Genomic DNA, 57,671 nt, shown 5'->3' with positions numbered 1-57,671 from the left:
TACCACCTTTCTATATCTATCTGAAGAAAGACCTCGACTTGGTACGTCACTCAGTGGAGAATGGCTGTGGCAAGGATGCTCCGGGCAACCTTGCACATTATATGGTAGAGCATACCACTATGCATGCATGGCCTATGAGTGCCGGACGATTTGATATCGGTAGCCTCGATACGTATTACGAGGCCGTCGAGAAATACGGTAAGTAACGAAAACGATTTCATGAAGACAATATTAGTTACGGGAAGTGCCGGATTTATTGGTTCGAACTTGGTGCTACGCTTGTTCAAGGAGCTGAGCGAAGGTACCATTGTGGGCTTGGATAATCTGAATGATTATTATGATCCTACACTGAAAGATTATCGTCTCAGTGTGATTGAAAAAGCTAAACCTACGGGTATTGAATATGAATTTGTCAAGGGTGATTTGGCTGACAAAGCACTGATTGATGGACTGTTCGAGAAGTACCACTTTGATGTGGTGGTGAATCTGGCTGCACAGGCTGGTGTGCGCTATAGTATCACCAATCCTGATGCCTATATTCAGAGCAACATGATTGGGTTCTATAACATCCTTGAAGCCTGTCGTCACAACCCTGTGGAGCATTTGGTATATGCTTCTTCAAGTTCCGTATATGGTGGCAATAAGAAGGTGCCATTCAGCACCGATGACCGTGTGGATAATCCTGTTTCGCTGTATGCAGCTACCAAGAAGAGCAATGAATTGTTTGCCCACTGCTATTCAAAGTTGTATGACATTCCAACCACGGGTTTGCGCTTCTTCACTGTTTATGGCCCTGCTGGTCGTCCTGATATGGCGTACTTCGGCTTCACAAACAAACTGCTGAAGGGTGAGACCATCCAGATATTCAACTACGGCAACTGCCGTCGTGACTTTACGTATGTCGATGACATTGTCGAAGGCGTGTATCGTGTGATGCAAGGTGCTCCAGAGCGCAAGAAGGGTGAAGATGGCCTTCCTATCCCTCCATATGCAGTATATAATATCGGTGGTGGCCAGCCAGAGAACTTGCTCGACTTCGTTAATATCCTGCAAGAAGAACTGGTTCGTGCCGGTGTCCTTCCTGCAGACTTTGACTTCGAGGCCCACAAGAAGCTTGTACCCATGCAGCCGGGAGACGTACCCACCACCTATGCTGATGCCACAGCCCTTGAACGTGATTTTGGATTTACACCCAAGATAACGTTGAGAGAAGGGCTAAGGAAGTTTGCGGAGTGGTATAAGGAGTTCTATGGCCATAAATGATGGTAATCGAACGAATTTAGCAAGTAGCAAGATACAGACAAGTCGGTCATTGAGCTATTGGTTTGAGAGCAACTTCCAATAGTGATATGGCCGCTTGTCGGTTTTTAGAAATGGCATAAGGATGCAAGAGGCGAATATCAACCTGGAAGTGTTCAACCTCGAAACCAATTTTTTCGGTGACCTGCACTGCAGCTCCCGCTTCACAGACATGCTCTGTGATGCCCAAGCCCAATACGGAGACTATTCTGAGTTGGATGAGTGCCCCATGTGGGGGATGTGGGAGAAGGAAGGGGGAGAATGAGATGTTGGACGATATGGACTTAGACCGTTATGACAAGGTTAAGTGTTCGAAGATAAAAGGGGTGTTGCCGAAGCTGTTGAAGATGGTGGAGGGGGAGATGGAAGGGATGTTTGGAAATAAGTAACCACAATGGCAGTTAAACGTGCTAAGAGTTGCAGGCATTAAGGACAAACTGTTGAAAATGAAAATTGGCATCAATAAGATGTGAGAAAGGTCCGTTTAATTAAGTGTTTTGGAATTGAATGATGGAAAACTATAGTGACGTTTTTCTTGGAGGAATTGAAATAAAAGAGGCTTACGAACATAAGTCTCTTGAGGTTGCATATGGTTTTTATAAGTCAGCATATAATAATTTGGCGGAACACCTGACTATTGCAATAAATGTTGAAAGGAAGGGCGAACAGAATGTTGAAAGAATATTGAATTCTGTATTCCAATCAAATTTGTCGCCAAAAGGTGATGATTTGACGTTACTGATATATAGGTACAGGGATTTCTTGAGACAATTTAACAACTTCCTTGATAAAAACGACGATATATATAGGCAGTTAAGCATACGAGGGTTAGATAAAAATGAGATTGAATATTGGCGTGTTGGCATGGGACAAAGCTTACTCCTGAACTTACCTCGCCAAACAGGAGTGGAATGCCTTCAGTTTATGGTATGCTCAAAGTATGTAGTTGAAAATCTGACGAGTCTCTACAAGCACTTTTGTAAAACAGGTGTAGTAAGCGAGTTCGCATACGAAGGTTGTAAATTGTTGGGCGTGACATGGGCGGACTTTATGTTCTCAATCAGACAGGCCTCATACGGATTAATGGTTAAACCAGTTTATGGTGCGCTTCAAAATATAATTAATGGGGGTCACGTACAACAACGGATATTAGACACTGTTTTTTCAACGTTGGAAAAAACTGGAGCTGCATTTGCGGAATATCCATATAGTTTTAAGTTGAATGGAAGTGTCTTGATCAGTCCAATGGTGAATAGATTAGTGCCAGATATTCAGGGACTGTATAATAAAGCGAGAAAGATGGAACTGGACTTTCATGATGCATGTGGGATGGCTGTGGCCTTGTTTGATTATCAGGATAAAGGAGGGATTAAACATTGTGTGTCATTTGCGGGGACACGTATGGGGTTTACTACGCCACGCAAGATTGTAGTGACTACTGAGAATGTGATAACTGACGTTTTCCAATATATATCACTCCCTTCGATTGTTTATTTTGCAGCTGTGGGCATTTTGAAGGGTGTGATGATGTCGTATTCACAAGAAGATGTGTATGTATTTGGCCACTCATTGGGCGGTGGACTGGCGCAATTCTCTTGTGCAGCTGTCAATAGTTGCAATGCAAAAGCATATTGCTATAATAGTGCAGGCTTGGGCGATTTCAGTTTGAACGCCATTAATAAGAAATATGGGACGTCTCCAATAGTTAGCCAGATACAGCATATATGTTCCCAGCATGATTACGTATCATGCTTTGGTACACTATTGCAGAACATAAAATACATTAGGTCGGAGTCTGGACTCAGTGCTCATGGCCTAAAGCAGTTAAACCTCGAACTGAATGGAAGCGAGATTAGGGTGAGGGTGTGAAAGATGATTATACCTGAAGGTGGGGTGGAAGCATTCCATAATAAATATATAGAGAATCAAGGTGTCTTGAGTGATTATCCCTGAACTATGGAACAAAAGGTTTTAGATCAAATTCATCTTTGCATGAATGAACTACAGATGGTAAAACAGCTTATAGATATAAAGGCTGCGGATGACTTCTGTAGCAGGATGCTCGGCATTTATGCAATGATGCGTGTGGATGACATTACGAAGATATGGGGTCACTCCATACCGAAATCTGATGCCAACTATGCTTTGGCAGATAATGTAAAGAACCTGTATAATCAGGGCTTGCGAACTGTAAGGGATAAGCTTGGTGCTCATTATCAAACACCAGCGGGTACAGTTGATTTGTTTGCAAGTGTGGAAATCTTTAAATCTATTGATTATGCCAATACCGTTTGCCTGATAGATGAGATTTCACGGGTGCAATTGTTGATAGAAGGGTGTGGTGTCGTTGCAAACGGCATGTGTGAGACTGACCTTGGGATTGCCAAAGGAATATTGGAGGAGTTATATTCAGATGACCAAGCCTATCTTACCTGTGGGGCTCTTGACACGTTTGGCATAAATAAAGGCGGTGTGATGACTATGAGTGAACCACAGGTGAAAGGTCAGTACCTGAGGAGTATTGAGGTGATGGTGGATGTGGCCAAGAATTTGCTTGATGGCGGTTATAGTGAAATAGAGACCAAACGAATGTTTAAGCGGCTGTACGTTTGTACAGTGTTTAACTATCATGATAATCTTATTACCAGAAAGGATATAAATGACAAGGCAGTCCAATACGAGGAAGGATTAGATAGATTATTTCCGAAGTTGATTTCCATAAATGATAATAAGGCAGTATTGGAGAAAGCATTTGATCAATTTGAAAATATTTATCAGATAGAGCCGTTTATAAAGAAATATAGGAAGGTACGAGACCACGCCTGTGCTCATTTTGATGAAAACAGCACGGTTATGGATATCAATAAAGAGTTGGATTTGCTAAATACAGATAAATTGTCAGAAGTTTACGGCTATATGCTGAATATGTTTAATTACATCGCTAATAACGTATTCTTGCTGAAAGCAGTTACCCTCCCTGCTCGTGTACCTATCTATGGGGTACAGATGGAAACTGCAGGGGATATAGAAAGTTTTTATGGAGAAAAACCTGCAGGGGATATTCCTCCAACAATGGGATGTGTGGAAATTATGCGTGCCATCAGGAAAAACACTGAAGATTATGGAGCCGCTTGCGATGCTCTGCAAAAAAAACTGATGTCGCACGATGAGGAGGAATATCAGGAGATGGTCGGCTTTATTGCACAGCGGTTAAGGGAACCTTCTGTTTCAAATGAAGAACAAACGGTAATCATTCTTGCTTTGAAGAATGCTAAGAGATGTTTCCCGGAAAGACTTCAGCGGACGTTGGTGAGTATGATTAATGACAAAGTGATATTTAAACTCCACGATGCTCATTTACTCTGGTTATTGTCATCAAATTGCAGAGAAGATAAGAATATAGATATGATGAAACTGCTAGATTCTATCATAATTCAGCAGAAGATTATTCCGACATCATTGTCTTTGCTGGCATTGTTGCATATGATGGTAGAAAAGAGACATTCTTACATTGTAGGCACTAATAAAGCTCATGAGGTAGCGGAAGAAATTAAGAACTATTGCGAATCCGTGAAGAATCCAACGGAGAAATGTTTGCTGATGATGGTTCTAAGCCAACATTGGTTTTGGGATAGGGAACTTGAATACTATAGGAGTTACGAAACAAAATATACAGAGTATTTCCAGAAGGAAACCGAAAAGGCCTTGGATGCTTATTTCACCTATATAAAATTGCAGGACCAACAGGAGATTGAACTTTGCAAAGGGTATCTGAAGAAAAATCTTTTGCTTTTGGTGCTATATAGGTTGGCTTATTATGAGCAGGAGAGAAATCAGACTCCCAATCTTTATATGGAAGCCTGGCGTTTTAACTGCTTTGTAAGGACAAAATGCTATATTTATGAGGCATTTGGCGTTGGGCTGATGGAAGAGTTAATGGGTAATAAAGAATCTGCCAAAAGTATCTTTGAGAAGCTTGTAAAAGAGAACCCTATTCACAGGGATGCAATTAAAACCTTAGAGGATTTTTATAAAAGGAACCCAGAAATGATGAGGTAATTGTTAATATGACGCAGGATGAACGGTGGCTTACGAAATATAATGAAGTGATGGGGTTTCTGGAGGAGAACCATCGGAATCCGTCGAAGCATCGGATAGAGGAGCATGATTATTTGAACTGGCTGAAGGCCAATAGAAAAGTGATGAATGCAGGAAAGATGAAGCCGGAGAGGGTGGAGAAGTTTAGAAAACTTCTGGAAATGACGGAACAGTATAGGAGGAAGAACCAATATGAATAGTGGTCGCGATAATATCGCAACGTACAGAACAAGATAGAAACTCGATGGGGAAGCCATCGAGCACTGTGAATAGAGAAAAGGAATGAGACAGCTCAATACATATCATAGCGGGATGGCTGGGTATCTGATGGACTTCGGATTTGGTTGGTTTGTCGGCTACGGAGGTGGTGTGCCTGTAGGATTGATGATGGAAGAGCTGAATATAAGAATGAGGTATTATTAGTTCTATTGGCCCTGCGGAGAGGTGCAAGGCTTGGTGACTATCTCAACGGGTGAGCCGTTGAGCACTGTTAGTATATGAGCATCCCCCGATTCAGCTTTTCGTGAGCTGGGTCGGGGGATGTCGCGTTTGGTCGGGCCGGTTCACTGGCGGCGGTAGTTGCCGACGACCTTGTAGATCTCTACTATGATGTCCTTGGGGATGCTGGACTCTACAGGAGTGCCATCGACCACCTGTGTGAAGTTGATGCTCTGCTCGTCTGGCTGAGTGACAGATACCTTGCGGAGTACTTTATATTCGCTGGTAACAACGACACAGATGAAATCACCAGGAATATATTCTTTCCATGAACTCAGACGCTTCAGTGCAATGATGTCAGCAGGCATGATGAATGGTGCAAGGGACTTGTCGGTATTGATGCACATGAAATCGAAATCTCCTGCCATAGGAAAAGATACAGGTGTTTCTTTGCCAGTAGATATAGGTTGTCCTTTGCTATCCAGACACGAATCAAAATCCGTGTTGTACAGTAGCTTTTCATCAGCTGACTCTATGCGAGGTCCAAAAGGCTTGTTTCTGCCAAGGAACATATTTCCTTCACCAGTATATAGCCATGCAGCACTCACATCATATTTCTGACAGAAGAGATCAATGGCCTTCTTGGTAGGCTTCTGCCAGCCATTCTTGATTTTGCTCAGTACCTGGTCGTTGGTGACGATACCTTCACGGTAGAGTTGTGCTCCTGAGAGGCGCAGTTCTTCAGCAGCTTTTGCAAATCTCTCTGCTACACCTTGCATGACTTCTTGTTCATTGATTTGAGTCATAATGTTTAAATTTTGCTAAAATCTGACGTTTATCGGGAATGAAAATTATAAATCTCTTGTTTAAAGTTATAAATATCTGTAATTTTGCAGCCGTTTAAACTGCTATTCGGGTGCAAAGATAAGTATTATCTCCGAAATATGCAAGAAAACGCAGAGATATTTTATAATGAATTTATAATTAAACATAATTTAAAAGATAAATAAGTGTAAAAAGATGGAGATTCCGGTAACAACATTGCAAGCGATGCTAACGAATGCTGCTACGCTTGGTGCGATGTCAGCGGTGAAGCGGCTCGATCCGGTCAAGGATGAGCTGAAAGCGTCAGAGGTGAGAACCTGGTTGGGAAACGACAGTAAGATGAGTCGGAAGTTTGATGCCATGGTCAGGAAAGGAATGATCAAGGGCTTCAAGAAAGGAACCAGCCAGAACTCACCTTTTTATTATTCCAAGTGTCAGATTGAAGCAGCGTTTGCTGCCGTAAGATGCAAAGACCTGCTATGAACGAAGAAACAGAACAACGAACGGCTGGGTACATCACTTTGCCATTAGCAGTGCTGGATGGCTGGGTTGGGCAGAATGCCCAGTACCTGAAGTGGTGGACTCAGCTTAGGCGAGAAGCCTCTTGGACGGACAAAACCGTCTGGTATAACCATCAACAGGTTTACCTCCAAGCAAGACAGGTCATCGTAACGGTCAATTCGCTGGTAAAGCAGTGGCAGGTAAGCAAGCCAACAGTAATACATTTCCTGCAGCGATTGGAAAGTGAAAAACTCATTGAACGACAGACTGATAGCCGTAAGACAATCATCACCATCACCCCATTGGGTTGGGCTGATTCAGAGGTAAAACAAGAGGTAACACTAGCGGTAAAAGTTGACCACGATGTTGACCACCAAAGTTACCACCAACCTTTACCACCTATTATTAATAATAAAGAGAAAAATATTATAGCCAGTGGAGGAGCGCATACGCGCGAGGAGGAGGTGGCTAATCATGATTTTGATGAGATTATCTCTTTTTTCAATCAACAGATGAAAGGTAAGGGCATTCAGCAAGTAGCTATTGTCACATCAGAGCGCAGACAAGCCTTTAAACATCTGATGTCGCAGACGGGCGTAAACAAGGACACGCTGAAGCAAGCTATCAAGAATGCAGCTGAGAGTGACTTCCTGAACGGGAAAGGACCAAAGGGATGGGTCGCCAGCTTCGACTGGATGATGATGCCGCAGAACTTTCAGAAGGTGTTGGAGAACAACTATCGCAACAAACCAGTAACACAACAAGTACAGTATGGGACAACCGATGGATATCAAGACCCTCGTAGAGGTGTTGAAGCGTCAAGGACGAGCTCTTATGCTTCCGGGTATGACAGACCACTCTAAGTTAGGCGTGGATGAACAAGGACTAACAGCACTGTTGGAGATGGCCTACCGAAAGCAGGTTGCCATGCGCAGAGTTGCTTATGTTCCCAATAACCTGACCAGCGGAGCCATTAAAAAGCTGGCCCATTTTCTGACAGACAATGGTGATAATCGCTTTATGATTGTGCTGGATGGCAGTACTGCCACCGGTAAGACCACACTGATGACTGCTATGCGACAGACCTTGCGCTGGCTGACAGACCACAGACTGGTATCAGATGATGTAGGTTTGAGAATCCTTGATGCTACCAAGATCTGCACCTTGATGGACTCCAGCAGAGATTGGAACGAATTGTTAAGCTGGCCGTCGTACCTCGGCATTGAAGACCTGGGCTGTGAGCCTGCAGAGATACTGAGATGGGGCAATCCCCTCTATCCAGTACGAGAACTTATCACAGAGCGTTATAAGCTACGGCTCCCCATGGTGGTGAGTACCAATCTAGACAGTGACCAATTGAGAGAACATCTTGGACTGAGGATTGTGTCCAGAATGAACGAGATGGCTTTCTATATCCACTTCGAGAATGAGGACTTTCGCAAGATGGCGTGGTACAGCCACCATCCGGAAGCAAAAAACTAAGTGTGAAAAAGCGACGAATGAAAAAATGAATGATGAATAAGGTGTACAACAAAGAGAAAATAACAAATAAAACTATACAATGAAAGAACTTAGTCCAGAAAAGAAGCTCCGACTGGAAAAACTGGAGCTATTAACCTATGATGTGGAAGTAGGCAATACCCACATAGTACGAAAGGTGAAAGGAACGAAGCTCAATTCAGCCTTTCTGTTAGGTGAGTTGAGCGACAACAGACGAACGATGATAGTCCGCCAGGTAGAGAACGACCGAAGACCGGTGAGAGTAGAGAACAAAAACTATGAGGATGTGCTCAGAAACATTCTTATTGGTTATATCCAGAGCAAGCGTTGTAAGCTACCGTTCAACGAAGACTTCGCCTGTGAGCGACTATCGCTGAAATTATGGCCAAAGGACTATATAGATGGCTTTATACCTAATGACTTCCGTGTGCAACCAACCTTTCTTGATGAGTTGGCGAGAATGGTAAGCATTCATGTGACAGCCAATTTCCTGTCAAAACCGCACAAAGAAGCAGCATGATATGATAAATATTTACCAAATTATAAATAGCAAAAACATGACAGTTAATCTATTATCTTCCGAAAAGGAATTCGAAGACTATTGTCTAGGTGCTTTTAAGAGCATGTTGCATGGTGAAATGTTTCCGTACAGTTTGCGAGGAACATACCACCTAGTGTTTAACTCGTGGGATGATGCAGTGAATGAGCTTCAAGAAAACGGTGCTGAGGGCTACTCCTATCAGGAGAATCCCGAAGACGATGACTACCTTCTCAGTTTGCACGGCTTTACCCAGCATATAGTGATGCAGGATAAGACGCTGGAACTACTTGCCCGTTTCTGTGATACGACGTACAGGCAGCAGATGGCCATCTTTGACATTCCGGTACGTTTTGAGACCAGATGCGAGAAGAAAGCAGATGGTAAGTCGAGAATTGTGCAGATACCCATCAAGGATATTATGCCAAAGGGATCTGATAAACACCATGAAGGGTTCGCATCCTGCTGTGGTGACCTGTATGCCAAGACTTGCTTTGACAAGTTTCTGCAGGAGTCAGGCTTTTCAGTGAACACCGCAACTGTTGCCGCAGCTTATGGTATGCCAGAAGAGGGACTGCTGTGTACATTAAAGCAGAACGACGTCATCATAGATAACGATGATGATGCAGGCTGGGAACTGGCAGAGGCATTAAAGAACTCAGATTTAATTATAGAGAAGATGGATGTTGACGGAATGCCAGAAAAGCAGTGGACTTACAAAGGACTCTACTTTATTTGGTTGTTACTCACCACGAACTGTTCAGTCAGACCATGCTGTGACAGAAACTGCTGTGAGGATTGAGAATCATACGATTTGTTTTTAATATTAAAAGGAAGACGCTGGCTCGTGAGGGTCAGCGTTTTTTTGTGTCTGATGGAGTAGGAGGGAATGAAAAGTATATAAAGGCGAATAAAACCGCTGTTGGTTCGAGAAAACATACTAATTTTGCACTCGCAAACGAAAAACACAGGATAACACGAAAAAAGAAGGATACTATGAAATTCACAACACTATTGACAATTATCATCACGGGCTATGTCATCTATTATGCCTATCAGATTATCCACGACCTGTTCTTTACCAAGGGCGTGCTGTCTGATGAGCTGCACATAGAGGAAGAGGTGGACATCACAGGCGAAGTTGAGAAATACCAGCCTGTCAAGGTCAGCAGGGAAGACATCCCGCTGACAAAGACATCCACTAAGGAGGAAACCTCTCAGGATGACGGACTGACTCAGATGTGCGGTGGCTACACCATTGATGAGCTGCACAATGCCCTCAGAGAGGAGCATGACAATCCAGGCAGCACAGCCCTGAAAGATGTGATGAAGCTTTACGAATAGACTTAAACCTTACGGATGAAAAACACACAATCCCACTTTAAGATTTTCAAAAAAACAAGTAAAACAATGAAAAACACACTATGCAGAAAAACTGGAGCAAGCTCTGCTCCCTTTTGAAGTCATGTAAGACGAAACTGTCTTACCAAGGATTGAGACTCGCCAGCTTGGCGTTGATGTTGATGATGAGCACGGGCTATGCCATGGCCGATGCCGGATCGAGTGCCATCACAGGTGCTGTTGGTACCTTCAAGGGGTACATCGACCCAGTGCGAAACCTTCTCTATGTGATTGCTGCAGTGGTCAGCATCATTGGAGCCTTCAATGTGTTCTACAAGATGAACAACGGCGACCAGGATGTCAAGAAGACTATCATGATGACCATTGGCGGTTGTGCCGCACTGGTAGCGATGGCCGTTGCCCTGCCTAAGTTCTTTGGCTATTAAGCTATGGAAGCGAACTACGCAGGTTACCCCGTGTATAAAGGTCTCCAGATGCCCTTGGAGTTTATGGGCATCCGGGGACGCTTTATCCTCATTGCCGCAGCCACCTTCGGAGCAGCCTTCCTCGGCTTCATTGTCGGATATGTTCTCTTCGGACTCGGCATTGCCCTGCTTGTGCTGGGTGTCAGTGCCGGAGGCGGTCTGCTTACCATCTATCTGAAGCAAAGAAACGGCTTGCATACCAAGCAGAAAGAAAAAGGAATCAAACACTATCATCATCTGTATGAGCACTAGGAAAAACACACTGGACGGACTGTTTACGGGCATCGAGGACATTACCGATGCAAGGGGAAGAGTAGTCAATACCGTGCTGTATAGCAAGGCAGGCAACTACAGTTCTATCTTCGAGATAGAGAACCCCGTGCAGCAGTACTGCACCGATGCAGACCAGTACTATGCCTTTATGAACGTGCTGGATCATATCCTCCAGACCCTTGGTGAAGGCTATGCCCTGCAGAAGCAGGACATTTTTTGCAGACAGTCCTACCACCATGACATCACGTCTGATATGGAGTTCCTGACCCAGAGCTATTTCAAGTATTATGAGGGCAGACCCTATACCGAAATCCGTACCTTTATCATTATCACCCAGGAAACCCGAAAGAGCACCTTTGTTGCCTATGACCCCAAAAAGTGGACAGAGTTCAATAACAAGGTGCAGAAGGTAAAGGACATTCTGGAGGAAAAGGGCTTGCCACACCATTTGTTAGACAGGAAGGAGATAGACGAATACCTCCACCGCTTCATGGCCTTTGACTTCAAAAAAGGACCATTCGGTATGACGAACTTAAAGTGTACTGATGACTGCCTGAAGATGGGCGATAAAGTCGTCAAGAACTTCTCACTCGTTGACATCGACGTGATAGACCTGCCGAATGTCATTCATCCTGTGCAGACCAAGCCCGTCAACGGTTATCCGGTCAGCACCGATTTACTGTCGTTCCTCTCCACCGTACCCCTGACGGACTGTGTGGTCTATAACCAGGTTATTCAGATACCAGCCCAGAGGAAGGAACGTCAGCGACTCATTGGCAAGAGCAAGCGCCATGCCTCCATGCCAGACCCCAGCAACAAGATTGCCAAGGCCGACATCGACGAGGTGCTGGAGGTCATTGCTACAGAACAGAAGTCCCTTGTCTGGACAAACTTCAACGTCCTCGTTTCCTGTAAGCCAGAGCATCTGACGAAGGTCACCTCCTACTTAGAGACCAAACTCTTTGAGGTAGGCATAGCTCCAAGTAAGTCAGCCTATAATCAGCTGGAGCTGTTTATGGACTCCTTCCCCGGCAATGCCTATAGCTTCAATAAAGACTATGACCTCTTCCTGACCTTGCAGGACTCAGCCCTGTGCCTCTTCTATAAGGAGCGTATGAAGCATGATGAGGTGACACCGCTGAAGGTGTTCTATACCGACAGACAAGGCGTACCCATCGCTATAGATTTCACAGGAAAGGAAGGAGAAAAGAAACTCACCAACAACTCTAACTTCTTCTGCTTAGGCCCAAGTGGTAGTGGAAAGAGCTTTTCGACAAATACCGTCGTGCGCCAGCTCATCGAGCAGGACACCGATGTCGTGATGGTTGATACCGGTGACTCGTATGAAGGTATCTGTGGCTATTTCCATGGCACCTATATCAGCTACAGCAAGGAGCATCCTATCTCGATGAACCCTTTCAAGGTCAGTGATGTAGAGTATCAGCAGAACTTCGGAGAGAAGAAAAACTTCCTGAAGTCCCTCATCTTCCAGATATTTAAGGGCAACAAAGCCCCAGAGAAGCTGGAGGACACCATCATAGATACCGTGCTGAACGAGTATTATGATGCCTACTTCCATCCCTTTAGTGGTTATACCAACGAAGAGAAGGAAGAGCTGCGGAAGCAACTCCTGCTGGCTGATAAGCGTAATGGTAAGTATGGAGAGTATATCGAGGCGATAGAGAATGACGCTGATGTCATCAGCTCACAAGAGACGAAGACTGCATCTGGTGATATGCAGACCTATACACAGGACGAGAAGGAACACCATGCCAAGGTGCAGCGTCTTGTAGAGAAATTGCATAATCTTGCCAATGATGCAGCAGCCAGTGTAGGTGAGCGTGAACATGCCAATAACCAGCTGATGCGCCTGATGCCAGAACTGATAGAAGGTCACTATCTGATGAAGATAGACCAAAGGATAGAGCGTATGGAGCGCCAGAAGCGAGACCTGAAAGTGACGAAGCTGAGCTTTGATACCTTTTATGAATACGCCTGTGAACGCATTCCTCAGATGATGGACGAGAAGAGCATAGCCTTCCCCATCAATGAGTTTGCCGCTATCCTGGAACCCTTCCATAAGGGCGGTAAGTTGGAAACCATCCTCAATAACGACATGGACTTAAATCTCTTTGATGAAAAGTTCATTGTCTTTGAGATAGACAAGATCAAAGATGACCCTGTGCTCTTTCCTATTGTGGTGCTGATTATCATGGATGTATTCCTGCAGAAGATGCGTATTAAGAAGGGACGTAAGGCACTGATTATTGAAGAGGCGTGGAAGGCTATCTCTTCACCGACTATGGCAGAGTATATCAAGTACCTGTATAAGACGGTGAGAAAGTTTCACGGCATTGCAGGCGTGGTGACTCAGGAACTCGGTGATGTGATAGACTCTCCGATTGTCAAGGAGGCCATCATCAATAATTCAGACATCAAGATACTGCTTGACCAGAGCAAGTTCAAGGACAGATATGATGAGATAGCCGCCATCCTCGGTATCACTGATGTACAGCGACAGCAGATCTTTACCATCAACTCACTGGACAACCATGAGGGACGCAACTACTTCAAGGAAGTCTGGATATGCCGAGGACAGAGTGCCGATGTCTATGGAGTCGAAGAACCGCCAGAATGCTATATGGCCTATACGACGGAACGTGCCGAGAAGGAAGCCCTGAAAATCTATATCAAGCACTATGGGGGTGATACCATTGAGGGCATCCGTCACTTCTGTCAGGATATGGAGAAGGCTGGACTGACAGGAAAGTACTTGAAGTTTGCTAATGAGGTCAATAAACAACAAAACGTGATGGAACTATGGGACAAAGTAGCATAAGACGACAAAGAACAAAGGTTGTGGTACTGTTGCTGGCTGCACTGGTCAGCACAGTTCCTGCCAATGCCTGGTGGCGTTGGAACATTGACTATTGGACTATTGCGCAGGTTGGAGAGAATACTGCTGCCGAATCTGGAGCAGAGGGAATACATAACAACACGCTCGCTGAACAGAAAAAGAAGCAGGAGCGCATTGCAGAGTATACCACCGCTATCAATGTCATTAGACAGCTCTATAAGCAGTCCATGCAGAATACCAGAGGCTTCGGAGAGGAAAGCAGATATTATCAGCTGATAGGTGAGAATGCCCTGTATATCGTGACCAATATTCCTGTAGCAGTGAGCTGGCTCACCAGAAAACCGCATATTAACCTGCCGTTGTGCTTAAACGAGATCAGTAACCTGACTATGAAGACAGAGCAGTGTATCGCAGGCTTTGTGAATATCGTCAATAATGGTCATGTCAGCTCACCACTAAAAGGCAATAGCCTGATACCTCAGAGAGGAGGTGCAGCCAACATCGGTCAGGATGACGGCTATAACTTCATGAGCCGTTCAGACAGGATGGGTATGGCCAATGATATACTGGAGGACTTGGTGATTGTCAGGAATAACCTTGACTATCTCATCTTCATGTGCCAGACCAATAACGGGCTTGAAGACCTGCTGATGGAATTGGATCCTGATACATGGTGTAATGCCATGCAGATGAAGTGGTCGGTTGGTGACATTGTCAGTGGCTGGGAAGACTTTGGGTAAGTGAAAAGTGAAGAGTGAAAAATGAAAAAGCTGCACCGGATAATAGTAATAGCATTAGTGAGCATCATATGCCCACTTACAGGACAGGCGGGTATCTTGCCAAATGACCTGCCAACCATTGAAGCACTAATAGACCAGCATAAGGAGTGTATGAGTGCCGAAGATGAGAGCAACCGTCAGTTGGCAGCCAATGCCTCTATCAAGGCTATGGTGAAGGATGTCGCTCAGAAGTACGACGATGTCAAGAGTATTCTCGACAAGAAGAGCAATGATGCCTTGTCGTACCTAGCTTTGGCAGCAGAGATGAGCCGTTGCGTGACGAATACAGTCAGACTGACGAAGGAATATTCTGAGTTTACTCGCTTTGCAGCAGACCATCTCAAAGGCAAACCGTTGGTTGCTTGGTATGCCTTTGAAGCCAATTACAAGGTATCGAAAGAGATCAAGAATATCAGGAAACTCTACCTTGCCGTGGCAGCATCAGAAACACAGTTCTTCAGAGCCACCAACAAGGAACGCATGAATATCATCTGGACACTGAACCAGAGTATCACCAATATGCGCGATGTCATCCAGCAAGCCTATATGTGGTGTGACCTGTTGGTAGGTGGGTATATTCACGAGAGTCATATCTGGGAGATTATCGATACGTCCGTACTAGAGGAAATAGGAAAAAGCGTAATAAAAGATTGGCCAATATGAGAAAGACATTGATAACAATAACGATGGGTTTGGCTTTACTGCCGCAGATGAGTAAGGCTCAGGTCTATGATGAAGAAAAACGTCTGCAATGGCGGTCGATGGAAACCGGGCCGTTAGAGTTTGAACCGAGGTTTTACTACTGGCTGTTCCATAACAGCTATGCCCATCATGAGTGGGAATGGGAGTGGCATGGACTGTTCCATAGCGGATTTTATCTGAACCTGAAGCCCCATAAGAGCGATGCCAAACCATTGCTCCCGAAGCGTACGTTAGGTGCTGCCACCGATGAGTGGACACGGGAATCCACTGATGCCCAGGAAAAGAACTTCAAGCACCAGCTGGAGCAAGAAACACTGGCTGCTGCAGACCGACGGATTGATGCTGCCTATCTGCTTTTCAAAGATGACTTTGACGAGATGCAGCAGAAAATCTCTGCAGGACTAACCTATTGTATGGCTAACAGCAAGGGCGATGCCAATGTCATCTCCTTGGTTAACAGCCTCTCCAATCAGAACCACTTTATTACAGAGCAAGTCAGCTACGTACATAAGAGCAGTAACGGCTATGAGCTGGAGAATGCCAAACGGGAAGAGTGCTATATCAAGCTGAAAGCCGATATGGAGAAGGTGACACAAAGCACTATTGACTTGATGAGATATGTAGAAGTTTCAAAATAGTAAAAACGATGAATGAATTATTAAACTGTAATGTGGGCTGTATCTTTCTGACGATGGGCTTGCCGACATTGGATCCTGTGATGACCAGTGTGCTGGACTATATCCACCAGCATGCCTTGTTCTTGGGTTCGTGGGGAGGCTTTGCCAAGTCGTTGGGACTGATACTTGCCATGTGTGTGACCAGCTATGAATGCTGGATGATGATGCTTGGACGGCGAGGCATTGACGTGATGAAGCTGTTCAGGATAGTAGGTATCTCACTATGTATCGTCTCTGCCAATGCCATTGCCGATGCCGTTGCAGCTCCAGGCGAACAGATGGGACGAGTGATGAAAGCGCAGGCCACCAGAAGCCACCAGCGTATCGATGCACTGGAGAAACATGAGGCGAAACTCCAGAGCCAGTACCTCGATAAGCTACGGGCGCATAACGACTCACTCGACAGGAAACGCAGGGCAGAAGCCAAACTATCGGAGGATTCCCATTGGTGGGAGGAAGTCGCCTATGCTGTGAAGAACATGGATAATGCCGTGGAGCAGTGGGCCAAGGAAGCCGCTGTTATCGCAGAGACCAAGACGGCAGAGACCATCAATATGCTGATTCGGTATATCGGAGAAATCATCTATCAGGTCATCTATTTCGGCATGTTGCTTGGTCAGGCCTTTATGATGAATGTGCTGAAAATCTTCTGTCCTGTAGCCTTTGCCCTGAGTATCGTCCCGCCTTGGGCCAGTGCGTGGAGCCAATGGATTAGTAAGTATGTGAGTCTGTCGCTATGGGCACCCTTGATATATATGTGTAGCATCTATGCGGACATGATACTGAAATATACCATCCTACAGGACACCACCGCCTACACCACACTGCTTGGAAGTGCCAGCTATACCTGGGGAGAGATAGGAGGACTTGGAATGCAGGGCATCGGAAGTACCTGTATGTATGTAGTAGGATTGTTGGTAGGAGCCATGCTCATCAAGTTCGTGCCAGAGCTCGCCTCATGGATAGTACCAGGAGGAGCCAGCAGCAGTATCGGTTCAGCTGTCAGCAGTATGACCACAGCAGGAGCTGCAGCCGTCGGAGGTACAGTAGGTGGTGTTGTCGGTGGAACCATCGGAGTGACAAGACATACTGTAGGCGGAGCCGTCAAGGGAGGCGTGACAGGATATGCATCATCAGAAGGCGGTGGATTGAGCGGCGCATGGAATGGTGCCGTATCTGGAGGCCGTCGCGGATTCGAGCGAGGTATGGACTTCAATGTCGGTACGCACATGAGAGACAAACAGTATAAGTAAGTGAAAAGTGAAAAATTAAGCAGATATAACCATGTTAATAGAAAGTTTAGAGAAGAAGACAAAGCTCGCCATGTTCACGGTATTGCTGACCATCAGTGCCAGCACCGTGATTTGCGGCCTGTGCTTTTATTTCGCCACCAAGCTGGTCAGAGACCAACAGCAGCAGGTGTATGTGCTGGACGGGAGCATTCCCTTCATGGCAGAGCGCAGTAAGAACGAGATGACCTTTGACATAGAGGCCAAGGCACACATCCAGCTCTTCCACCAGTACTTTTTTAATCTCTCGCCAGATGACGAGTACTTGAAGTGGACGTTTGGTAAGGCTATGTATCTGGCAGATGAGAGTGCTCTCAGACAGAAGCAGGCCATCGAGGAAACAGGATTTTACTCGCAACTGCTCTCCAGCTCAGCTGTAGAGACCATCGTGGCAGACAGTATCGAACTCGACAAAGACCAGATGAGTTTCAAGTATTATGGTACACAGATGATCAAGCGCAGAACCAACAGCGTGAAGCGTAGCATTATCACCGTTGGAAAGTTGCAGAATGTGCCGAGGACGCAGAACAATCCCCATGGTCTGCTGATTACCAACTGGCGTACACTGGAGAACAAAGACCTGAAATCATATTAAGTGAAAAGAGAAGAGTGAAAAGTGAAAAATGATGTACCATGAATATATTCAAGAACAAGCAAACACACGAGTATAAGGAGAAGGAGCGTTACCGACTGAGAAGAGCCAGAATCTGGGGCTATAAGATAGGTAAGAAGTACGCCATCGGAGAGAAGATCGCCAAGGCCAATGCCTGGGCAGACGGTCACAGACGAAAGACTGCAGGAATCTTGTTCTCCGTGAATACCACCATCTACGTTATCGGTTTCCTGCTGTGTATGTCAGGAAATGACAGTAACAGCATCAATGACCCCATGCAGGACTTCGCACAGGTACAGCCCATGTTTGCACAGCTACACCGTATCGAGGACATGAAGACCGTCCAGAAGAATACCTACGTACAGCTCAGTCATCGGGCGGTGAAACTCAAACGAGAGGTGGACTCCCTGATGGCCAAGCCCGGTAAGACCCATGCAGATTCCGTGCTTGCACTGGAAAAGTATGATGAACTCCAAATGATTATTAACAAATAACCAAAAGAAAGAACCATGAAGATAGATTTCAAAAAGATTGATTTTCGACAGGGAAAGTACTGGTTCCCGCTGGTACTCTTCGTTCCCTTGGTAGCCATAGCCTATTTCTCCTGTGAGATGTTCAAAGGCCCGACAGAGCAGACAGGTATGGTCACCGATAGTATCAATACCATGATGCCAGAGCCAGCAGGTGATGGTCTGCATGGCAAGTTCGCTGCCATGGAGGACAACATCCTCAGAGGTGACGGCTATACCGCCATCAATGCCCTTGGCGAGGAAGAACAGGGAGAGAGCGATGACGAGAACGTCTATAGCGAGAGTGAGATGGATCGAATCGACAAGGAGAAGGCCGAGAAGAAACGCCAGGAGCAAGAGATGGCAGCCCTCCAACAGCAGCTCAAAGAGTCGAGGATGCACATCAACCAATATGATGACCGCTATACAGGCCATAGCAGTAATGGCAGTCAGCAGCGGGAGATGGAGCAATTTGAGGAGCAGATGCGACAGATCCAGGAACGAAGCAGAAAGATGGCACGTGACATAACTGGTGATGACTATCCTTCAAGGAATGGTCAGCAGGTACAGCCCAATCTGAATGGCCAGATAGCAGGCTATGACATCTACGGCAATCCTAGCATGGCTAACCAACAGCCCAAGAAAGACACCATAGCCGTTGTTGCCAAGGCTGATGATACCCATGCAGAAAGCTTCAATACCATTGCTGATGATGAAAAACTCGATGCCCCACTGATTAAGGCTATGATAGACAAGACTACCAAGGCCCATGAGGGAACCAGACTCCGCTTCAAGCTGTTGGATGATGTAGTTGTCATGGGTGTGAAGCTGAAGAAAGGCACCTACCTCTATGGAATAGTGACCGGCTTCGGTCAGCAGCGAGTGATGGCAGACATCACGAGTATTCTGGTGAAGGATAAGTTTCTGAAGATCCATTTGTCTGTCTATGACCTTGACGGCATGCAGGGCTTCTATGTGCCGGAGTCAGCCTTTAGGGATATGATGAAGAATGCCGGTAGTGCTGCCATGCAGAGCAACATCAGCTTTGATACAGGAGGCGGCAGCGGCATCTCCGCACAGGCTCTGGCTTTACAGGCTCTGCAGAATGCCTATCAGAGTACGTCAAGTGCCATCTCACAGGCTATCAAGAAGAACAAGGCAAAGATTAAGTATAACACCATTGTATATCTGATTAACGAACAATAACCCCATAAACACACAAACGATATGAAAAGTATGAAAAAGTTTTTATTTGCAGCAGTGGCTTTGATGGCCATGAGCACAATTCGCGTAAGTGCAGAGTCAACACAATCCAATGACGTGTATTTGAGCACCATCTATGTCAACGAGCAGGTAACCACCCACTTGATTATGCCAGAGACCATTCGCTTGGTGGATATCTCCACTGATACCATCGTCGGCAACCAGGTCAATGACAATATCGTGCGTCTGAAACCCAAAGGTGCGATGCAGGACTATGAGCAGGCTGGCATCGTGACTGTCATCGGAGAACGACATATCGCCCAGTATAAGCTTATCTATCGCAGTTGTCTGCCCTTTGCCAGCACCCGCTTCACTGTTCCGTATTGGGATATGCAGGAATACCAGAATCCCGATGTGAGTATGTCTGTAGGAGAGATAAGCCGCTATGCCATCCGTATCTTTAACACCAAGCGCAGTGTGGAGAATATCCATACCAAGAAAGACAAGATGAAGGCATGGGTAAACCATATCTGTTCAGCAGGTGACTACTTCTTCATCGACTTCTCACTGGAGAACAAGACCAAGATACCCTACGATATTTCAGAGATACGAGTCAAACTGGAGGATAAGAAGCAGAAGAAAGCCACCAACTACCAGAGTATCGAGCTGACACCGGAGTTTATGCTGAACTACAACAAGCACTTCAAGAAGCACTATCGCAATGTGCTCGTAGTAAAGAAGCTCACCTTCCCAGAGGCCAAGGTCTTGAAAATCGAGGTCAGTGAGAACCAGATTTCCGGCAGAACCATCGAGCTGAACATCAACTATGACGATGTGCTGGATGCCGATTGCTTTGACGATTAAACAAAGGTAGAAGAATAGCATGATTCAGGAAACCAAGGAACAGCAGCAGATGTATAATCTGTTCCGCTCGTTCATCTATATTTTCTTGATTATTGAGTTGGTGATGCACATGCCTGTCCATACAGGGAGTAGCATTGCCAACTCCTTTTTGCAGATGATAGCCAGACTGGGCTTCTTCAATTCCGTGGTGTCGTGTAAGGTCATAGAGTTGGTGACTATTCTCATTACCTGTGCAGGAACTACGGCACGACGAAGTTTGAAGTTTGATGTCAGGACGATGGTCGTCTATCCCTGTGCGGCAGGAATCACTCTGACTGTGCTATGCATCTTTATCCAGCCCGGTCATTGGGGAACCCATATTGCAGGCTATTCGCTGAACCGCATCCTCTATCTTGTTACCTCGATAACAGGCGTGATGTGTATTCACCGAAGCCTCGATGCCATTGCGCAGTACTTTAACTGCAAACTCGGTGAAGACCGCTTTAACTTCGAGAACGAGAGCTTTCAGCAGTGTGAACAGTTGGTGGAGAATAAGTACAGCGTGAACATTCCGATGATCTTCTACTATAAGGGACGAATGCGCAAAGGCTGGTGCAATGTGGTGAACCCTTTCAGAGGGACATGGGTGGTAGGTACGCCAGGTAGTGGTAAGTCCTTCTCTGTGGTAGAACCCTTCATAAGACAGCACTCAGCCAAGGGGTTTTCGTTAGTAGTTTATGACTACAAGTTTCCTGCTCTTGCAGAGATGACCTTTTATCACTTCAATAAGAACAAGATGCTGGGCAATATCCCCAAGGATATGAACTTCAACATCATCAACTTTACCGATGTAGAGTACTCGAACAGAGTGAACCCCATCCAACGGAAGTATATCCCTGATTTGAGTGCTGCCTCAGAGACAGCAGCCACACTGCTAGCAGCCTTGAATAAAGGTGCAGGACAGGCAGGCGGTGGGGGAAGTGACAAGTTCTTCACCAACTCTGCAGAGAACTTCCTGGCAGCCATCATCTATTTCTTTGTCACCTTCCGTCCTGTGGCATGGAAGAACGGTAGGAAACTGCATCACATGATTATCAGTGACGGACGAAAGCTGGAAATTAAGATACGCATGTGGGATGACTATGTGGCACTTGCTCCAGATGGTAATGTCGTTCTCGACTTTACAGATAAAGACGGCAATAACGTCAGTACCGATGCCGATGGAATGCCTGTCACCTTGAAAGGCTTTTCGTATGTGGATAGAGAGGGGAGAGTGGTCTTTATCGAAGATGAGTTCTATGAGGATGATGAAGGGCGAATCACCCAGCCCGACACCTTTACGGGCGAGTATAGTGACATGCCCCATGTGCTCAGCTTCCTGCAACTGTCGTATGAGGATTCCTTTAATATCCTGATGCAAGATGAAAACATTATGTCACTGATGGCTCCATTCAAATCTGCGTATGATAATAACGCGATGGATCAGTTGGAAGGTATGGTTGGAACGCTCCGTGTCAACGCTGCACGACTGGTATCACAGGAAGCCTATTGGGTATTCTCGGGTGATGACTTCGACCTGAAGGTATCAGACCCTAAGAAGCCCTCGTATCTGATTATCGCCAATGACCCGGAGAAAGAACAAGTGATTGGCTCTCTGAATGCACTTATCCTGAACCGTCTGACCACGAGAGTTAATAGCGGACAGGGAAAGAACGTGCCAGTCAGCATCATCATTGATGAGCTGCCGACACTCTATTTCCATAAGATAGACCGTCTGATAGGTACAGCCCGAAGTAATAAGGTAAGCGTGACGATGGCCTTTCAGGAACTACCCCAGTTGGAAGCCGACTATGGCAAGAACGGTATGCAGAAGGTAATTACTACATGCGGAAACGTCTTCGCTGGTTCAGCGCGAAACAAGGAAACGCTGGAATGGTTGCAGAATGACATCTTCGGTAAGGTCAAGCAGACCACCCAGAGCATCAGTATCAATGATGAGCGCGTCTCTACTTCCTTCAACGAGAAGATGGACTGTCTTGTTCCTGCTGCCAAGATAGCCGATATGGCAACAGGCTGGATCTGTGGACAGACAGCCCGTGACTTTACGCCCACAGAAGCGGCAGCTATGCATAGTGTGAACCTCGAAGAGACCGACGAGTTCAAGACCACCAAGTTCTTCTGCAAAACCAACTTCGATATGAGTCATATCGAGGAGGAAAAGAAGCATTATACACCCTTGCCCAAGAAATACTGTTTCGAGAATGAGCATGAGAAAGAGGTGATGCTGGCAAGAAACTTCCGACGCATCAATGAGGAAGTGACCCAGCTCACGGCCAGTTTGCTTGGAAAAGAAAATGCCCAATAAACAAAGAAGCCTGCCTCCAGTTCGAGACAGGTTTCTTTCGTTATAGCGTATTTGCTATGGCTCGGACTTTAGCGTTATAACTGTCCATGTTTTCCGCATATCCGATACGCTTCAGGAATGCATAGTAATCTTTGTCCTTCTTGGGATCGTAACGTCGTTGTATCATGCGCACATAACCTGCAACAGATTCTTCCCAGGAACGGAAACGGTAGTAGTCACGTTGGGATGAATTATAGAGACCGAAGAGATTGTTATAGTTCCGGCAAACATTCGAAGAGCCGTAGCCTGTTTCAAGACAATACTGTGCTGCTACAATCTTTGGGTAAAGTACACCGCAGTCCTTCATGACCTTGAATAGGTTGTGAAGGTTAAGCGGTCTGTCAGGCCTGGAGGCAAAATGTAAGTTCTCCATTTCTTCCTGCAAACCACAGATGTAACTGTTCAGATGATTGATGAACGGCTCTGGATTGATGGATTTCCATTCCCCATCAATAAGTCTTTCAGCCCGGATATGCAGATGCGGGCCTGTTGACTTACCTGTATCAGAGGACAAGGCCACTATCGTTCCTGCTGATACAACATCCCCTTCTCTGACAGCAATCAGTCCTAAGTGACCATACAGGATGCGCAGTCCTACATGGTTGATGATGACATGATGACCATAGCCCGTTTCGCTATATACCACCTTTTCGATGACTCCTGGCATCATTGCGTAAACCAGAGAGCCTTTTGCACAACGTAAGTCTATACCGTTGTGGAATGTCCCTTTTACAAAAGTGATAGGATCCATGCGATAGCCATAATCAGAAGTGATATGGATGAAGTCCAAAGGAAGCGCCACTGAAGTACGACGGTTTAATAGTTCCATCATCATACTGTCCTTGACAGAAACAAACAGCGGAACATCATACTCAATGGCTATCTCCTGATGAGAAGGAACGTCAAAGTATTCTTTTGGACTCTTTTGTTCAGAAGCCGCTAAATTACAGGAATCCGTCTGAACCTCTGAAATCGGCTTACTTTTAACCACCTGTGGCAGCTTTTGAATGGTATTAAACTGTGCTGGACAAGATACTGGAATTGTCGGCAGGAATAAGAAGTATAAGAAATAATTTTTTCTGCTTTTCATGGTATTATTTGTTTTAATTTTGCACTCGGTTTGAGAAACCAAGTCACTCCTGAATACGGGTGCAAAGGTACGGAAAACTGATGAGGAAATCGAAGGAATAAAAACTTTATATCCTCTAAAGTAAACCCTGCCACATTTTATTAATAAGGTATAACAATCAAACAAAAGAAGAGAATGGGAAAGCTATTTGGTGAAAGAGAACTGAGTAAGAAAGACTTTGAGCGTATCGACATAGATGTAAGGTCGATGCCCAAGGAAATCAAGGAGAAGCTGCTGAACGGTGAGCTCACTCCACTCGTGGAGATTCGTGACCAGCTGGATAACGGCATCATCGCCACCATGCCTGTGAAGCTACGTTTGCAGCGAGATACAGATGGCAATGCCGTGCTGAAAGCCTATCCAGTGAGCAGGGACATCGTGAGTGACCTGAAGCTACAGGATGCAGAGCAGAAACGTCTGCAGGCTGGAGAGGTCATCCAGAAGGACATCCGTGAGGGCAATCGTACGAGAACCATGTTCCTCCAGTTAGACCAGGAAACAAAGTCGCTGCTGAAGCGTGAAGTCAACAAGGCCGAGATTGACAAGCGCATCGACGAGCTGGAGCATGTGAAAGACATCACTTTGGGTCAGAACCAGCGTCAGGCCATCAGGGAGGGCAAGCCGGTTGAGCTGGAGGTAGGCGATACCAAGGTGACGGTAGGCGTTGACCTCCGACAGAACTCCGGCTTCAAGGCCATTGACGGCGACATGCAGGAGTGGAAGCGTCAGCAGGAAATCAAGTGGGACATGGCCAATCCCGGTCAGATGGGCTATTGGCAGACCGACGAGAACCGTTGGGAGTACAAGCAGGTTCAGGAGAAATACAAGATGCCGGAGGCCAAGAAGGAAGAGAAGAAGACTGTCAAGGAGGAAGTTCGCCAGACTATCCACTTCAAATAAGAGAACAAAGGTATAACAAAGTAAAGGTTGAATAAAGGATAACAACAATGATTCTTGCCATTTCTTAGATACTATGAAAACACGAGACCTTATAATCTATACTGTGAAAACACACTTTTAAATTCAGGAAACATGGAGAAAACAGGAAATACTTATGAAGAGCTTGTACAGCTCAAAGAATCAGAAGAGATAGGCTGGCGCGAGTTTATCCGCAGGCAGCCTGAGATGGAGAATGACTACTATCACTGGTGCGTGGAGAACGACCTCGACATGAACGAGGACACGGCAGAAGCCTTTATGACGCTCACCGAGGAACACGTAGTGGCATAGTAGCAGAACTCCAAAGTTAATAACAACAAAATAATGACTACACTATGGAAGATAACAAGGATAACAGTGTAAAAGAGACTGAGCAAAAGCCCCAGGAACAGACTGAGGGCAAGACTGGCGGTAAGACGATGGCAGAAAAGGCCATCGACCGCTTCGCTCAGATGATGGTCACCCGTCTGGAGGAGATGAAGGGCCAGCAGTGGGAAAAGGGCTGGATTGACGCAGGCGGCAGGACACACGGCCTGCCTCAGAACCTCTCCGGTCGCCGCTATTCAGGACATAATGACTTCTTCCTCCAGCTGCATACCGCTGCCAACGGCTATGATGTACCCGTCTATGCCACCTATAAGCAGATAAAGGAAGCTGGAGCCACTATCGCCAAGGGTGAGAAGGCCATGCCCGTCATCTATTGGAATGTCACCCATAAGGATGAGAACGGTCAGAAGGTTTCTGATGAAGCCTACGAAGCCATGACCAAGGCAGAGCAGGAGAAAGTCAAGACCATCCCCATTATGATGGGCTATTATGTCTGGAACCTGCAGCAGACCAACTTCCCTGAGATCAAACCGGAGCAGTATGCCAAGCTGCAGGATAAGTTCAAGGCACCGCATATCGAGGATGCCACCGGTATGTACACCTCCAAGGAGTTCGACCAGATGATTGACAAGCAGGCATGGGTCTGCAAGATCAATAACGTGGATGGTGCTGGCGCTTTCTACAGTCCGACGAAGGACGAGATTACCGTTCCGACGAAGAAGCAGTTCAAGATCCACGATACCCCTGAGGAAATCTTCAAGGACGGTATGGAATACTACAGCTCCATCGCCCATGAGATGGCTCATTCGACAGGTGTTGAGAAACGCCTTGGAAGAGATATGGAAGGTCATTTCGGAGATAAGAAGTATGCCAAGGAAGAACTCGTTGCGGAACTGACGGCTGCCATGGTAGGTAATACGATGGGCTTTGACAAGCGAATCCTTGACAACAATGCCAAGTATGTCGATTCCTGGATGGACACATTGAAGAAAGAGCCCCGTTTCATCCTCAGTGTGATGGCCGATGTCAACAAGGCTTCGAAGATGATTCTCGACCATGTGGATGCCCAGCGTCTGGAGATGGGCATGACAGCCCTCCAGCCCAAGGAAGAAACAGCCAACGGAAAAGCCACGGAAACCAAGGTAGCCCCAGAAACTAAGATGGACATAGCAGCAGAACCCATCGCCAAGCCCAAGACCAAGGCAGAAGAAAAGGCAGAACTTGCCAAGGAAACAGCAGCCGTCTTTAAGGACTTGAAGGAAAAGCATCCCGATGCTCTACTGTTAATGCGCAAGGGTGATTTCTATGAAGCCTTTGAGGAAGATGCCAAGAAAGTAGCCAAGTCAACAGGCTTAAAGGAGCAGCATATCATCAAGGAAGGTTTTACTAATAAGGAAAACAAAGAAGGAGAAAAAGGCGTTTCCTATGTCAACTTCAAGAACACCAGTCTTGACAAGTACCTGCCCAAGCTCGTCCGTGACGGTCATCGTGTTGCTATCGTCGATAATCTGGAGGATATGGCCAAGCAGCGTATCGCAGACAGGAATGAGCGGCAGGTAAAGGCAGAGACCTCAAAGAACCAGCAGACTCAGCAGACCTCACAGGTAGCCAAGACCATTCCCTTGGATCAGTTTAATAAACTCGAAACCGAGGATGGTAAGAAGATAGACCATTTTGCCGTGTTCAAGATGAAGAGCGGTAACTACGGTGTCAGGGCTATGGTGGACGGTCAGCAGATGAGCGTCAAGGCACTGGATAAAGAAGACCGCAATGCCTTCTTCGAGCATACAACTACCAAGGCAGCACTCGTCCAGAAGTACTATGGCAAGGAGCTCTCCCAGCCAAAGCAGGAAGAGCGTAGCAGAGCCAGAGCGATGTAACAGGAAGTAGTAAGAAAAGAAAAAGTACAAAGATAAAATGATGTTTGAAGAATACAAGGCGTTCAAGGAAAAGGTCGGTGTGGATGATGTCGCTGCCTATCTTGGCTATAAACTCGATAGAAAAGCTGGAGTCGGCAAATATGTCGAGTACAATATCCGTGATGGTCGGGGACGTAAGATTGACTCCATTGTCATCAGTCACCCGGGCGACAAATCCAGCCAGACCTACTTCCATAGGAACGGAGCCAGTGGCGGCGATGCCATCAGTCTGATAAAGGCAAACATCAATAGTTTTGGCGTGACGGGCAGCAGCGAAGCAGAAATGCTTGCTGCCGTCATGTCGAAGCTTACCAGCGATGACACTTTCATTACCAAGGCCGAGGACAGGTATAGGGACATGAAGCCCCAGACCTTTGACATTGGGCGCTTCCAGATGGAGAATGCAGCAGAGCATTTCGAGGCAGTAATGTCCTTCTTCAGGGCACGTAGCATTGATGAAGAAACTGTCAGGACATTCCTTCCCTTTATCATGCGAGTCACTGATACCGAAGCCCAGTATAAGTACAAGGATTTGGCATTCCCCTATACCAAGCCAGGCTCAGAGAAGATAGAAGGTTTTGAGTTACGCGGCTATAATAACTTCCGTCAGAAGGCACCAGGCACGAATAGCAGTAGTGCAGCATGGATTGCCGACTTCACAAAGGAACAGCCAGATAGTGCCAAGAATGTCTATTTCTTCGAGAGCGGCTATGATGCCATGGCTTTCTATCAGGTGAACAAGTCAAGGCTGATTCTCGAAACCTCCGTATTCGTCTCTACGGGCGGCACTTTTTCCAGTCAGCAGATCAAGGGCATCACAGACTATTATCCGCAAGCCAGATACTGGGACTGCTTTGACAATGACATCCCCGGTATCCTCTATGGTGTCAGGATGGAGTCACAGCTGAGTGGTCAGTTTGTCAATATCATTACTACCGATGATACCATCATCTTCCAGAAAGGAGCAGATGAACTCCGCTTGAAGAAAGAGGAAGTCACTCTGCCCAAGGTCAGAGAGAAGTTAGGCTTGGAAAGACATATCTATGTATGGAAAGCCCCGAAAGCCTTTAAGGACTGGAATGACGTGACAATGAACAAACCCATGAAAGACCTGCCTATAAAGAGCAAGTATCAGAGAAACGAGAACCTGAGGGAAAAGAGAAGAAAAGGTACATTATGAGAAGAATACAATATACCATCATCATGCTGTTGATGGCAGTAACAAACATCCATGCCCAGCAGACAGACCCAGCACTGACGGCAGCCGTAACAACTCAGACTTTTACCTTAAAGAGTCTTTTTGATGCCCGACACAGCACGCAGGAAAAGATTCTTGCCGCTACAGGTATCGAGAACGTACAGTTGCAGCAGTTACATGACATAGAGAAGAAGGTACTGGACTATATGGCCAATGTCTCAGGACTGATGCAGAACCTCTATCAGGTGAAGCGTACGACAGAACTTGTCACCGTAGAGATACCAAAGAATATCAATGAGGTGACGAAAGCCTGCAAGGGACATCTGAAAGGTACAGCTATTGCTTTGGCCGTCTCTGATGAGGTGAAGAGTGTCTATACCGAGATTGCCAGTCTCTCTGCTCTTTGTACCTCACTGGTTAAGACCAAGACCGTTGACGGTAATAAGGTGAACCTCCTCAATGCCGCAGAACGCTACTGGCTGTGTGAGAAGATTGTATCTTCACTGGAAGATATCAATTCAGCACTTTACATCCTCTCCTGGCAGATACAGTACTTGTCATGGGAAGACCTCTGGCGAGGACTTGATCCAGAGACCTGGTGCAACTATATGCAGGGAAGATGGATGGCTGAGTCATGTATCAGGGATTGGGATGACCTGTTGAAGTAAGAGGTAAGATGTAAGAAATAAGAGAGAAGAAAGAATAGGATAACAATAGTAAACACACTTTAATCAAACAAAAAAGAAAATGGAAAGCACTAAATCAATCGGCATCTGTCCCATTTGCGGACAGGGTCACATCACAGAGCACCCTTTCGGATGGGCATGTGACAACTCAAAGAAGAATGATGACGGAACATGGTACAACTGCAAGTTCGTCGTGTTCCGACAGTACCACGGAGCCAACATCACCGAGGAAGACGTTAAGACACTCTTGGCAACAGGTGAGACAGGTGAGCTTCAGATGTGCAACAAAGAAGGAAAGCCCTTTATCGGGAAGCTCGTCATCAAGGAAGGCAAGGTACAGTTGGCATTTCCTCCCCGTTACCTCGAAGGACGTTGCCCCGTCTGTGGAGGTCGTATCAAAGTGACTGGTAAGGGATATGCCTGTGAGAACTACTTTAAGAAGGATGAAGGGCACTGTAACTTCTTCATCAGTAGCACTCTCTGTAACAGGGTCATCACGGAACAGGAGGTGGAGAACTTTCTGGCAGGAAAGAAGCAGATTCTTGACGGCTTCTGTTCCAAGGCAGGCAAACATTTTTCGTCTTTGCTGTCCACCACGATTGAAGGAAAGGTGATGCTGAACTCCACCATCTGTCAGTGTCCTCAGTGTGGCGGTGAAATACGAGTCGGGCCACGAGCCTATAACTGTTCCAACTACAGCAATGAGGACGTGAAATGTCAGTTCTCCGTCTGGCGAACCATCGACGGTCATGAGGTGACACCCGAAGAAGTCAAGCAGCTCTGTGATAAGGGCGAGACAGATGAGGTCATTCATTTCTACCGTAAGGACGGCAGCCAGTTCGACAAGAAACTGAAGTTGGAGGATGGCAAGGTCATCCTGGTATAAGTATAATCAAGTATAACCCTTATAAAATAATATCATAACAAACAAAAGAAGCAAAATGAAAATCACAAAGTTTATTCCATTAGCCATGTTCTTAGTAGTGTTGCTGGCATCCTGTCAGAGCCGTGAGAGTAAGATCAACAAGTTAGTATCGAGCCATCTGGAGCAGTCACTGGAGAATCCTCAGAACCTGAAGGTGCTGGAGATTGCAGAGCCAGACTCTGCTTTTGGTCTGAACTACTTTACAAAGCAGGAGCAGGCCTATATGCTCGGCACAGTTACCAACGTCACCAAGGTTCTGATGGAGCGCACGGAGTACATGACCAAGCCTGACTTGGATGATGCCTATACCATGACCCTTGCCGACTTGGAGATGCGTATGTCCACAGGACTCTTTTCGGGAATGCTCGGCGACTGCAAGAAAGGAGCCTGGTCAGGATGGAAAGTCAGAGTCACCTATATCTGTAAGAGTAAGTACGGCTGCATGTACAAGGCACAGCGATGGTACTTCCTCGACAAAGACTGCCAGACCGTAATCCGAAGCTTTGACCTGCCCATTGTAGAGACAAGCAAGGCAGACAAGACTACAAAGTCAGCTACCAAAAAGAAACAAGGAAATACTGCCAGCAAAATCATGTTATCAACAGGAAAGTAATAACCCATAAAAACAAAAAGAAAGAATGAAAAACACAGTCAACAAGTATTTCGAGGTCAAAGTCAAGATGCAGAAGACCCAAGAAGATGGCACTCAGAAGAAGGTCAGTGAGCAGTACGTTGTAGAAGCCGCCACCTTTGGCGAGGCAGAGCGTCGTATCACAGAATGCCTGAAGCCCTATATCGAGGGTGAGTTTGATGTTACCGACATCAAGATAGCAGGCTACTGTCAGATTATCAGCACCAATCAGGATGCAGACAAGTTTTTCAAGGCCAAGGTTTCTTTTGTCACCTTGGATGAGACCACCGGTAAGGAGAAGAAAACCTCTGAGCTGTATCTGGTGCAGTCTGATACGCTGGAGTCTGCAGAGAGTGATGTGAAGTCATTCCTGAATGATGGTAATACCGCTATCAGCAGCATTTCTGAGACAGTCATCCTTGATGTGTTCCAACTTGATTGAAGGCCATGAAGGTAGTATTAGCAGAGAAACCCAGCGTTGCTCAGAGCATTGCCCGTATCGTAGGAGCCACCCATAAGAAGGATGGCTTCTTCGAGGGCAACGGCTGGCAGGTGACCTATGCATTCGGGCATCTGATACAGTTAGCCATGCCTGAGAACTACGGCTATAACAGTTGGTCGAAAAGCAATCTTCCTATGTTGCCTAAGGAGTTCCTGATGATTCCCCGACAGAAGAAAGAGGGCAAGACCTATAAGAATGATCCAGGCGTGACGAAACAGCTCAAAATCATCAAGCATCTCTTTGAAGATGCAGACTCCATCATCTGTGCGACTGACTCAGCCAGAGAGGGAGAGGCCATCTTCAGATATATCTACAATTATCTCGACATCAAGAAACCAGTCTTGCGTCTGTGGATCAATAGTCTGACTGATGCCGCTATCAAGGATGGCTTTTCAAATCTCCAGCCTGATAGTAACTATGACAATCTCTTTCTTGCTGCCAAGGCACGAAGTGAAGCTGACTGGCTCGTGGGTATGAATGCTACACAAGCCTGTAGCATTACGGGAAAGTCGCTCTGTTCCATTGGCAGGGTGCAGACACCTACACTGGTGATGATCGTGGAGCGATACTTGCAGAACAAGGAATTTAAGTCTGTTCCTTTCTGGCAGGTTGCTCTGAACACAACCGACGGTGTGAAACTGATAAGTGCCGGTAATTGGGATGAGAAAGGCCAGGCAGAACGAGCCTATAACACAGCAAGCAAAGCCCGTAACGGAAAGGTCATCAAGGCCGAGAAGAAACAGAAGACGGAACTGCCGCCATTGCTGTTCAGCCTGACAGATCTGCAGAAGGCTGCAAACTCCAAGTACGGCTATTCAGCAGACAAGACGCTGAACATTGCCCAGAGTCTCTATGAGAAGCAGCTCATATCCTATCCACGAACTGGCTCATCGTACATCCCCGATGATGTGTATGACACTATCCCTGGACTACTGAAGAATCCAGTCTTTGATAAGTTCAGAGCAAGTGTTGATACCATCGTAAAGCCTTCCAAGCGTAGTGTCGATGCCTCGAAGATAGAAGACCACCATGCTCTTCTTGTAACGGGAGTTAATCCTAGAACCAAGGACATCAAGCCCGATGAGCAGGTTATCTATGATATGATACTCGGCAGGATGGTGGAAGCCTTTTCAAGACCTTGTGAAAAGGAGATTGATAACTACACCGTTGATGCCGGAGGCTATCTCTTTACAGTGTCGAGTACCATCATCCTTCAGAAAGGCTGGAGGGCTGTCTATGGTGCTGATGACAAAGAACGTATGGCCGTTCCTTCATGGTATCAAGGTGAGACTATCTGTTTTACTGGTGCAGAGTTGCAGCAGGGACAGACCAAACCCAAGCCGCTGCATACCGAGGGTACGCTGCTGGCCGCTATGGAAACCTGTGGTAAGGACATCGATGACGAAGCGCAAAGAGAAGCCATCAAGGATAGTGGTATAGGAACACCAGCCACCAGAGCCGGCATCATCGAAACCCTTGTTGCCAGGAACTATGTAGTCAGGGAAAAGAAATCGTTGGTTCCTACGCCCAAGGGTATGGAAATCTACAAGATCGTCAGGGACATGGATATTGCCAATGCCAGTCTGACGGGAATGTGGGAGGCAAAACTTGCTGCCATCGAGCGAGGTCAGATGAATGTCAGTCAGTTCAACAGTGACATTGTGGAGTACACCAAGCATGTGACTGACGAGTTCCTGCATTCAGACCTGAAGCCTATCCTTACTGGTAAGCAGACAGAGATAGAATGTCCGCTATGCCATCATGGGCATATCCGATTCTTTGATAAGGTCGCTAACTGTGGGAACGAAGGCTGTAACTTCCATATCTTCCGTACCATCTTGGGAAAGAAGCTGACCAATAGTGAGCTGACAGACCTTATCATCAAAGGTCAGACCCGTGAACTGTCAGGCTTCAAGTGTAAGGATGGAAAGCCGTTCAAGGCAAAGCTGAAGAGAGACGATAAGGGAGACATAGCCTTCGTATTCAGTCAGAAGAAATAGCATTTATAAATAATACAAACAATACAAGAATGAAAGAATCAAAGCAAACAAATGTAAAAGTCCGTGTACTTTCACATAGGGAGTTCGGCAATGTCAAAGTGGTAAATGATGGAGAATATAATGGCTACGCCTGTCTTGATGACCTCTGTGCCATTCTGAATCTGTCGAAGAAACAGGTGAAGGAGAAACTTGATGGTCATCTGTACACAGTATCGCCTAAAGATCCAAAAGAGACGTTCCATGACATGGACTTTGTGGATGAGTTTGGCATCTATGTGATGTACATCATGAGTAAAGAGAAGAATACTATCCGAGTTCAGGAGTGGCTTGACAAAGAGTTCCTGAAGCCCTTGCATGAACAGGCAAACGCCCATTTAGGACTAAACAAGAAAGACAGACTGTTTACCGAGTCCAATCTCCAGTTGGAAGTGTTGCGTAATATGGCCACCGCAACCAACGTGATAAAGTCAGGCCACTTCAAGATAGGTAAGGCCATCCCGGAACTGACACATTCACATCTGATAGGGTGGTGGCATAATCTCAATGACCAGTCTATCTTCATGCTCCAGTTCAATTGCCAGTCTGATTGCTGTCTGTATGGGAACATCAGAATGAACATCTATCTGAGAAAGATGGTAGATGGCAGAATTGATTTCTGCGATATGCATATCACCTTCCTCGACCTCGATGATGACAATCATGAGTTCCTGGTTATTGATACCATCATGCCCAGTAGTGTTATATCAGATGGCTCAATCCTCGACTATATCATGGAAGACCAGTTCATCGATGAGGATATTATGGATCAAGAGAGCCTTGACCTCATAATGATTTTGAACGGTACGATGTCGTTCCATCGTTCGCGTCGTATCGAAAAGAAGGAACAGCAGGGTATCATAGAGTTTTTGTAATGAGGCGTTCAATTTAAAAAAGGCAGAGAATCACTTACGACTCTCTGTCTTTTGACTATCTGTATATTTTTACGAAAAACTATCAATTCATTGTTTTATTCTACGATTATAGGCTCTATTTCCTTAAAATGACTTCCATCATATACGTTAAAATAAATATGCTCTGTACCCACTATTATCATTACTAATAGTGGGACACTCAATTGTGCTGAAGCATAACTCTTAATAATAGATGCATAATCGGTCTGTGACGGATGAGGGTTCTGCTCTGGATGTGTATGCCACTCTCCAATATAGAATCGAGTTTGCCCAGACACTTCATAATCTTGCTTGATAAACTCGTTCCCTCTTACAGAGTCAAGTTCACAACCATAGCGCCCATTTTTAACTATACATGGAGGTGATATTTTGCTGATTCTTAATACATTATTTCCTATTTGCGAACCTGTTGCCACCCCGCATAGTTCGTTTCCGTCATGTTGGGCATATTCTTTCAATGCATTTAAGGCATTTTGCTTTATTTCAAAACTGCATTCACCCACGATCACACTTCTATTTCTTGTAGCATGTGTTTTAAATATTCTGTTGATACAAGTCCAATGCCTTTTTCTGCTGCAATATCTATGTTTCCTACCCATCTGTAACATTTTGATTTAGTCGGACTATCCATTAGTTGGTCAATAACAGGGAATACTGCCGATAGAAAGAATGTGACGTCATTGCCCGAATAGATGGCATATTTGCCATTACACCCAGCATCTCTTTTAATCAGTTTCTCTGCATCCTTATATTCATCTGGAGAAATCAGACAATAATTCTCGAATCCAATGAGAGATGATTTACTAAGCCTCTCTAATGATTCTTTGTCTTCTGGATTAACATATAACATAATGCCGGAGATTCCATAAGGTTCAAGCCACAGTATGAAAACTGGTTTGTTTACCTCCCCGTTCCGCATCTTTTGCAAAAGCCATCTTTCCGACATTATGTCTCCCGTACAAATAAAAATGCTATCAGCATTGTTTATTTGTACTGTTTCCATTTCCTGCAACAGCGTTTTCACTTCCAATACTTCTCTGTCAGGCCTGTATTCTTTCAAGTATTTAGACACTGCCGAAACCTTGTACTGGTGTTTATGTTCAAAACCAAGTAAGTGCCTGCCAATATTGTCCAAGTTTAGCTTGTCTTTATCTACAAGAGTAAATTGAGCATTGTTATACCCGTTTAGGTAATAACAGAGATTACTACCCACGCTACCCAATCCTGCTATTATGAATTTTCTATGCTCCATCATCACACCTGCTGTTCGTTCAGCTATTCGACTATCAGAGAATATCGACACTAATAGTCTCGGTATCTTTTTTACTCTACCATCAAACTCTGTAAGTGCAATATATGGCGTTATAATTCCATTCCTGAAACCGCTTCTATTACACTTTTGTTGTATAATGTGTACCCCACCAGCAAAATTGTCTGTTCCTATTGGGAATAGTATATATCCCCCTCCATGCTTATTTATATATTTTTTGAGTCTGTTCTTATCATCTTCATCTTTAAGTCTTTGTACCAAGCTTCGTCCCGTTAGCGTGAAGGGTGGTTCTACAGACTTCTCAAACGATGACAGAAAAAGTGCGTCAAATTCTTTTGTCTCATGTAAATCAGATATGTAATCTAGTACTCCCGACTCTTCTGTGGGAGCTACAATAAATTCGAAGTGTTGCTTGCCGTTTTTATCATCTTTCATCACATAGAAAATACCTTTTAGCTCACAGGTATGCTCTGGAATATTTCCTATTAGAGTCCAAAAGTCATCAACCTCATCTTCTCCATCATATTCCTCTGCCCAATAAGAGGCGGGTTCTCGTGCATACTCATCCGTATTGTCTCGACTTGTATAAAAAGAAATCCAATGTTTAGTCTTATCAAGATTATCTCTTATCAGTCCATAAATATTATCTGCATCATAGTCTATCCCGTCTTCATAAAGGCAAAGTTTTTGAGTATTCGATGAGATATGCGGCAAGTACCTAAATCTATCATCTGGCAAGATTATAGCAGGCATATCGAATGGAAAGCTATTGGTAAAAACCATATAGACATCTAAGAACTCAGCCTTTCCGCTGATTTCTACAGGCAAATTTATCCGCCATATTTTATCCGGGAGTCGTCTCTGCCCTCCATGGAATGGGATTCGATCAACTACCTCGATGTCATATTCCTTCTTTAGCTTTGCCAGACTTTCATCTATAGCAGCTTTGACTTCTTCAGGCATATTGACTATTATATCTCATTTTTCCAGAAAACTCCTTTTTTGATGCATCTTCATCTTCGTCTTTTGCAGTTGAGCAACTAAATCTGTCTCCGAAGTGGGCCTGCCATCTGATACAAGCATCATGAGGATTCTTACTCTCGATAGCCTTTTCAGCATCCTCTTTGAATGACTTTAATTCTTTCAAGAAGGTATCTTTTCTACTTTTTGTGTAGTTGTCAAATAAGTCTTCACCAGGTGCAACTGGTCGCCAGCAATGAAAATGTCCATCCTTACTGAGGTCATCATACATATTCTTCAATATGTCTCGCATGGCGATATCATAACGGTTCTCATCATTCCATTGATAATATTCAGAAGTAAGCATCGACATAATACAACCACTTGGCATCTTAACTCCCTCACTTCGCTTGTATTCGCACCATGCTTTCATGAAACGAACAAGTTCTCTGAATTTTGTTTTGCTTTTACATTCATCACTAAACCAGGCTATCATTTCATCAGGATTAGATTCATGCCATGGCTCAGCCTTATGCGCAAGCATCGTCTTGTCCTCTTCCGTATATAAAAAGTAAATTGCAAGATCAATATGATGGCCATCTGCATATTGTACCCTTACACATGGCTTTAAGTCTTCAGCTCCATTATCAGTGTGGTCTTTAACCGCTTCATACACCTCATTATGATACCATTCAATAGACTTTCGGTCATTGATATCATCACTTTCAAAATATATACCATCATCAAGATCGTATGCACCTAAGCCGTCTTCATCCTTAATAGGGTTTAGTAGCGTATGCATAGCATATGATCCCTGCCAGAAGAAAGTCGGCTGGATATAGTCGCTGTGATTCTCTTTGAAATACTTCTTGATCTTGTCTCTCAAAGCATCTCGATTCTTTTTAAGAGTATTCCGCCGTGTTGCTGTTGCCTTTATTGAATCATGAAAGGCTTTAAATTGTTCGTGATTATTTGCCATAAATTAATAATTTTGTGGATTTAATGTTTTCGTAGTTTTAAAATAATGCGCTATTTCAGGACGCATCTTCTCGTTCATAGCTGTATTGTCGGCAATCTTCAATAGAAGTTTCATAGACTCTTCACTGGCATTATCCATGTCAATGATATTATCTTGTTCTGGTGACAAATGTATATTTTCTATTCTGTGAAATTCGAAGGGGAAATTCAAACATCCTCTCAATTTAGAAAGAAAAAACATTGTTGATTTCGACTGGCCTATGGAATATGCATCAAATAGTGTATTCTTCCAATCACTGAAAGCCCTGTTCAGTTTATGATGTTTCTCACCTTTTGACTTTTGACAACTGCTTATAGAGAGAATTTCGAGACCGTCAAAACGACTGTCTTGCGAAAACTTATACAAGTATTCTGTTAAAGCAACCAAAATGGGATTATTTGCCCATAGTCCTCCATCTGCAAATTGATCGCCTTCAATTTCCATAACAGGTAAATATGTTGGAGCCGCAGAAGTTGCTAATGCGACATCAACATAACTTTTTCGGTCATCCTCTGTGAAATTGTCATAATCCTTTTTAAATATTCTAGGATTAGCTGTCAATGTGTTATAAGCTGGGATACATAGAAAATTATTGCTGTCAGCTATTTTCTTGTCCTTAAAAACGCCCTCAAGGGCAGAACGCAGTGGGGTGGCCGAATATTTACCACCAAATGCAATCTGTTTCAGGAGTAGATAGGCACTACCGCCAGGTTTGTGTTTTGTTCTCTCACTAAAAATAGCGGGACCATGCTCCTGATAAAATTTTACCACATCGCTCATGGGTATCTTAAGTGAGGCAGCAAGGGCGATAATACCGCCTGTAGATGTTCCACAGAGCATATCAAAACAGTCAGAGACGCAATGACCAAAAACCTGCTCGAACTTAGCTAAAAGTTCTGCAGAATAAAGCCCCTTTATTCCACCTCCATCAATGCATAATACTTTAAATGGTTTATTCATCTTGTAGGATTTTTATTATACTAGCTCTATCCTGCAAGAGTCAAATAACATGCCAATTTATTGTGAAGTGACATTCTGTCAGTTCTCCCCCCTAATATATTATAGTATTCCTTGCATTTTTGTAAGATACATCATCGGACGAAAAAATTTTTTTGTTTTAGAGGTTCTTATAATTCAAGATAATAGTCCCGTTCCTTATCAGACGATAAAGATTAAAATAAAGGCAAATAGGTAAGGCTACAAGGCCGATAGCCATAGAGACTGCCAGTTTGATGACCATGAAGAATAGCATCGTCAGGCAACCGCCGATACAAATCATGTTGTTCATGAAGCCGGATAGTACTGACAGGCCACAGAACAGAGCTGCCATAGCATAGCCATCAAAGATACGTCCATCAGGAACATTGTCGAATACGAGGTTGAGCCTGTAGCCGATGATGAAGAGTACAATGTAAGTCACCAGACGCAGGAAAGCCTCACGGAAAGCCCTTGCCTCGTTATAGTCGCTGAATACCAAGGAAAGAATCCGTCCCATTCTCTTGAATACTGTCGTGTTTGTTGTTGTCATCATAGTTGTACTGTCTTTAAAATTGATAAATGTGAATTGAGCCATATCCCTTTTGTGGAGTATCTAACTCCATCAGGGTGCAGCCAAGACACATTAGCGTGCCTCACATGGACTGGGCATGTAATGTGCCAGGCTTGTCACCCGATGGAAGAAACTGCCTGTCAAAGAATACCTCCCTTGTCCTTCTGCATCCGCAGAATCTGTTCCTTGTTCCGCTCGATGAAAGTCCGACATACCGCATTGAGGATGTTGCCGAAGTTGAACTGTCTGCAGTTGATGCGGATGATGTCGAGAGCCCGCTTGATTTCCGGGTTCAAGACTACGGTAATTCTGTTCTCGTCGGGATTGTCGTTGTAGAACTCCGCATACCTGACCATCATATCCCACTCACCAGAACCAGCCTCGATGACTGGCTGCACATTCGTCTGCTTTCCTCGACGTGCTCTTGCTACTTTTGGTCTTTGTGGTGTCGTATCTACAGGTGCAACCGCAGGACTTTCATTCTGAACAATCTCTTCACCCTCAGTATCAGAAGCGGTTTCTTCTGCTTTTGTAGCCGCCTTCTCTTCCGATACAGTAGGAATCGGATCATTCTGTGCATCCATGAATGCGCCCAGAGAATCCAGATTGAGGATGTCGGGCTGCTGAATTAACTTGTTTGCTGCCATACTTATTCCAGTTTTTGAAGTTCATTGTAAATCATGTCGAAGGCAGGTGCTACGCACTCAGCCTGAATCTTCGTGTTCCCGAAGGTGTTGTAACGGGCAATGTCAGCCCTGTCAGCTACCATCGGTGTTACGATGCCACCTGCCTGTGCCAGTGCCTCGTCCGTCTTCTTCCATGTCTGAAGCTCCGCTGCCGTTCCTCGGGTACGGATGACCAGATTCGGCACAAATATCAGTTTCGGCTTCTGCCTTCCTTTGAGGTAGGTTATCCAAATCTTCCCCACCAGATTGAGAAACTTCTGTGTTGCACTCAGACAGTTGAACTCATACTGATACGGACATACGATGACATCGCTGAAGCCCAGCAGAGGCACCATACCCTCCAGATAGATATTGCCGGGAGAGTCAAAGAGGTAGATTCCGTTGGCGGTCTTTACTGACTTTAAGAGCTGAGCCGACTGCTGCAGGCGATCAATCTCAATCTGCTTGACCTCGTAAGGCATCTTGTCCGTTTGCAGACTCTGACTGTCGAACTTGCGCTTGTCAACGATGGAGTGCTGCCGGTCACAGTCCAGAACACAGACATCAGACACCTTTTTCTCCGAAAGATAGTTTGCGAAGAGCGTACACAGGGTGGTCTTACCTACGCCACCTTTCTCATTCGCCCAAGTAATGGTAATGTTCTTTTTCATTGCGATACATATTTAGTTATTACTAATTCGATACTACTTATATACTCAGTCAAGACCGACGGATCATAGCCCGTTCATCATCCACCTCACCGTAGCTGTTACGGTTGGCATCCGGATTGTAGTTGATGCGGTCACTGCTGCCAATCTCATTCGATATAGGACGGGACTTGCCAGATGCGGCATGATGCTTATGCTCTGAGGTCTCGATGTCAGCAGAACGTGAAGCTTTGAACTTGCTCATGTCTATACCATTGGCTTCAAGGTCAACCACCTCCCTCTTCGACGGATTCACGCAGAAGAACTTGTCTTCAAAGCGGTACGTCCAGATACCCTCGTCATTCAGACGGTCAAAGATACTCTCGTTGCAACCCTTATCCTTTCCCAGCTCCAACTGCTCGTTGATGGTGTAAAGGGTGGAATAAATGTTATTGCCATTCTCTGAAACATGCAGATGCTCAGAAGATACATTGAACATCTTTGAGAGCAAACGAACCTGCTGTTCGTTGACAGGAGAAAAGCCCTGTACCCAAGCCACCTTATCGTTATACTTGATCTTCTGTACGAGATAGTCGGCCAGCTCCACCTTGTCCTTTCCCATGATGATATTGCCGTGCTTGATATAGCAGCCATAGAAACGATGAAGGTCGTGATTGAGGTCGAATGTCGTTGCCAACGGATTCTCACGAAGCTTGTCCTCGATGAAGAAGTCCACCTTTTGAAGCTTCTCCTCACGGCTCTGGAACTGGAGCAGCTCCTTGATGCCGAGAATGTCACCACCCTTGAATACAGACTTGGTAGCATTATCCACCACCATATAGCCATAAGGCGAAAACTCGTTGCCTAGGAACTTGATACTGATGCCGAATTTCTTTTTCAGCATTGTCTCCAGTTCCTCACGGCTGGTACTCTGGTCACGGTACTTTTTGAGAATAGCCCGTAACTGACGGATGCGCTTCTTCTCATCCTCACCGTTCTTACGGCATAGTTTTTCTATTTCCTTGACAGCAATCTCATCCTGTACCTGTCCACCTCTTTTAATATATATGTCCTTGTCCTGGATGTAAGCCTCGTAGCCCGAAGTCTCGAAGACAGCCATGAACTGAGAGACAGACTCGAAGTGATAGGACTTGGCCAGTTTCATCATTTCAGAGTTCTGGTGCTTCTGGTCAATGCTCATGATCGACTCGATGGCCTTCAGTGAACGGATGTTCTCCATCGAATCAGCAATCTTCTTCCCGTCTGGACTGATACGGCTTGTTACGATATGCAGATGGTTGTTATCCGTGTCGTGGTGAAAGTACATCAGAACAGGCTGCCCCTCATTATTGTAGCCCATCTTATCAAGATACTGCTCAGCAATCTTTATCAATTCTTCCTTGGAATACTCAGAGCCCTTACAGGAGATGGCAGCATGGAACTGGGTCATCCGTGTACGGTCATTCCTGGCAGAATAGTCCATGAGATAGTTACGAAGAGACGTGATACCTCTCATATCGGGAGCATCCTGCAGATACCCGAAGTTACGAATGGCCACTAATTCAGCTACACCATTCTCCACCTTCCGCTCGTTGTAGCGGACGGCAGAGAAGGAGCTGCTTGACTTTAGAATCGTTGCTATCATACTGGTTTCTCGCTAAAAATACGTGTAAAGATCTTATGTTCCGTAGCTGCAATATCACTGTTCAGAGAGAGCAGCTGATGCAGCAATGGCTCAACAGAAGAAGTGATTACCTGCATATTATACTCACCATTTGCAGCAAGCAGGTTGCAGTAATGCGCTATCTGATTGAGGTTGTTCCCGATGCGGTTCAGATCTGATTCGTGTTTCGATATGAGCGGATAAAGCAGGTTCATCGACTCAATGCGACGCTTCATGAGCGTGTCATCATAGTGGGCTACCGCATCACGTATCATGGCGCTGATGGAGCCATAGTTTGCCGCCTTTGCTTCGAACATATCCCTTTCCGCACCGCTTACTCGGAGCTTGACTATCTGGTCTTTGTTTCCGGAATCTTTCATGGTCACTGTAAAAGTCTGTGAGTTGCGAACAGACTCTCTTTCCCAGCCGAAGGTCTGGCAAGTGGCGTTTTGTGGTCACAAACGCACAACTTGCAATCCCATCAACGATGGAGCCGTCTGTCCTGTTGGACACTCCCCGGAATAAAGGTCGGTCAGAGCCGTTGGCGGAGGCCTGCCAAAATTGAAGCCGATGGAAATCCATCGCCGAAGTCGTTGCAAAAGTAGTCATTTTCATTTGTCTATGATGTCGTTTTAAAAAGTTTATTCACTTGTGCATTCATGCGGTTGTACCCTTGTACACTTGTGCTTGCACGAAAGTACAACCGTACACATGCATACCCTTGTGCTGTTATATCCTTGTGCCCTTGTGCTTGCACAACTGCACACACTTATGCTGTCATCGTTTCATGCAGTCGTTTCCTTGTACGCTTGTACAAGCACGATTGCACAATCTTGTTCAGTTGTGCCCTTGTGCCTGCACAACTGCACACAATGATGCAGTTATGCTTTCGTGCTCTTGTGCTCGTATGCTCTCGTGCTTTCACTTACGCACACATTCGTGCAGATGTACGTTTGTGCAAAGGTAGCAGGATAGACAAGGCTCAGAAGAGAGTCCTGCCATCCTGCCTGTATGATGGCTATGCCCAGCAGAACCTTACCCACTTGCTCTCCTTGTCGCACTTACTCAGGGCCTCACGGAGCAGAGATACCAGCTCATCATGGCTGATGCCGAAGTTCGTGCAGATGCAGTCAATGTCATCCCCGTCCTCCAGATGCCAGGTGGCTACCTGTTCTACGACGCGCTCCAAGTCCTCCCTGTCAACTTGGAACTCGTCGGGGATAGCCTCGCCCTGTCCGTCTGTGAGAAAATCCACGTTGCACTCGAATACGATGTTGAAGAGACGGAGGAAATAGTCCTTGCTCACATCGTCATAGTTCCTAATCCACTGCTGCAGGTCGCCCTGTTCGTAGCTGACCCTGTTAACTGTTGCAACTCTTAGTTCTTGCATGTCGTTAGTAAAATTGTGGCGGGCTGGTTAGACCCGCCGTTACCTTTGTTATCAATGATGGCGGTCGTTATGCCGCTTTCTTGTTTTCAATGTACTTGGCTCCCGTTATGAGTACCTGGTCATCCCGGAACTTGACCCTGCACTGGAGTACAGACCAGCATCGGTGGTTCTTACGCCTGTAGAGTCTGATGTAATAGACCTCCTGCTGATTACCCGTCTCCTTCGCATAATGCTTGATATGCTGGCAGGCGATTCGATACGAGGGCAGTTCACTGGCAATCTGCTGCCCGCCTGTTTCTGTCTCTACATTGAAGTAGAAGCGGTGTTTGGGATAAACTGTTGTTTGAGTCATAACTGTGAATTTGAATTTTATCGACTAAGCCTGAGTCCCGAGGGGGATGAGATTTTTCCTTTTTCTCCGTCTCCTGGAGTGCAAGCTTTTTTTTATTTCCTTCATCGGCTGAAGCATCGCCGTCGGGGTTTTCGATTTTTCCGGTGCTGTTAAGAGTGAAAGATCAAGAGCTCATGACCGGATAATTTCGTGCGTTCTTCTGGAATACCCGGCTTTGTCCGAGTATCAGACAAAACGGGAAGGCTGCCGGAAGAAAGCAAGCGAAATAGCAACGCGGTATTTGGTCATCAGCTTCTTTCACTACCTTTGCACCGCAAAATCAGAAAACCAAGGCGTAGCAGGGACAATAAGATGAGGGAAAAGTGGCGAGCACTCCAGAAGAGAGACGGAGAAAGCTAAAGGTCTTCTCATACGTGAAGCCATAAAGCATTCCCGAATGCGGAGCCAAAAGGAATTGGAAAGTGATGGCACAGCAAACCTGCTATGCCGACTCTCCCGACATGCCAGTTCCGTTTGCCGGCAAAGGCCTCACGGGAATGAATGCAGAGGATGAATGGTGCTGCGGTTCATCGTTGTCGATGACAGACCTTGTCCTGCCGAGCGTTTCGGTATATTAGGCTTGCCCAACATACCGAATCCCGAGAGCAGGATATGGTCTGAGCAGCAAGGGGAATACTTGTCAGAAGTGTGCGTGTCTGAACAGGACACCCGCACTCCTGACGTGTATGACCAGATCCAGGCATCCTGCATCCGTTCCATGTGAGGACTGTCGGCAAGCGGAACAGTAAGGCACAGTGACAGCCGTGCCTTACGCTGGCAGAAGGGAAACCATAAGTCTTTCCATGTCTAGGTGTCAGACATGAGCCAAAGGGCCGGCTATCACATCAAAAACGGGTTCACAGTCAGTAAACTATGAACCCGGAACTATCATAATCCTGTGATTTCAGTCACGAACCACCCTTGCTAACCAGCAAGGCACGTTATGGAAGAAGTTTATCTTCCGTAACATGGTATTTGCCGCTTCGCGAGAGTCAAAGGTCTTTGCGCACTCAGGGGCTTTAGTCCAGGTAATACGCTTTTTGCTAAAGGCAGCCATGTATTCCTCGTTGTCATTCTGGATGATGTACTGTGTCATAACCGATAATTTAAAGGTTGAACATTAAAAGAAAAATGCCCGTATAGCCGGTAGCACAGCTTATAGACGGCTATTCTTTGCCGTCCTCGTTATCTTTCATAGTTAGAATTTCCAGCTTGGTGACAGCGAAGATGATCTTGCTGCGCTTCTTGCCATCCTCTTCCCATGTGTCGGGCTTGAAGAATCCGTGGCAGCCAACGTACTTACCTTTCAGGTCCTTCAGCTCATCCTTCTTGTCGTTGGAGATCCATTTCTCAACAGGAAGGAGTGCGGTCTTGGTAGACTTCTCATCACCCTTGTTCTCTGTGTGGCTCACTGAAAGGCAGAAACGAGCAACTGAGCTCTTCTCAAATTCCTTAACTTCAGGTACTGTAGCGACGAATGCGCTGATTGAAAACTCATTAAACTTTTTCATAATTTCTAAATTTTAATTGGTTTATATTCAATTTATTCGAGGCAACCAAACGACGCGGAAAAGTGGTGCGACGGGGATTTATCTGTGAATACACGTTTTGTTTATTGCCCATAGGCAAAGACTTGTCGGTAAAGAAAAAGGAAGATTCATGGAAAAATCATTGTCCAAGGCCGGAGGCAGTCCACGCAGGGCCGAAATCAAAAAGGCACCCGCTTCGTAACTTCGCGGAGAATAAATGAGTATAACGCCAAGATTAAAATAGAAAGAAAAAGTTATGAGTTGATAGCGCATAGGTACCAGTGCTGTTATGGAATGGAAGGAAGAGCCAGTTGCTTCTGCCAGTGAGCCGGAGAACAAACGTGATGAGTGCCAGGAATGCTCCCATGTTGAGACGATACCTCAGACAGCAACGACACGATGAATGAGCAGGCTAAAGGGATAACAGGCTGCTACACCGGTAAACGCAGAGACAGGAAGAGAATAGTAAGAAGCCAGCATAGGATGAAAGCAACCATTGGAGATTCATGAAAGATAATAGGGACGGCAAAGCCCAACCAGAGACTTGCGCTACTGGCTATACGGGCATGACTGTAGACACAGCACATCAGACATGACACACTGATAAATAGCTTTTAGAACTTGTAATAGCTGGCCCAGAGTGCGCAGGCTAATCATGGAATAAGTATGATACTACCAACCATTACTTAGGCAACAGCCTAACGAGAGGTCATTTTAGAGTATTCACTTCTGCGTTTCTTGTTCGCTTCCTTATTCTTGGCGCATCACCAAAGAATAAGGAAGCCAGGCTTTTTCGCCTGGCTCCATCAGAATGGTGAATCTTATATTTTTCCTTGTTCAGAGTAACTATAGTAGCATCCATCCGTCACTATCACATGGTCGGCTAAGTGGATGCGCATGACCTCACAAGCTTTCTTCACGCTCTGAGTCAGCATATCATCATACTTGCTGGGATGGAGGCTACCACTGGGATGGTTATGGCATATGGCCATGATAGTTGCATTATTGAGGACAGCTTCACGCATGACGATGCGCACGTCAACACTTACCTCTGTCAGTCCTCCCATACTGATACACTCAGCCTTTATGAGTCTGTAGTTATTGTTCATCAGCAGGATGTAAAAATGCTCCGTTTCCAAGTCCATCATCTTCGGCAGCATATAGTTATAAATACGTGTTGCGGTTCCCATATCGGGCTTGAGTGCTGCCATTGCATTCTGCCTGCGTTTGCCGAGTTCTACGGCTGCAAGCACTTTGCAGGCGGTAGAGGTGCCCACGCCTTCTACATCGTTGATTTCATCGAAACGAGCCTTGCCGAGGATGTTCAGATTTTGGTCGAACTTGTCGAGGAGGTTCTGAGCGATGTCAACGGCGGTGTTCTTGCTTGTTCCGCTGCCAATGAGGATGGCGAGGAGTTCAGCGTCAGAGAGCGATTTCACTCCATACATCTGAAGTTTAACACTTGGGCGGTCTTCGTTTGCCCACTGTCTGATGGTCAGTTTCACGGTTCCTGCCGTGGCTGCCTTTACTGCTGTAGTTGTATTCATAATCTTGAATTTTAATTAAATTGTTTCTTCTTGAACTGCTTGGTCTTTGCGAGGAACATGGCCATTCTGACGTGTGCGCCTGCCTGCTCCATCTTCTCACGGAAATCATCGGAGGTTCTGCCCGTGGTGCAGATGTCATCGATAATGAGGATGCGCTTGCCTTGAAAGAAGTCCGTGTCAATCCATACGTTATCCTCGGCTGCATGTTCTCCGCTGATATGAACCTTTTCACGTTTGCCGATAACCTTGATGTGGTCGAAGCCGTTGATGGCACCGGTCTTTGCACATACATTCTCGGAGAACTTACGGAAACGTCGGGTGTAGGTGCGCTGACAACTTGCAGGGATGCAGACAATGATGGTGTCTTTCAAGTCCATGAGCGAAAGAGTCTTTGCAAAGAGCCTTGAAACTCTCTCGGTGGCGTACTTACGACCACTTTTGAAGTCTATGATAAGGCGGTCTGCCTCCTGCGCCTCAAATGATGCGTGTCTGAGGTATTTTTGTGGGATGTAGCTCATCAGTGCGTACTTGAAAATGCCTTGCTTGTCCATGTTCTGCGATTTTGCTTTTTTTATGCGGATTCAGGAGCTGTGAAGTGAGTTCCTATTGAATCAAGTCCGAACTCCGTGAACCCTTCGTTTTTTTTTTTGCGTATTTCTATCGCCGTTTGTTTCGTTCCTGCGGCATTCAAGAAGGTCGCTGAATGGATAAGGCAAGTTTTTCAGGCAAAATACTACCCCTGATAAGGGCGTGGAGATTTTCCCGGAAACCCTTGCGGCATGAACTTTCCATTCCATAAAGCGGGTTTACCTTTGCCACAGGAACGTATCTAACGGGCGTAACGGAAATACACAGCGAAGGTTCACGGTTCGGACGACCAAGCTATAGGCTTGCACCAAGAAGAAGGTAGTTAATTCCCTTGTCAAGGCACCACAAGGAAATGATTCATGGCAGCGTGTTCCCTGAATAGGGAAGACAAAGACGCATCGATGCTCTTGTTGTTGATATGTCTTTATGCCATGCGGACACACTCTTTGTCGGTAATCCATCTTAGGGTAGCTGATAAGCACCCAGATGCATCACCGTCAATGTGTATGTCCCCAGTTAATCTTTGGGACTCGAAAGAATGAATAAGGATTTTGTTGCTTTCAAGTGTCACAAATCTATTAGCTATTTGTGACGGTTTTAACACTTGCTCTGTCCAAATGAATGTTTATGCATTATATGGATGAATACCAAAAACCGCCGTTTTTGTTACTTTTTCAATAAACTCTTGAAAATCTAAATAATTATTTGTATTTTTGTGCCAAAATTGGTACTTTAATCTAAGTATCATAAATGTGGAACTATATTAATTTTGGCACAGACTTATGATAATTGGTTATGCACGTGTAAGTACGCAAGATCAGCAGACGCTTAGGCAAATTGACCAACTGAAAGAATTTGGTTGTGAAAGGATATATGAAGAGAAAGCATCAGGAACCAAGCGTGACAGAGTTGAGCTGGTTCGAATGATGGATGCTCTTCGAGAAGGAGATGTTGTCATTATCACAGAATTGTCCCGATTAAGCAGATCTGTTAAGGACTTGTTTGAAATTGTGGATAGAATCCATAATATCGGAGCTGATATTAAGTCCTTGAAGGAATCGTGGATTGATACAACAACTCCACAGGGAAAACTTCTCTTCACCATTTTTGCAGGAATAAGCCAGTTCGAACGCGACTTAATCCGTCAAAGAACTATGGAGGGATTACAGGCAGCCCGTGCAAGAGGTCGCAATGGTGGTCGCCCACCCAAAGATGAATCTAAGATAAAACTTGCTTTGAAAATGTATGATTCCAAGGTCTGCTCTATATCGCAGATTCTCGAAGCAACAGGGATAAGCAAAACGACTTTATATAGATATATAAGACAACGGATATGCGGATAGCACTACGGTAACCCCTCAAAAAAGTGAGTTGCAATACAATTTGTATTAAAGTTGTTCTGTCTTGTTTTGTGGTTTAAAAACGAGACAAATTGTCTTTTTGGTATGATTTAAGCACATGAATTGTTAAAAAATAGCTTCTTTTTGAATTTTTGTCTTGTTTTGTGGCTTAAAAACGAGACAAAATATGTATCTTTGCACCAAATTCGTAATGCAATAGCAATTATGTTACAGTCAAAGGCTATAGAGCAGACCGTGAATTCATTCCGTTCAGACTATGTTTTCACGTATCGGGATTTGGGATTGCCTCCTGAATCCAGTGCCAATGTTATACGTAAGCTAAACCGTATGGCAGATAGCGGTGTGATCCAGCGTCTTTCTAAAGGACGTTTCTATAAGCCGAAGCAGACGATGTTCGGTAGCTTAAAGCCTAGTCAGGAAGAGGTTGTTAAGGATTTATTGGAAAAAGATGGCCAGATAATTGGCTATCTGACTGGTAATTCCATTTTCGGACAATTGGGTCTTACCACACAAATCTCCAATATCATTGAGATTGGGGTTAATGGGAAGAAAAATAATACTCGCAGAGGTTCTTTTACTATACGTTTTGTACAGCAGCCCAATGTGATAACAAGGAATAACATTCCTCTACTTCAAGTACTTGACGCTATCAAAAATATTAAGTCAATTCCGGATACGACACCTGACAAATCTTACAATAGGATAAGGGCTATCGTACAATCACTTGATGTAAGAAGTGTGGAATTGATAATCAAGCTTGCCTTGAAGTATAATCCAATGACGAGGGCCGTGACTGGCGCTATCGTTGAAGATCTTTATGGAGAAGAGAAAGCACAGGTACTGAGAGATACCCTTAATCCAATTACTATATATAAAGTTGGCTTGACCAAGAAAGTTTTATCGACTAATAATTTCAGAATCGTATGACACTTGACAACAATAGGCAACAGCTATCCGATGCTATCCGTGCAGCATCTGAGCATTTGGACATCGCTCCCGTTTATATCGAGAAGGACTATTGGATAACCAAAATCCTGCAGCAACTCTCCCGAACCTCACAGGCAAACAACACGGTTTGGAAAGGTGGAACCTCATTGTCCAAGGCTTACAGATTGATAGACCGTTTTTCCAGCGACATCGATGTTGCCGTTCTTGCCGAGGGTATGAAAGGCAATCAAATAAAGAACTTGATCTCGAAGGTCAGCAAAGGCATGACTGAGGGAATACCAGAAACTGACGTGCCAGGTGAGACAAGTAAAGGGTCGCACTATAGGAAGACATATCATTCCTATACGAGTACATTATCAGGAAGTGATCCGCGAATGAAATTGCTGGGGAACTACGTTATCGTCGAGATTAATTCTTTTGCCAATCCCTATCCGTATGTGAGGTTGGAAATAGAAAGCTTTATCACTCAGTTTCTTAGGGAAACAGGAAGGGAGTCGCTAATTGAAGAGTTAGATATGGCTCCTTTTGAACTGAACGTGCTTGACAAAAGGCGTACTATCTGTGAAAAGCTTGTTTCTTTACTGCGTTTCTCCTTCACTTCTCAACCATTGGATGGGTTGAATAAGAAAATCCGTCACTTCTATGACCTTCATGCGTTGGTGAATGACGCAGAATGTCGTGAATATCTGAGTCAGAGCTTTCTTCAAGACCTGAAAGACCTGTGGCAGCATGACCAATCGGTATTTGATACGCCAGATGGATGGCAAGGAAAGAATATTGATGAAGCACCGTTGATTAAGGACTTCTCACGGCTTTGGACAGATTTGAGTGAGCATTATGTTGAGGAGTTAGGGCAGTTGGCATATAGACCTATCCCTACGCCAGAAGAAATAGCGAAAAGCCTGAACGAATTGCTTCAAATTCTTCAGGGGAAATAATAAACACAAATATGGCTCGGTACTAGTTAGGAAGTATCGAGCCATAATTGTGTTCCACGTTAATGTTTATGTTTTAATTGAATCCGATACCGATGAAGTCTTTATCAAAGAGTTCGTCATGGTAGATACCTGTACTTGTGATATTCCTTTCGTCATCTGTGTCGAAGCAAGCAATCGTACCATCATGCTTACGAAATTTTTGGATGCGACACATCTGTACTTCCAGAGTGTCATTTTTCCCGTTATTGGAAAGGCTTTCCAACTTGGTAATTAACTCTCTCAATGTTATGCCGCGAAATTCGCTCGGCGTTGTTTTCTTTATATTCTTTGCCATAAGTCAGTTCTTCAATTTGTTATTTCTTTGTTGTGCAAAGTTAGTGTTTTTATCTGAATTACGATTCTTTTTATTCAAGAATTGAAACACTCTCGATTAAAGTTTCTTGTTGTCCTTGAAGGAGTAGTATTGTTCATCCGCAAGGATGATATGGTCGCGCAAGGTCATCCGTACAGACTCTGCAGCCTGAGTAAGTTTAGTAGCAATGGTGCTGTCGAACTTTGTAGGAGAGGGATTCCCACTGACATGGTTATGTACTGTAACAATGTAGGTCGCATTGTAGAGCACCCCGAATCGCATGATGTTTCTCGGGTCGGCAGCATTTTCAGAAACTTCACCTCTGCAGATCCTGACTCTTCTGAGCAATTCATGTTTCGGATTGAGGAACAATGCCCAGAACTCCTCCACATCCAGGTCTTCAAGTTGTGGCATCATGTAGTCACCGATGGCCAAGGCATTCTTCAGAACAGGTTTCTCCTCTGGAGCTGTCTTTCTAAAACGCTTCCCGAACTCGCAGGCAGCGACTATAGCGATAGCCCGGTTCTTACCAATGCCACGGTAGCACATCAGTTCTTCCATTGTCTTCTTACCCAGTTTGGAAAGGTCATTGCCGCAGTCATTCAACATCTGATTCATGAGATCTACAGTTGGAAACTCCTTCGGGCCGTTGCCAATGATGATGGCCAAAAGCTCGCTCTCACTGAGCTGGCTGACACCATCCGTCTGGAATTTCTCCATTGGGATGTCATCATTAGTCCATTTCTTGATTGACGGAACAGGATCCTCTTCCTGATTCTTCTGGACGGTGATAGCCGAAGTAGGGTACAGTTCATGAAGAGAAGCTTCCAGCATGGACATCCTTTTCTCATGTTCCTCAAGTCTTCTGCTGTCTCTTTCTTCGAAATCTCTGCTTCTCCTTGGCCGTCTGCTTTCCTCCCTATCCTCAAAATGACGAAATGATTCCCTGCCATCCTTTGGACGGAATTCGTCTCTTGAACGACTGCGTCTTCTGGATTTATCCTCTTTCTCTGGATTTACATAACCTAATACACCAGTGGGACGATAACTGCCACGTGCGACTCCAGGTCTATATGGAACACTTGGAGCAGAGTCAGACCGTCCAGTAACAGGGTGATAAGTCACCTTGTTACTTGGCTTACGTTCATTGCCTCTTCGTCCTTCCTCCCTGTCAAGCTCTTTTTTTGAAGGCTTCCTGACCAGTGTCTCAATAGGTTCATCGACCAGTTCCCCGACAAAATTGTTCTCACCATTGTCAATGTTGATGGTAACACCCATTTCTTCCTTCTCAACAGGAGCCTCCATTACAGGCTCTTCCTGCCATGCAACTAACTTCTTCATACGATTTGATTTTAAATGTTGATATTGTATTGATTGAATTTCTCTTGCTTACTCTCATGCCAACAGACGCATTACATCAAGGATGGTCAGGTTAGTAGCAGACAAGTCCGTCCTTTTGAGCCTACTATTACATCGGTCTATTAAGGCTTCGCATTCATCGACGGCTCTCTTTGACACTATCTGATACCGTGAGTTTACCTCATTGTTGGCAACAGTAAGCGGTGTGGCTATATCCCTGCTTTGACCTCGGAAAGCCACGTTGAAGCAGATGCCCAGCTTGCCGTCCTCATGCTTCAGCAGAGGATCGACATAGTATCTGAACGTGACCGTGTCCTCATGTACCGAAGTAAGGAAGTCGCCCTCCGTTCCACCCAGCTCTTTCAGACGGCTGTTCGACATCAGATGATACTCGAACACGTAGTTGATAAGTCGGAAGTTTGCGTCGTTGATGCGCGAGAAGTCCTGACGGATATACATGTTCGTAACCGTGAACACCTTAACTTTATGGTTCAGCATCTCATGTATCGTGAACTTGTCAATGCCAGCTTCATTGTAGGCAATCGTGGCCATCGAGTGCCTTGCCGCATAGAACTGCAGATTGGGCACACCCACCTTCTCACCTACGATTTTCAATCCCCTGTTGACTGTCTGGTTGAAAGTCGTCGGATCCTTGTACATGTAGTTGAAGCAGAACACATAGTTCTTCTTTTTGTGCCTGGTACACCGATATTTCTTGATGAGAGGCAATAACAGAGGATGCGGACTGATGACAATGCGGGCATGATCAGACCGCCTGTCCTTCGTCTTGGCACGGTCATAAGTGATGTTGCCCCGTTCGTCCCACTTGCAACTAAGCAGGTCTATCGTGTTAGTACCCATCAGCATAAAGGAGATGGTGAACACGTCACGGGCGAGGTCGGCGACAGCCCTTCCTTCGGTATCGTCGGGAAGATTTGCTATAGCCCGGATAATATCCACAGGCAAAGCACGTTTCTCCGTTTGGATTTCCACATGAGGCGGATGATAGAACTCCAAAGTCCTCTTGATAACCTTGTTCTCCTCACGTCCCTCGTTATAACGCTGCTTTGCCGAGTTGAACATACGCTTGATGACCTGCGGATAGACACTGCGAGCCGTCTTCTTGTCACCAAGCCACTTCTCGAAGCTCCTCATAAAGACCTTGCTGATGTCATTACACATGTAGCTGTCACGACCGACGAACTTGATGAAAGCATTCAATGCCACAAGATGGTTCCGGCTGCATTTCTGGTCTTCATGCTCCTTGATCCACTCACGTCCATACTGGATAATGTCAATGCTGACATCACCGACACCGACGATGTAATTGACTACCGCATCGATGTTCATGTCATACTGGTCCAACTCCAGCTGCTTCAACTTGGCATTGAAGTCTTTCAGAAGAGCCTTGACCTTTCGCTTCACCAGCTCATTGCGGATAGTCCACTTCTTGGTCATTTCCGTCTTGGAAACATAGATGCCTGTCTCAATCAGCCTTTTCTCATGGTGGTGATACAGGCGTATGCCAACCTCACAGGTTCCCTTCCTGCTGATGGCAGTCTTTGAAACTTCAACTTTTAGTGTAGCCATAATCGTTGTTATGATATTAACTATTACTTTCGCGCGTACATATATTATATACTGTCTATGACAATAGCTTGTTGACCAAGTCGTTGATGTCATACTGAGCCGCTTTCAAGTCAAGCCTGCTGATACGCTCCTTACAGGAATTGACAAGAGCCTCGCAACGTTTTACAAGATATTCGTTGGCGAGCTGGCCATCCTCAGAAACATCATTCTCCGAAACGAAAATCGATGTTCCGATAAGCTTGCTCTGTCCCTTGTATGCTAACTTGATCTCCACATTCCATGACTTTCTGGTATTTATGTCCTGTGGAGTCAGCTGCCAAGTAATGTCCACAACCGTATCAACAACATTCGTCAGGAAGTCGCCAGTTAACAAGGCACCGCCTTGATGCTTGTCCTGATGAGTGCCTGACTTTTCCTTTTCCATGTCATTGAAGACAAAGTCAATGAGCTTGAAGTTAGCCTCATTGATTTTGCGGAAGTCCTTCTTGATATAGATATCCGTTATCTTGTACACAGGCAGCTGATGATTCAGCATGTCGTGTATGGTCATCTTATCAATATCGGTTTCATTGAAGGCAATGGTCGCCATCGTATGTCTTGCGGCATAAAAAGTAAGACCTTCCTCGTCAATCTCCTTTCCAACCTCCTTCATGCCTCGGTTCAGGTTATAGCTGAAATCAGCTGGATTCCTGTACATCCGGTTGAAACGGAACACATACTTTTCCTTCTTGTCCAATACAGACGCATATTTCTTGATAAGAGGCATGAGTAGCGGATGCGGCTTGATGACAATGCGGGCATGGTCAGGTCGCCTGTCCTTCGTCTTGGCACGGTCATAGGTAATGTTTCCCTCGCCATCCCATTTGCATGAGAAGATATCAATGCTGTTGGCACCCATCATCATGAATGAGATAAGGAATACGTCACGAGCCACATTGCGGCTTGAATTCGAGCGCTCCTCATCAGGGATGGCAGCCAAAGCCCTCAGATGCTCCAGGGAAATGGCACGTTTCTCCGTACATACATGAACAGGAGGGTCGAAGAACTCCAGTGAGCGTTTGATGATCTCCTCACCGTCGAGGTTGTCATTGTAGGTCTCGCGGGCCTCGTTGAACACGCGCTTGATACATATACAGTAGAGGTTGGCCGCACGATGCCTGTCACCAAGCCAGCGTACATAGGACTCCATCAGTCGTACCGTAATCTCATTGCAGTCGATAACCTTACGTCCCATGAACTTGATGAAGGAGTTGAGGGCAGTCTTGTAGTTACCCATACCCTTGATTTCATCCTCGTGAGTCTTTATCCACTTCTGGTAATAGTCCACGAAGTCGACAAAAGTAGGCTTGACGATGTCTTTACGTGTGATTCTCCTTACAAGTTCATCGGCAGTCATGTCGTTGAACTCCAGGTTCTCCTCCTCGATACGTTTACGGTAGATGCGGAGGATGTCCTCACACTTCTCCTTCTTCTGAAAGTTCTTGATCTTGAAAGACGAGGTCAGCTCGTCACGGGTAACAAACACCGTAGTTGGGATGTATTTCATCACCCTCTTGTGCGTGACCCTGATGACGACGTTCCACGTCTTGTCCTTTCTCATGTTGTGCTTCAGCACCTCATACTTTATTGTTGCCATATAAGTCAATTTTATAGCGGATTTACCCGCTGAATTTTTTAATTTTCTGCAAATTTACCTTTTCAGGGCCTGAGAGCCGAATTTTGGCGAAAATCGGTCATTTTACAAGTAACCATATATGGGAACAAGTAAAAACGCACCAATCCCACAATTCTGTAAGGAAAGATTACTTTTTCTGTCCCAAATGCCCCTAAAACGGCCATTTTCGCTATGGCGCAGAGCATCCCCTGTCGGAGTTTTTGTCGTTAATGTTTTTTAACGCCCAACTTCGAGGTAAAACATGCCAAAATGACCAGAAAACCGGGTAAAAACCCCTTCAAATTTCATCAGACTTTTTTGGTTTACTTTTAACCACATGTCTTTACTTTCATTTGAGCCCTTTCTCCGGGATGACATTTACGTCTGCATTTATCATTTTAGGATTCGACTTCCGTAAACATTCTGTATTTCAGCTTCTTACGCGGATTTGTCACTAAGCAAAAATTTTTTTTCTCGCCATTTATCTCCCGACAAAACGAGAAAATCACATTTAGATGAGCAAAAGCCATACTTTGAAGCTGTCCAGACGCCATCGCCTGAAACTGATGAGGGCACCAGGGAAATGGGTGAACTGTATCCATTTCTTATTAGTGGTGGTTCTAATACGGAGCGTTTCTACTTTACTCATATCAATGATACGACTGCGTATAAGTTTAATATCAGGCCCAAATATTTTGGTGACGAGTCGAGCTATACGGAGACATTCCCCAAAAGGATTAGGGAAATATTGAAGGCGAATAACGAAGCGCGGATATTTTGCGTTTTTGATTGGGATACGGTTTTTGGCAACAAGGCGAGACTGAAGAAACATGGGAATTTTGTTGCTCAGTTTGCGAAGGAGATAGCAGACGGTACCGTGACAATTTGCCCAAGTATGCCATGTATTGAGTATTGGTTTCTGCTTCACTTTGAGGATTATACTCAGCTGCTAAAAGACTATCCTGCTGTTTCGAATCGGTTGGCGAGTTATAAAGAACAATTGTTCCCGGAATCTTCAACAGGACTCAAGAAGTTGTTGAAGAAAGAGAAGTTTTTGAAAGATTCGACTTGGGTTGAGAATCTTTGTGCCGAGGGTAAACTGGACTTGGCTGTGGAACGTGCTGAGGAGAATATAGCTGCTGCGGTTGAGGCTGGTAAATTGGAGGAGCAGTCGTATTCGTATGTTTATAAGGTGTTCAAGAAAGACAGAGGCTAGTCGAAAATAAAAATAATCATGATAAGAGATTACAAGCAAGGCAGATTCGTGCCGCAGACCTTCTCGTATGAATCACTGATGAAGAAAAGAGTGAAGAAGCACCCTTCATATCTACAACCAATATATGAAGCAGTCAGTAATTCTCTTGAAGCAACCTCCGGTAAAGGGGATTATGTTACAATAAGACTAAAAGTCTCAAAATCATCGACTCCTGGCAAGTATGAATTCTGTTCCATTGAAGTCGAAGATAGTGGATGTGGATTTAATGAAGAGAACTTAAGCCGTTTCTATCAGCTCTTTGATGAATCCAAGAACTTCCACAATCTTGGTTCTGGCCGAATACAGTTTCTTCATTTCTTTGAGCATACAGAATTCCGAACAGTCTACATTGAGAATGGTAAAAAGAAAAAAAGAAATATCGTTCTTTCAATTGGTTTTATTGGAACAGAGAAAACACCAATATGGGAAGGATTTGAACAAGATGCTACAGAGGAAGAGCACACAGGCACGATCGTGGAATTTTTCTTTCCCAGAGATAGTAAGGATAAAGAGAGTTATGAGAACCTAACAACTGATGAGTTGCATGACAAGATTTTCACTCACTATCTTGGCAAATTCTGCATCCGGAAAGGAAACGTACAAAACATAGCATTTGA

Annotated in this window: 62 protein-coding genes (2 of these 62 cut by a window edge); 40 read left to right on the top strand and 22 right to left on the bottom strand. The window is 45.2% G+C overall.

The genetic code is table 11. The features are described from left to right. From BUB86_RS00525 to BUB86_RS17415, 6 genes are all read left to right on the top strand, one after another. A protein-coding gene (locus BUB86_RS00525; RefSeq protein ID WP_073203674.1) for a nucleotidyltransferase family protein crosses the window boundary here: on the top strand, positions 1-206 show its final stretch. Its footprint begins 529 nt before the window's first position; 206 of the gene's 735 nt are visible here — the last part of the coding sequence; its start codon lies off the left edge, out of view; its stop codon occupies positions 204-206. Positions 207-219: 13 nt separating this feature from the next. Further along, on the top strand, positions 220-1,263 hold the full coding sequence (locus tag BUB86_RS00520; RefSeq protein ID WP_073203671.1) for an NAD-dependent epimerase/dehydratase family protein: 1,044 nt from the start codon (positions 220-222) through the stop codon (positions 1,261-1,263). A gap of 546 nt (positions 1,264-1,809) precedes the next feature. Then, the gene (locus BUB86_RS00510; protein ID WP_175549362.1) at positions 1,810-3,168 is read left to right on the top strand and encodes a hypothetical protein; all 1,359 of its coding nucleotides are present in this window, start codon (positions 1,810-1,812) and stop codon (positions 3,166-3,168) included. A gap of 87 nt (positions 3,169-3,255) precedes the next feature. Then, positions 3,256-5,358 (top strand): hypothetical protein, encoded by a 2,103-nt coding sequence (locus tag BUB86_RS00505; RefSeq protein ID WP_139261253.1) that lies wholly within the window; start codon positions 3,256-3,258, stop codon positions 5,356-5,358. Between the two features lie 47 nt (positions 5,359-5,405). Further along, entirely contained in the window at positions 5,406-5,597 is a 192-nt protein-coding gene (locus BUB86_RS00500) for a hypothetical protein (RefSeq protein ID WP_139261250.1), read from the top strand. Positions 5,598-5,679: 82 nt separating this feature from the next. After that, on the top strand, positions 5,680-5,820 hold the full coding sequence (locus BUB86_RS17415) for a hypothetical protein (protein WP_175549361.1): 141 nt from the start codon (positions 5,680-5,682) through the stop codon (positions 5,818-5,820). A gap of 140 nt (positions 5,821-5,960) precedes the next feature. On the opposite strand, the gene BUB86_RS00495 is transcribed toward BUB86_RS17415, so the two are convergent. Continuing rightward, complete coding sequence (locus tag BUB86_RS00495; protein WP_073203657.1) at positions 5,961-6,641, bottom strand: helix-turn-helix transcriptional regulator; 681 nt, start codon at positions 6,639-6,641, stop codon at positions 5,961-5,963. Between the two features lie 274 nt (positions 6,642-6,915). On the opposite strand from BUB86_RS00495, the gene BUB86_RS00490 reads away from it, so the two are divergent. The 18 genes from BUB86_RS00490 to BUB86_RS00405 all read left to right on the top strand — a co-directional run bounded on the left by BUB86_RS00490 (position 6,916) and on the right by BUB86_RS00405 (position 23,135). Continuing rightward, positions 6,916-7,143 carry a hypothetical protein gene (locus BUB86_RS00490; RefSeq protein ID WP_139261247.1) on the top strand — a complete coding sequence of 76 codons (228 nt, stop codon included), beginning with the start codon at positions 6,916-6,918 and terminating at the stop codon, positions 7,141-7,143. After that, positions 7,140-8,024 carry a hypothetical protein gene (locus BUB86_RS00485; protein ID WP_073203651.1) on the top strand — a complete coding sequence of 295 codons (885 nt, stop codon included), beginning with the start codon at positions 7,140-7,142 and terminating at the stop codon, positions 8,022-8,024. Before BUB86_RS00490 ends, BUB86_RS00485 begins: the two co-directional genes overlap by 4 nt. Beyond that, entirely contained in the window at positions 7,945-8,643 is a 699-nt protein-coding gene (locus tag BUB86_RS00480) for a hypothetical protein (protein ID WP_139261244.1), read from the top strand. The genes BUB86_RS00485 and BUB86_RS00480 overlap by 80 nt, the downstream gene beginning before the upstream one ends. A 79-nt stretch (positions 8,644-8,722) precedes the next feature. Then, positions 8,723-9,181, top strand: a complete 459-nt coding sequence (locus BUB86_RS00475; RefSeq protein ID WP_073203644.1) for a hypothetical protein — start codon at positions 8,723-8,725, stop codon at positions 9,179-9,181. Between the two features lie 37 nt (positions 9,182-9,218). Continuing rightward, positions 9,219-10,001 (top strand): hypothetical protein, encoded by a 783-nt coding sequence (locus BUB86_RS00470; RefSeq protein ID WP_139261241.1) that lies wholly within the window; start codon positions 9,219-9,221, stop codon positions 9,999-10,001. A 194-nt stretch (positions 10,002-10,195) separates the two neighbouring features. Next, positions 10,196-10,543 (top strand): hypothetical protein, encoded by a 348-nt coding sequence (locus BUB86_RS00465; protein WP_139261238.1) that lies wholly within the window; start codon positions 10,196-10,198, stop codon positions 10,541-10,543. A gap of 80 nt (positions 10,544-10,623) precedes the next feature. Beyond that, positions 10,624-10,986 (top strand): DUF4134 domain-containing protein, encoded by a 363-nt coding sequence (locus BUB86_RS00460; RefSeq protein ID WP_073203634.1) that lies wholly within the window; start codon positions 10,624-10,626, stop codon positions 10,984-10,986. Positions 10,987-10,989: 3 nt separating this feature from the next. Beyond that, positions 10,990-11,277: a DUF4133 domain-containing protein gene (locus BUB86_RS00455; protein WP_073203629.1), complete on the top strand. Its 288-nt coding sequence runs from the start codon at positions 10,990-10,992 to the stop codon at positions 11,275-11,277. Further along, positions 11,267-14,137 (top strand): TraG family conjugative transposon ATPase, encoded by a 2,871-nt coding sequence (locus BUB86_RS00450; protein ID WP_073203626.1) that lies wholly within the window; start codon positions 11,267-11,269, stop codon positions 14,135-14,137. Before BUB86_RS00455 ends, BUB86_RS00450 begins: the two co-directional genes overlap by 11 nt. Continuing rightward, a complete protein-coding gene (locus BUB86_RS00445) occupies positions 14,119-14,895 on the top strand; it encodes a hypothetical protein (RefSeq protein WP_139261235.1) in 777 nt (258 codons plus the stop codon). Before BUB86_RS00450 ends, BUB86_RS00445 begins: the two co-directional genes overlap by 19 nt. A 21-nt stretch (positions 14,896-14,916) precedes the next feature. Further along, positions 14,917-15,597, top strand: a complete 681-nt coding sequence (locus BUB86_RS00440; RefSeq protein WP_139261232.1) for a hypothetical protein — start codon at positions 14,917-14,919, stop codon at positions 15,595-15,597. Beyond that, complete coding sequence (locus BUB86_RS00435; protein ID WP_139261229.1) at positions 15,594-16,274, top strand: DUF5045 domain-containing protein; 681 nt, start codon at positions 15,594-15,596, stop codon at positions 16,272-16,274. Before BUB86_RS00440 ends, BUB86_RS00435 begins: the two co-directional genes overlap by 4 nt. An 8-nt stretch (positions 16,275-16,282) precedes the next feature. Continuing rightward, complete coding sequence (locus tag BUB86_RS17110; protein WP_139261226.1) at positions 16,283-17,566, top strand: hypothetical protein; 1,284 nt, start codon at positions 16,283-16,285, stop codon at positions 17,564-17,566. 31 nt (positions 17,567-17,597) lie between these two features. Then, positions 17,598-18,197: a conjugative transposon protein TraK gene (traK, locus tag BUB86_RS00425; RefSeq protein ID WP_073203610.1), complete on the top strand. Its 600-nt coding sequence runs from the start codon at positions 17,598-17,600 to the stop codon at positions 18,195-18,197. 38 nt (positions 18,198-18,235) lie between these two features. Continuing rightward, on the top strand, positions 18,236-18,709 hold the full coding sequence (locus BUB86_RS00420; RefSeq protein ID WP_073203607.1) for a hypothetical protein: 474 nt from the start codon (positions 18,236-18,238) through the stop codon (positions 18,707-18,709). Positions 18,710-18,724: 15 nt separating this feature from the next. Continuing rightward, positions 18,725-19,930, top strand: a complete 1,206-nt coding sequence (gene traM / locus BUB86_RS00415) for a conjugative transposon protein TraM (protein ID WP_073203604.1) — start codon at positions 18,725-18,727, stop codon at positions 19,928-19,930. Positions 19,931-19,960: 30 nt separating this feature from the next. Beyond that, on the top strand, positions 19,961-20,791 hold the full coding sequence (traN, locus tag BUB86_RS00410) for a conjugative transposon protein TraN (protein WP_073203601.1): 831 nt from the start codon (positions 19,961-19,963) through the stop codon (positions 20,789-20,791). 19 nt (positions 20,792-20,810) lie between these two features. Further along, on the top strand, positions 20,811-23,135 hold the full coding sequence (locus tag BUB86_RS00405) for a type IV secretory system conjugative DNA transfer family protein (RefSeq protein WP_073203597.1): 2,325 nt from the start codon (positions 20,811-20,813) through the stop codon (positions 23,133-23,135). Between the two features lie 40 nt (positions 23,136-23,175). Here BUB86_RS00405 and BUB86_RS00400 read toward each other — a convergent pair whose 3' ends face one another. After that, positions 23,176-24,264 (bottom strand): peptidoglycan DD-metalloendopeptidase family protein, encoded by a 1,089-nt coding sequence (locus BUB86_RS00400; protein ID WP_073204063.1) that lies wholly within the window; start codon positions 24,262-24,264, stop codon positions 23,176-23,178. 174 nt (positions 24,265-24,438) lie between these two features. Here BUB86_RS00400 and BUB86_RS00395 point away from each other — a divergent pair, with 174 nt between their 5' ends. The 10 genes from BUB86_RS00395 (at position 24,439) to BUB86_RS00350 (ending at position 34,341) form a co-directional block, all read left to right on the top strand. Beyond that, entirely contained in the window at positions 24,439-25,203 is a 765-nt protein-coding gene (locus BUB86_RS00395; protein ID WP_073203593.1) for a DUF4099 domain-containing protein, read from the top strand. Positions 25,204-25,335: 132 nt separating this feature from the next. Next, on the top strand, positions 25,336-25,533 hold the full coding sequence (locus BUB86_RS00390; protein ID WP_073203590.1) for a hypothetical protein: 198 nt from the start codon (positions 25,336-25,338) through the stop codon (positions 25,531-25,533). 44 nt (positions 25,534-25,577) lie between these two features. Then, positions 25,578-27,449, top strand: a complete 1,872-nt coding sequence (locus BUB86_RS00385) for a zincin-like metallopeptidase domain-containing protein (RefSeq protein WP_073203587.1) — start codon at positions 25,578-25,580, stop codon at positions 27,447-27,449. Positions 27,450-27,486: 37 nt separating this feature from the next. Continuing rightward, on the top strand, positions 27,487-28,668 hold the full coding sequence (locus BUB86_RS00380; RefSeq protein ID WP_081373004.1) for a toprim domain-containing protein: 1,182 nt from the start codon (positions 27,487-27,489) through the stop codon (positions 28,666-28,668). Next, complete coding sequence (locus BUB86_RS00375; protein ID WP_073203583.1) at positions 28,665-29,354, top strand: hypothetical protein; 690 nt, start codon at positions 28,665-28,667, stop codon at positions 29,352-29,354. The genes BUB86_RS00380 and BUB86_RS00375 overlap by 4 nt, the downstream gene beginning before the upstream one ends. Positions 29,355-29,433: 79 nt before the next feature. Then, a complete protein-coding gene (locus tag BUB86_RS00370; protein ID WP_073203580.1) occupies positions 29,434-30,258 on the top strand; it encodes a topoisomerase C-terminal repeat-containing protein in 825 nt (274 codons plus the stop codon). A 55-nt stretch (positions 30,259-30,313) separates the two neighbouring features. Further along, positions 30,314-30,910, top strand: a complete 597-nt coding sequence (locus BUB86_RS00365) for a hypothetical protein (protein ID WP_073203577.1) — start codon at positions 30,314-30,316, stop codon at positions 30,908-30,910. 25 nt (positions 30,911-30,935) lie between these two features. Then, positions 30,936-31,370, top strand: a complete 435-nt coding sequence (locus tag BUB86_RS00360) for a DUF4494 domain-containing protein (RefSeq protein WP_073203574.1) — start codon at positions 30,936-30,938, stop codon at positions 31,368-31,370. A gap of 5 nt (positions 31,371-31,375) precedes the next feature. Then, complete coding sequence (locus tag BUB86_RS00355) at positions 31,376-33,430, top strand: type IA DNA topoisomerase (protein WP_073203571.1); 2,055 nt, start codon at positions 31,376-31,378, stop codon at positions 33,428-33,430. Positions 33,431-33,459: 29 nt separating this feature from the next. Continuing rightward, entirely contained in the window at positions 33,460-34,341 is an 882-nt protein-coding gene (locus tag BUB86_RS00350) for a hypothetical protein (protein WP_073203567.1), read from the top strand. A gap of 95 nt (positions 34,342-34,436) precedes the next feature. Here BUB86_RS00350 and BUB86_RS00345 read toward each other — a convergent pair whose 3' ends face one another. The 11 genes from BUB86_RS00345 to BUB86_RS00295 all read right to left on the bottom strand — a co-directional run bounded on the left by BUB86_RS00345 (position 34,437) and on the right by BUB86_RS00295 (position 43,894). After that, positions 34,437-34,889, bottom strand: a complete 453-nt coding sequence (locus BUB86_RS00345; protein WP_073203564.1) for a Mov34/MPN/PAD-1 family protein — start codon at positions 34,887-34,889, stop codon at positions 34,437-34,439. Beyond that, positions 34,886-36,613 (bottom strand): ThiF family adenylyltransferase, encoded by a 1,728-nt coding sequence (locus BUB86_RS00340; protein ID WP_073203561.1) that lies wholly within the window; start codon positions 36,611-36,613, stop codon positions 34,886-34,888. The genes BUB86_RS00345 and BUB86_RS00340 overlap by 4 nt, the downstream gene beginning before the upstream one ends. After that, positions 36,606-37,589: a CBASS cGAMP synthase gene (locus BUB86_RS00335; protein WP_073203558.1), complete on the bottom strand. Its 984-nt coding sequence runs from the start codon at positions 37,587-37,589 to the stop codon at positions 36,606-36,608. Before BUB86_RS00335 ends, BUB86_RS00340 begins: the two co-directional genes overlap by 8 nt. 3 nt (positions 37,590-37,592) lie before the next feature. Continuing rightward, positions 37,593-38,588 (bottom strand): CBASS cGAMP-activated phospholipase, encoded by a 996-nt coding sequence (locus BUB86_RS00330; protein ID WP_073203555.1) that lies wholly within the window; start codon positions 38,586-38,588, stop codon positions 37,593-37,595. A 157-nt stretch (positions 38,589-38,745) separates the two neighbouring features. Continuing rightward, positions 38,746-39,159 carry a hypothetical protein gene (locus BUB86_RS00325; RefSeq protein ID WP_139261223.1) on the bottom strand — a complete coding sequence of 138 codons (414 nt, stop codon included), beginning with the start codon at positions 39,157-39,159 and terminating at the stop codon, positions 38,746-38,748. 158 nt (positions 39,160-39,317) lie between these two features. After that, positions 39,318-39,824, bottom strand: a complete 507-nt coding sequence (locus BUB86_RS00320) for a hypothetical protein (protein ID WP_073203549.1) — start codon at positions 39,822-39,824, stop codon at positions 39,318-39,320. Between the two features lie 2 nt (positions 39,825-39,826). Further along, positions 39,827-40,513 (bottom strand): ParA family protein, encoded by a 687-nt coding sequence (locus BUB86_RS00315; protein WP_073203546.1) that lies wholly within the window; start codon positions 40,511-40,513, stop codon positions 39,827-39,829. Positions 40,514-40,562: 49 nt separating this feature from the next. Continuing rightward, a complete protein-coding gene (locus BUB86_RS00310; RefSeq protein WP_073203544.1) occupies positions 40,563-42,134 on the bottom strand; it encodes a relaxase/mobilization nuclease domain-containing protein in 1,572 nt (523 codons plus the stop codon). Then, positions 42,131-42,532, bottom strand: coding sequence for a plasmid mobilization relaxosome protein MobC (mobC, locus tag BUB86_RS00305; protein ID WP_073203541.1), 402 nt, complete (start codon positions 42,530-42,532; stop codon positions 42,131-42,133). The genes BUB86_RS00310 and mobC overlap by 4 nt, the downstream gene beginning before the upstream one ends. A gap of 638 nt (positions 42,533-43,170) precedes the next feature. Continuing rightward, on the bottom strand, positions 43,171-43,542 hold the full coding sequence (locus BUB86_RS00300; RefSeq protein WP_073203537.1) for a hypothetical protein: 372 nt from the start codon (positions 43,540-43,542) through the stop codon (positions 43,171-43,173). Between the two features lie 67 nt (positions 43,543-43,609). Further along, positions 43,610-43,894, bottom strand: coding sequence for a hypothetical protein (locus BUB86_RS00295; protein WP_073203534.1), 285 nt, complete (start codon positions 43,892-43,894; stop codon positions 43,610-43,612). A gap of 464 nt (positions 43,895-44,358) precedes the next feature. Between BUB86_RS00295 and BUB86_RS17405 the strand changes: the two genes are divergently transcribed. After that, positions 44,359-44,511, top strand: a complete 153-nt coding sequence (locus BUB86_RS17405) for a hypothetical protein (protein ID WP_175549359.1) — start codon at positions 44,359-44,361, stop codon at positions 44,509-44,511. Between the two features lie 326 nt (positions 44,512-44,837). On the opposite strand, the gene BUB86_RS00290 is transcribed toward BUB86_RS17405, so the two are convergent. The 4 genes from BUB86_RS00290 to BUB86_RS00275 form a co-directional block, all read right to left on the bottom strand. Then, entirely contained in the window at positions 44,838-45,029 is a 192-nt protein-coding gene (locus tag BUB86_RS00290; protein WP_073203531.1) for a hypothetical protein, read from the bottom strand. A gap of 70 nt (positions 45,030-45,099) precedes the next feature. Continuing rightward, positions 45,100-45,444 (bottom strand): hypothetical protein, encoded by a 345-nt coding sequence (locus tag BUB86_RS00285; RefSeq protein WP_073203527.1) that lies wholly within the window; start codon positions 45,442-45,444, stop codon positions 45,100-45,102. An 839-nt stretch (positions 45,445-46,283) separates the two neighbouring features. After that, a complete protein-coding gene (gene radC / locus BUB86_RS00280) occupies positions 46,284-47,009 on the bottom strand; it encodes a RadC family protein (protein ID WP_073203524.1) in 726 nt (241 codons plus the stop codon). Positions 47,010-47,020: 11 nt separating this feature from the next. Next, positions 47,021-47,560, bottom strand: a complete 540-nt coding sequence (locus BUB86_RS00275) for a phosphoribosyltransferase (RefSeq protein ID WP_073203521.1) — start codon at positions 47,558-47,560, stop codon at positions 47,021-47,023. Positions 47,561-48,379: 819 nt separating this feature from the next. On the opposite strand from BUB86_RS00275, the gene BUB86_RS00270 reads away from it, so the two are divergent. From BUB86_RS00270 to BUB86_RS00260, 3 genes are all read left to right on the top strand, one after another. Continuing rightward, positions 48,380-48,940 (top strand): recombinase family protein, encoded by a 561-nt coding sequence (locus BUB86_RS00270; RefSeq protein WP_073043723.1) that lies wholly within the window; start codon positions 48,380-48,382, stop codon positions 48,938-48,940. Positions 48,941-49,162: 222 nt separating this feature from the next. Further along, positions 49,163-49,885, top strand: a complete 723-nt coding sequence (locus BUB86_RS00265; RefSeq protein WP_073203518.1) for a DUF6088 family protein — start codon at positions 49,163-49,165, stop codon at positions 49,883-49,885. Continuing rightward, entirely contained in the window at positions 49,882-50,844 is a 963-nt protein-coding gene (locus tag BUB86_RS00260) for a nucleotidyl transferase AbiEii/AbiGii toxin family protein (protein WP_073203516.1), read from the top strand. Before BUB86_RS00265 ends, BUB86_RS00260 begins: the two co-directional genes overlap by 4 nt. A gap of 73 nt (positions 50,845-50,917) precedes the next feature. Here the strand turns inward: BUB86_RS00260 and BUB86_RS00255 are convergent, their stop codons facing one another. From BUB86_RS00255 to BUB86_RS17400, 5 genes are all read right to left on the bottom strand, one after another. Beyond that, entirely contained in the window at positions 50,918-51,127 is a 210-nt protein-coding gene (locus tag BUB86_RS00255; RefSeq protein ID WP_175549358.1) for a hypothetical protein, read from the bottom strand. 147 nt (positions 51,128-51,274) lie between these two features. Further along, complete coding sequence (locus BUB86_RS16915; protein ID WP_081373002.1) at positions 51,275-52,537, bottom strand: RadC family protein; 1,263 nt, start codon at positions 52,535-52,537, stop codon at positions 51,275-51,277. A 54-nt stretch (positions 52,538-52,591) separates the two neighbouring features. After that, entirely contained in the window at positions 52,592-54,145 is a 1,554-nt protein-coding gene (locus BUB86_RS00245; RefSeq protein ID WP_073203510.1) for a phage integrase SAM-like domain-containing protein, read from the bottom strand. A 55-nt stretch (positions 54,146-54,200) separates the two neighbouring features. Further along, entirely contained in the window at positions 54,201-55,781 is a 1,581-nt protein-coding gene (locus BUB86_RS00240; protein WP_073203507.1) for a tyrosine-type recombinase/integrase, read from the bottom strand. Positions 55,782-56,310: 529 nt separating this feature from the next. After that, positions 56,311-56,448, bottom strand: coding sequence for a hypothetical protein (locus tag BUB86_RS17400; RefSeq protein ID WP_175549354.1), 138 nt, complete (start codon positions 56,446-56,448; stop codon positions 56,311-56,313). On the opposite strand from BUB86_RS17400, the gene BUB86_RS00235 reads away from it, so the two are divergent. Together BUB86_RS00235 and BUB86_RS00230 are read left to right on the top strand one after the other, a co-directional pair. After that, positions 56,383-57,015 carry an RloB family protein gene (locus BUB86_RS00235; RefSeq protein WP_081373019.1) on the top strand — a complete coding sequence of 211 codons (633 nt, stop codon included), beginning with the start codon at positions 56,383-56,385 and terminating at the stop codon, positions 57,013-57,015. The genes BUB86_RS17400 and BUB86_RS00235 overlap by 66 nt on opposite strands. 18 nt (positions 57,016-57,033) lie before the next feature. Then, positions 57,034-57,671 carry the 5' end (the start) of an ATP-binding protein gene (locus BUB86_RS00230; RefSeq protein WP_081373000.1) on the top strand. 1,507 nt of this gene lie beyond the right edge of the window, so only the first 638 of its 2,145 coding nucleotides appear in the window; its start codon is at positions 57,034-57,036; the stop codon falls past the right edge of the window.

Source organism: Xylanibacter ruminicola (genome assembly GCF_900142525.1).
Lineage (GTDB): Bacteria > Bacteroidota > Bacteroidia > Bacteroidales > Bacteroidaceae > Prevotella > Prevotella ruminicola_A.
This window is presented reverse-complemented; position numbering and strand designations above follow the sequence as displayed.

Bases quoted from the DNA above. Each gene is read 5' to 3' on its own strand.
- BUB86_RS00520 (WP_073203671.1), top strand. From the start codon at position 220: ATGAAGACAATATTAGTTACGGGAAGTGCCGGATTTATTGGTTCGAAC.
- BUB86_RS00510 (WP_175549362.1), top strand. From the start codon at position 1,810: ATGGAAAACTATAGTGACGTTTTTCTTGGAGGAATTGAAATAAAAGAG.
- BUB86_RS00505 (WP_139261253.1), top strand. From the start codon at position 3,256: ATGGAACAAAAGGTTTTAGATCAAATTCATCTTTGCATGAATGAACTA.
- BUB86_RS17415 (WP_175549361.1), top strand. From the start codon at position 5,680: ATGAGACAGCTCAATACATATCATAGCGGGATGGCTGGGTATCTGATG.
- BUB86_RS00495 (WP_073203657.1), bottom strand. From the start codon at position 6,641: ATGACTCAAATCAATGAACAAGAAGTCATGCAAGGTGTAGCAGAGAGA.
- BUB86_RS00490 (WP_139261247.1), top strand. From the start codon at position 6,916: ATGTCAGCGGTGAAGCGGCTCGATCCGGTCAAGGATGAGCTGAAAGCG.
- BUB86_RS00485 (WP_073203651.1), top strand. From the start codon at position 7,140: ATGAACGAAGAAACAGAACAACGAACGGCTGGGTACATCACTTTGCCA.
- BUB86_RS00480 (WP_139261244.1), top strand. From the start codon at position 7,945: ATGGATATCAAGACCCTCGTAGAGGTGTTGAAGCGTCAAGGACGAGCT.
- BUB86_RS00475 (WP_073203644.1), top strand. From the start codon at position 8,723: ATGAAAGAACTTAGTCCAGAAAAGAAGCTCCGACTGGAAAAACTGGAG.
- BUB86_RS00470 (WP_139261241.1), top strand. From the start codon at position 9,219: ATGACAGTTAATCTATTATCTTCCGAAAAGGAATTCGAAGACTATTGT.
- BUB86_RS00465 (WP_139261238.1), top strand. From the start codon at position 10,196: ATGAAATTCACAACACTATTGACAATTATCATCACGGGCTATGTCATC.
- BUB86_RS00460 (WP_073203634.1), top strand. From the start codon at position 10,624: ATGCAGAAAAACTGGAGCAAGCTCTGCTCCCTTTTGAAGTCATGTAAG.
- BUB86_RS00455 (WP_073203629.1), top strand. From the start codon at position 10,990: ATGGAAGCGAACTACGCAGGTTACCCCGTGTATAAAGGTCTCCAGATG.
- BUB86_RS00450 (WP_073203626.1), top strand. From the start codon at position 11,267: ATGAGCACTAGGAAAAACACACTGGACGGACTGTTTACGGGCATCGAG.
- BUB86_RS00445 (WP_139261235.1), top strand. From the start codon at position 14,119: ATGGGACAAAGTAGCATAAGACGACAAAGAACAAAGGTTGTGGTACTG.
- BUB86_RS00440 (WP_139261232.1), top strand. From the start codon at position 14,917: ATGAAAAAGCTGCACCGGATAATAGTAATAGCATTAGTGAGCATCATA.
- BUB86_RS00435 (WP_139261229.1), top strand. From the start codon at position 15,594: ATGAGAAAGACATTGATAACAATAACGATGGGTTTGGCTTTACTGCCG.
- BUB86_RS17110 (WP_139261226.1), top strand. From the start codon at position 16,283: ATGAATGAATTATTAAACTGTAATGTGGGCTGTATCTTTCTGACGATG.
- traK (WP_073203610.1), top strand. From the start codon at position 17,598: ATGTTAATAGAAAGTTTAGAGAAGAAGACAAAGCTCGCCATGTTCACG.
- BUB86_RS00420 (WP_073203607.1), top strand. From the start codon at position 18,236: ATGAATATATTCAAGAACAAGCAAACACACGAGTATAAGGAGAAGGAG.
- traM (WP_073203604.1), top strand. From the start codon at position 18,725: ATGAAGATAGATTTCAAAAAGATTGATTTTCGACAGGGAAAGTACTGG.
- traN (WP_073203601.1), top strand. From the start codon at position 19,961: ATGAAAAAGTTTTTATTTGCAGCAGTGGCTTTGATGGCCATGAGCACA.
- BUB86_RS00405 (WP_073203597.1), top strand. From the start codon at position 20,811: ATGATTCAGGAAACCAAGGAACAGCAGCAGATGTATAATCTGTTCCGC.
- BUB86_RS00400 (WP_073204063.1), bottom strand. From the start codon at position 24,264: ATGAAAAGCAGAAAAAATTATTTCTTATACTTCTTATTCCTGCCGACA.
- BUB86_RS00395 (WP_073203593.1), top strand. From the start codon at position 24,439: ATGGGAAAGCTATTTGGTGAAAGAGAACTGAGTAAGAAAGACTTTGAG.
- BUB86_RS00390 (WP_073203590.1), top strand. From the start codon at position 25,336: ATGGAGAAAACAGGAAATACTTATGAAGAGCTTGTACAGCTCAAAGAA.
- BUB86_RS00385 (WP_073203587.1), top strand. From the start codon at position 25,578: ATGGAAGATAACAAGGATAACAGTGTAAAAGAGACTGAGCAAAAGCCC.
- BUB86_RS00380 (WP_081373004.1), top strand. From the start codon at position 27,487: ATGATGTTTGAAGAATACAAGGCGTTCAAGGAAAAGGTCGGTGTGGAT.
- BUB86_RS00375 (WP_073203583.1), top strand. From the start codon at position 28,665: ATGAGAAGAATACAATATACCATCATCATGCTGTTGATGGCAGTAACA.
- BUB86_RS00370 (WP_073203580.1), top strand. From the start codon at position 29,434: ATGGAAAGCACTAAATCAATCGGCATCTGTCCCATTTGCGGACAGGGT.
- BUB86_RS00365 (WP_073203577.1), top strand. From the start codon at position 30,314: ATGAAAATCACAAAGTTTATTCCATTAGCCATGTTCTTAGTAGTGTTG.
- BUB86_RS00360 (WP_073203574.1), top strand. From the start codon at position 30,936: ATGAAAAACACAGTCAACAAGTATTTCGAGGTCAAAGTCAAGATGCAG.
- BUB86_RS00355 (WP_073203571.1), top strand. From the start codon at position 31,376: ATGAAGGTAGTATTAGCAGAGAAACCCAGCGTTGCTCAGAGCATTGCC.
- BUB86_RS00350 (WP_073203567.1), top strand. From the start codon at position 33,460: ATGAAAGAATCAAAGCAAACAAATGTAAAAGTCCGTGTACTTTCACAT.
- BUB86_RS00340 (WP_073203561.1), bottom strand. From the start codon at position 36,613: ATGCCTGAAGAAGTCAAAGCTGCTATAGATGAAAGTCTGGCAAAGCTA.
- BUB86_RS00335 (WP_073203558.1), bottom strand. From the start codon at position 37,589: ATGGCAAATAATCACGAACAATTTAAAGCCTTTCATGATTCAATAAAG.
- BUB86_RS00330 (WP_073203555.1), bottom strand. From the start codon at position 38,588: ATGAATAAACCATTTAAAGTATTATGCATTGATGGAGGTGGAATAAAG.
- BUB86_RS00325 (WP_139261223.1), bottom strand. From the start codon at position 39,159: ATGATGACAACAACAAACACGACAGTATTCAAGAGAATGGGACGGATT.
- BUB86_RS00320 (WP_073203549.1), bottom strand. From the start codon at position 39,824: ATGGCAGCAAACAAGTTAATTCAGCAGCCCGACATCCTCAATCTGGAT.
- BUB86_RS00315 (WP_073203546.1), bottom strand. From the start codon at position 40,513: ATGAAAAAGAACATTACCATTACTTGGGCGAATGAGAAAGGTGGCGTA.
- BUB86_RS00310 (WP_073203544.1), bottom strand. From the start codon at position 42,134: ATGATAGCAACGATTCTAAAGTCAAGCAGCTCCTTCTCTGCCGTCCGC.
- mobC (WP_073203541.1), bottom strand. From the start codon at position 42,532: ATGAAAGATTCCGGAAACAAAGACCAGATAGTCAAGCTCCGAGTAAGC.
- BUB86_RS00300 (WP_073203537.1), bottom strand. From the start codon at position 43,542: ATGCAAGAACTAAGAGTTGCAACAGTTAACAGGGTCAGCTACGAACAG.
- BUB86_RS00295 (WP_073203534.1), bottom strand. From the start codon at position 43,894: ATGACTCAAACAACAGTTTATCCCAAACACCGCTTCTACTTCAATGTA.
- BUB86_RS17405 (WP_175549359.1), top strand. From the start codon at position 44,359: ATGGCACAGCAAACCTGCTATGCCGACTCTCCCGACATGCCAGTTCCG.
- BUB86_RS00290 (WP_073203531.1), bottom strand. From the start codon at position 45,029: ATGACACAGTACATCATCCAGAATGACAACGAGGAATACATGGCTGCC.
- BUB86_RS00285 (WP_073203527.1), bottom strand. From the start codon at position 45,444: ATGAAAAAGTTTAATGAGTTTTCAATCAGCGCATTCGTCGCTACAGTA.
- radC (WP_073203524.1), bottom strand. From the start codon at position 47,009: ATGAATACAACTACAGCAGTAAAGGCAGCCACGGCAGGAACCGTGAAA.
- BUB86_RS00275 (WP_073203521.1), bottom strand. From the start codon at position 47,560: ATGGACAAGCAAGGCATTTTCAAGTACGCACTGATGAGCTACATCCCA.
- BUB86_RS00270 (WP_073043723.1), top strand. From the start codon at position 48,380: ATGATAATTGGTTATGCACGTGTAAGTACGCAAGATCAGCAGACGCTT.
- BUB86_RS00265 (WP_073203518.1), top strand. From the start codon at position 49,163: ATGTTACAGTCAAAGGCTATAGAGCAGACCGTGAATTCATTCCGTTCA.
- BUB86_RS00260 (WP_073203516.1), top strand. From the start codon at position 49,882: ATGACACTTGACAACAATAGGCAACAGCTATCCGATGCTATCCGTGCA.
- BUB86_RS16915 (WP_081373002.1), bottom strand. From the start codon at position 52,537: ATGAAGAAGTTAGTTGCATGGCAGGAAGAGCCTGTAATGGAGGCTCCT.
- BUB86_RS00245 (WP_073203510.1), bottom strand. From the start codon at position 54,145: ATGGCTACACTAAAAGTTGAAGTTTCAAAGACTGCCATCAGCAGGAAG.
- BUB86_RS00240 (WP_073203507.1), bottom strand. From the start codon at position 55,781: ATGGCAACAATAAAGTATGAGGTGCTGAAGCACAACATGAGAAAGGAC.
- BUB86_RS00235 (WP_081373019.1), top strand. From the start codon at position 56,383: ATGGGTGAACTGTATCCATTTCTTATTAGTGGTGGTTCTAATACGGAG.
- BUB86_RS17400 (WP_175549354.1), bottom strand. From the start codon at position 56,448: ATGAGTAAAGTAGAAACGCTCCGTATTAGAACCACCACTAATAAGAAA.